Source organism: Latilactobacillus fuchuensis, assembly GCF_900258455.1.
In the GTDB taxonomy this organism is placed as follows: domain Bacteria; phylum Bacillota; class Bacilli; order Lactobacillales; family Lactobacillaceae; genus Latilactobacillus; species Latilactobacillus fuchuensis.
The window spans coordinates 946,344-991,315 of the sequence record NZ_LT984417.1 but is presented as its reverse complement, the minus strand read 5'-3'; the positions used below and the strand labels follow the sequence as shown (position 1 = coordinate 991,315).

Annotated in this window: 41 protein-coding genes and 1 other annotated feature (1 of these 42 only partly in view); of the genes, 8 read left to right on the top strand and 33 right to left on the bottom strand. The window is 40.5% G+C overall.

Features of this window, described 5'->3' with window-relative positions; all coding sequences use genetic code 11:
* Nucleotides 1–97: 97 nt before the first annotated feature.
* The 13 genes from LFUMFP_RS04670 to LFUMFP_RS04610 all read right to left on the bottom strand — a co-directional run bounded on the left by LFUMFP_RS04670 (nt 98) and on the right by LFUMFP_RS04610 (nt 12,662).
* Nucleotides 98–850: an IclR family transcriptional regulator gene (locus LFUMFP_RS04670; RefSeq protein ID WP_106483150.1), complete on the bottom strand. Its 753-nt coding sequence runs from the start codon at nt 848–850 to the stop codon at nt 98–100.
* 45 nt (nt 851–895) lie between these two features.
* The gene (locus LFUMFP_RS04665) at nt 896–1,687 is read right to left on the bottom strand and encodes a hypothetical protein (protein WP_106483149.1); all 792 of its coding nucleotides are present in this window, start codon (nt 1,685–1,687) and stop codon (nt 896–898) included.
* A 2-nt stretch (nt 1,688–1,689) separates the two neighbouring features.
* Entirely contained in the window at nt 1,690–2,640 is a 951-nt protein-coding gene (locus tag LFUMFP_RS04660) for a sugar kinase (protein ID WP_106483148.1), read from the bottom strand.
* Nucleotides 2,641–2,693: 53 nt separating this feature from the next.
* On the bottom strand, nt 2,694–3,509 hold the full coding sequence (gene kduD, locus LFUMFP_RS04655) for a 2-dehydro-3-deoxy-D-gluconate 5-dehydrogenase KduD (RefSeq protein WP_106483147.1): 816 nt from the start codon (nt 3,507–3,509) through the stop codon (nt 2,694–2,696).
* A gap of 32 nt (nt 3,510–3,541) precedes the next feature.
* A complete protein-coding gene (gene kduI / locus LFUMFP_RS04650; protein WP_106483146.1) occupies nt 3,542–4,387 on the bottom strand; it encodes a 5-dehydro-4-deoxy-D-glucuronate isomerase in 846 nt (281 codons plus the stop codon).
* A gap of 104 nt (nt 4,388–4,491) precedes the next feature.
* A complete protein-coding gene (gene rhaD / locus LFUMFP_RS04645) occupies nt 4,492–5,307 on the bottom strand; it encodes a rhamnulose-1-phosphate aldolase (protein ID WP_106483145.1) in 816 nt (271 codons plus the stop codon).
* 16 nt (nt 5,308–5,323) lie between these two features.
* Nucleotides 5,324–6,580 (bottom strand): L-rhamnose isomerase, encoded by a 1,257-nt coding sequence (locus tag LFUMFP_RS04640; protein ID WP_106483144.1) that lies wholly within the window; start codon nt 6,578–6,580, stop codon nt 5,324–5,326.
* Between the two features lie 2 nt (nt 6,581–6,582).
* Nucleotides 6,583–6,909: an L-rhamnose mutarotase gene (gene rhaM, locus LFUMFP_RS04635; RefSeq protein WP_106483143.1), complete on the bottom strand. Its 327-nt coding sequence runs from the start codon at nt 6,907–6,909 to the stop codon at nt 6,583–6,585.
* Between the two features lies 1 nt (nt 6,910).
* Nucleotides 6,911–8,365: a rhamnulokinase gene (gene rhaB / locus LFUMFP_RS04630; RefSeq protein WP_106483142.1), complete on the bottom strand. Its 1,455-nt coding sequence runs from the start codon at nt 8,363–8,365 to the stop codon at nt 6,911–6,913.
* Nucleotides 8,366–8,491: 126 nt separating this feature from the next.
* Nucleotides 8,492–9,340 carry a sugar phosphate isomerase/epimerase family protein gene (locus tag LFUMFP_RS04625; RefSeq protein ID WP_106483141.1) on the bottom strand — a complete coding sequence of 283 codons (849 nt, stop codon included), beginning with the start codon at nt 9,338–9,340 and terminating at the stop codon, nt 8,492–8,494.
* An 80-nt stretch (nt 9,341–9,420) separates the two neighbouring features.
* On the bottom strand, nt 9,421–10,728 hold the full coding sequence (locus LFUMFP_RS04620; RefSeq protein ID WP_106483140.1) for a glycoside hydrolase family 28 protein: 1,308 nt from the start codon (nt 10,726–10,728) through the stop codon (nt 9,421–9,423).
* A 13-nt stretch (nt 10,729–10,741) separates the two neighbouring features.
* Nucleotides 10,742–11,839: a beta-galactosidase BglB gene (gene bglB / locus LFUMFP_RS04615; protein WP_106483139.1), complete on the bottom strand. Its 1,098-nt coding sequence runs from the start codon at nt 11,837–11,839 to the stop codon at nt 10,742–10,744.
* A 139-nt stretch (nt 11,840–11,978) separates the two neighbouring features.
* A complete protein-coding gene (locus tag LFUMFP_RS04610) occupies nt 11,979–12,662 on the bottom strand; it encodes a YczE/YyaS/YitT family protein (RefSeq protein ID WP_106483138.1) in 684 nt (227 codons plus the stop codon).
* 322 nt (nt 12,663–12,984) lie between these two features.
* Here LFUMFP_RS04610 and LFUMFP_RS04605 point away from each other — a divergent pair, with 322 nt between their 5' ends.
* Complete coding sequence (locus LFUMFP_RS04605) at nt 12,985–14,421, top strand: MFS transporter (protein WP_233210622.1); 1,437 nt, start codon at nt 12,985–12,987, stop codon at nt 14,419–14,421.
* A gap of 106 nt (nt 14,422–14,527) precedes the next feature.
* Complete coding sequence (locus tag LFUMFP_RS04600; RefSeq protein WP_106483137.1) at nt 14,528–15,502, top strand: helix-turn-helix domain-containing protein; 975 nt, start codon at nt 14,528–14,530, stop codon at nt 15,500–15,502.
* A gap of 103 nt (nt 15,503–15,605) precedes the next feature.
* Here the strand turns inward: LFUMFP_RS04600 and uxaC are convergent, their stop codons facing one another.
* The 5 genes from uxaC to LFUMFP_RS04575 form a co-directional block, all read right to left on the bottom strand.
* On the bottom strand, nt 15,606–17,024 hold the full coding sequence (gene uxaC, locus LFUMFP_RS04595; protein WP_199190595.1) for a glucuronate isomerase: 1,419 nt from the start codon (nt 17,022–17,024) through the stop codon (nt 15,606–15,608).
* 17 nt (nt 17,025–17,041) lie between these two features.
* Complete coding sequence (locus LFUMFP_RS04590) at nt 17,042–18,541, bottom strand: UxaA family hydrolase (RefSeq protein WP_106483135.1); 1,500 nt, start codon at nt 18,539–18,541, stop codon at nt 17,042–17,044.
* A 2-nt stretch (nt 18,542–18,543) separates the two neighbouring features.
* On the bottom strand, nt 18,544–19,971 hold the full coding sequence (locus LFUMFP_RS04585) for a tagaturonate reductase (RefSeq protein WP_106483134.1): 1,428 nt from the start codon (nt 19,969–19,971) through the stop codon (nt 18,544–18,546).
* A gap of 86 nt (nt 19,972–20,057) precedes the next feature.
* A complete protein-coding gene (locus LFUMFP_RS04580; RefSeq protein ID WP_106483133.1) occupies nt 20,058–21,056 on the bottom strand; it encodes a LacI family DNA-binding transcriptional regulator in 999 nt (332 codons plus the stop codon).
* A gap of 62 nt (nt 21,057–21,118) precedes the next feature.
* Nucleotides 21,119–22,411 carry a glycoside hydrolase family 28 protein gene (locus LFUMFP_RS04575; protein ID WP_106483132.1) on the bottom strand — a complete coding sequence of 431 codons (1,293 nt, stop codon included), beginning with the start codon at nt 22,409–22,411 and terminating at the stop codon, nt 21,119–21,121.
* Between the two features lie 81 nt (nt 22,412–22,492).
* Here LFUMFP_RS04575 and LFUMFP_RS04570 point away from each other — a divergent pair, with 81 nt between their 5' ends.
* From LFUMFP_RS04570 to LFUMFP_RS04555, 4 genes are all read left to right on the top strand, one after another.
* A complete protein-coding gene (locus LFUMFP_RS04570) occupies nt 22,493–23,344 on the top strand; it encodes a sugar phosphate isomerase/epimerase family protein (protein WP_158697722.1) in 852 nt (283 codons plus the stop codon).
* Between the two features lie 76 nt (nt 23,345–23,420).
* On the top strand, nt 23,421–24,944 hold the full coding sequence (locus LFUMFP_RS04565) for an MFS transporter (RefSeq protein WP_106483130.1): 1,524 nt from the start codon (nt 23,421–23,423) through the stop codon (nt 24,942–24,944).
* 11 nt (nt 24,945–24,955) lie between these two features.
* A complete protein-coding gene (locus LFUMFP_RS04560) occupies nt 24,956–26,080 on the top strand; it encodes a glycoside hydrolase family 88/105 protein (RefSeq protein WP_106483129.1) in 1,125 nt (374 codons plus the stop codon).
* 14 nt (nt 26,081–26,094) lie between these two features.
* Nucleotides 26,095–26,340, top strand: coding sequence for a hypothetical protein (locus LFUMFP_RS04555; protein WP_106483128.1), 246 nt, complete (start codon nt 26,095–26,097; stop codon nt 26,338–26,340).
* A gap of 47 nt (nt 26,341–26,387) precedes the next feature.
* On the opposite strand, the gene LFUMFP_RS04550 is transcribed toward LFUMFP_RS04555, so the two are convergent.
* Entirely contained in the window at nt 26,388–27,143 is a 756-nt protein-coding gene (locus LFUMFP_RS04550) for an IclR family transcriptional regulator (protein ID WP_106483127.1), read from the bottom strand.
* A 110-nt stretch (nt 27,144–27,253) separates the two neighbouring features.
* Here LFUMFP_RS04550 and LFUMFP_RS04545 point away from each other — a divergent pair, with 110 nt between their 5' ends.
* Nucleotides 27,254–27,910, top strand: a complete 657-nt coding sequence (locus LFUMFP_RS04545) for a bifunctional 4-hydroxy-2-oxoglutarate aldolase/2-dehydro-3-deoxy-phosphogluconate aldolase (protein WP_106483126.1) — start codon at nt 27,254–27,256, stop codon at nt 27,908–27,910.
* A 138-nt stretch (nt 27,911–28,048) separates the two neighbouring features.
* On the opposite strand, the gene uxuA is transcribed toward LFUMFP_RS04545, so the two are convergent.
* Genes uxuA through LFUMFP_RS04530 form a run of 3 tightly spaced genes read right to left on the bottom strand, consistent with a single transcriptional unit; the run spans nt 28,049 to nt 32,282 of the window.
* On the bottom strand, nt 28,049–29,119 hold the full coding sequence (gene uxuA / locus LFUMFP_RS04540) for a mannonate dehydratase (RefSeq protein WP_106483125.1): 1,071 nt from the start codon (nt 29,117–29,119) through the stop codon (nt 28,049–28,051).
* A gap of 1 nt (nt 29,120) precedes the next feature.
* Nucleotides 29,121–30,749: a mannitol dehydrogenase family protein gene (locus LFUMFP_RS04535; protein ID WP_106483124.1), complete on the bottom strand. Its 1,629-nt coding sequence runs from the start codon at nt 30,747–30,749 to the stop codon at nt 29,121–29,123.
* Nucleotides 30,750–30,770: 21 nt separating this feature from the next.
* On the bottom strand, nt 30,771–32,282 hold the full coding sequence (locus tag LFUMFP_RS04530; RefSeq protein ID WP_106483123.1) for an MFS transporter: 1,512 nt from the start codon (nt 32,280–32,282) through the stop codon (nt 30,771–30,773).
* A gap of 198 nt (nt 32,283–32,480) precedes the next feature.
* On the opposite strand from LFUMFP_RS04530, the gene LFUMFP_RS04525 reads away from it, so the two are divergent.
* Nucleotides 32,481–33,161, top strand: coding sequence for a GntR family transcriptional regulator (locus LFUMFP_RS04525; protein ID WP_106483122.1), 681 nt, complete (start codon nt 32,481–32,483; stop codon nt 33,159–33,161).
* Nucleotides 33,162–33,334: 173 nt separating this feature from the next.
* Here LFUMFP_RS04525 and LFUMFP_RS04520 read toward each other — a convergent pair whose 3' ends face one another.
* The 11 genes from LFUMFP_RS04520 to murD all read right to left on the bottom strand — a co-directional run.
* A complete protein-coding gene (locus LFUMFP_RS04520) occupies nt 33,335–33,886 on the bottom strand; it encodes a TetR-like C-terminal domain-containing protein (RefSeq protein WP_025082546.1) in 552 nt (183 codons plus the stop codon).
* A gap of 163 nt (nt 33,887–34,049) precedes the next feature.
* Nucleotides 34,050–36,830 (bottom strand): isoleucine--tRNA ligase, encoded by a 2,781-nt coding sequence (gene ileS / locus LFUMFP_RS04515; RefSeq protein ID WP_106483121.1) that lies wholly within the window; start codon nt 36,828–36,830, stop codon nt 34,050–34,052.
* A gap of 43 nt (nt 36,831–36,873) precedes the next feature.
* Nucleotides 36,874–37,085 (bottom strand) — a binding site (T-box leader).
* A complete protein-coding gene (locus LFUMFP_RS04510) occupies nt 37,063–37,836 on the bottom strand; it encodes a DivIVA domain-containing protein (protein WP_025082544.1) in 774 nt (257 codons plus the stop codon). Its footprint overlaps the feature before it by 23 nt.
* A 33-nt stretch (nt 37,837–37,869) precedes the next feature.
* On the bottom strand, nt 37,870–38,658 hold the full coding sequence (locus LFUMFP_RS04505) for a YlmH family RNA-binding protein (protein WP_025082543.1): 789 nt from the start codon (nt 38,656–38,658) through the stop codon (nt 37,870–37,872).
* A gap of 3 nt (nt 38,659–38,661) precedes the next feature.
* The gene (locus LFUMFP_RS04500) at nt 38,662–38,946 is read right to left on the bottom strand and encodes a YggT family protein (protein ID WP_025082542.1); all 285 of its coding nucleotides are present in this window, start codon (nt 38,944–38,946) and stop codon (nt 38,662–38,664) included.
* Nucleotides 38,947–39,378: a cell division protein SepF gene (locus LFUMFP_RS04495; protein WP_025082541.1), complete on the bottom strand. Its 432-nt coding sequence runs from the start codon at nt 39,376–39,378 to the stop codon at nt 38,947–38,949. It lies immediately after the preceding gene.
* A gap of 24 nt (nt 39,379–39,402) precedes the next feature.
* Nucleotides 39,403–40,635, bottom strand: coding sequence for a cell division protein FtsZ (gene ftsZ / locus LFUMFP_RS04490; protein ID WP_106483120.1), 1,233 nt, complete (start codon nt 40,633–40,635; stop codon nt 39,403–39,405).
* 27 nt (nt 40,636–40,662) lie between these two features.
* Nucleotides 40,663–41,973: a cell division protein FtsA gene (gene ftsA / locus LFUMFP_RS04485; RefSeq protein WP_106483119.1), complete on the bottom strand. Its 1,311-nt coding sequence runs from the start codon at nt 41,971–41,973 to the stop codon at nt 40,663–40,665.
* 129 nt (nt 41,974–42,102) lie between these two features.
* A complete protein-coding gene (locus LFUMFP_RS04480) occupies nt 42,103–42,957 on the bottom strand; it encodes a cell division protein FtsQ/DivIB (protein ID WP_106483118.1) in 855 nt (284 codons plus the stop codon).
* 21 nt (nt 42,958–42,978) lie between these two features.
* The gene (gene murG, locus LFUMFP_RS04475; RefSeq protein WP_056950120.1) at nt 42,979–44,079 is read right to left on the bottom strand and encodes an undecaprenyldiphospho-muramoylpentapeptide beta-N-acetylglucosaminyltransferase; all 1,101 of its coding nucleotides are present in this window, start codon (nt 44,077–44,079) and stop codon (nt 42,979–42,981) included.
* A 15-nt stretch (nt 44,080–44,094) separates the two neighbouring features.
* Nucleotides 44,095–44,972, bottom strand: the 3' portion of a protein-coding gene (gene murD, locus LFUMFP_RS04470) for a UDP-N-acetylmuramoyl-L-alanine--D-glutamate ligase (RefSeq protein WP_106483117.1). Its footprint extends 493 nt past the window's final position; the window shows 878 of its 1,371 coding nt (coding positions 494–1,371); its start codon lies off the right edge, out of view; the stop codon is at nt 44,095–44,097.

Here is a 44,972-nt window from a genome sequence, read left to right as displayed (position 1 = left end):
CTTGTCTATTGAAAGTTAGTGGTAACTTCAATATAACATGAAATTCACGTGGCGTTTTTTAGTTAGCGGTGGCTAACTTCATTATAAAATTCACCAACTATAAAATGGCTTCTATTTGCTGTTTAGTGGTCAAGACCAATCGTCGGATATCTTCCATTAATTCAGCATCTAACCGATACTCCGGAATGCTAACACTAAACGCCCCAAAAACGTGTTGATATTTTTCAATACTCGCACCAACACAAACCACTTCACGTTGGCTCTCTTTGTCATCAACAGCGTATCCTTCACGCTTAATGACTCCAAGCTGTGCTATTAACGCGTCTTTATCGGTAATTGTTTTATCCGTCAATGATTGAAAATCTTCGTTAACGATATATTTATCCACATCAGTTGGATTCTTAGTTGCTAACAATGCTTTTCCCATGGCTGAACTATACAAATCCAATTTGCTGCCCACTTTTGAGTTCAATTTAATACTTTGTAAGCTTTCATATTTTTGCAAAAGAACTACTTTATTATTACTCTCAACACCTAAATTGACAGTTTCTCCCGTTACATTTCGAAGTTCTTTTAGATAAACGCCAGCAACGTCAGCTATATCAAAACTAGTTAAGACATTTTGCCCATATAGGATTAAATCAGTCCCTAAATAATACCTTTTTTCTGGATCAGAACGTCTGACAAAACCAATATACTGTAGCGTTGTTAATACTTTTAAAGTTGTTGATTTTGAAATACCAATCCCAAGACAAATATCTTTAAGCGTCACACCATTATTATTCTCAGATAAAAAATCCATGATCGCCTTTGCTTTTAATAGCACGCCCCCATACAACTGACTAGCCATCGTTTCACCTCTTCATTAACTAATTATGATTATATAAGGAGAGTATCATTTTATATCCGTTCCGTAAACCTCAATTTCCGTTAAAGCTGGAAAAGTTGATGAATCTCGGTCTTTAATTAACTTGGTTAACTTAAGGGAACTGATGGTTCTTTCTGCAAATTTAAATAATTGTTTCTCGGCGACTTTTTGTAAATGAACCACTTCTTGACTGTCATCTGAAAATTGAATCGTCATTTCAGTCCAATAACTATCGTGTGGATAGTCCGCTCTTAATACAATTCCGAGTTGATCAATCTGAACTTCACGACCAAAATCCAACATTAATTCGGCATCATCTTGTTGATTAATGCCCCATGATTGGTAAGGATAATTGCCATGACTTTCATTAGCAACCATACCATCAATCGCGTTTTTGGCATAGAACACCATTTCACCACGGGTTTCCGCATTAGCCGTCACGTGCGGGAAAACGTCAGCGATTTGGGGTTGATCATGACTATTGACGGCTAAATTCCGATAAGTTTGAATTTCAGTGGGCGTTGCATAACGCGCCGTTGCGTAATGATTCTTTCCGACAAAGGTCCCGTCAGGATAAGGCCAATCCCGTTGCAAATTAAAAGGCAACGTATAGGTCCAGTTATTAGCCGTCACGTATAATAATGCCGGTGCTAACGCGGCGTCCAATTGGACACTAATGTAGGCAGGCACTTGGTCGACAACCACTTGATAGGCGTCCCCAATGGCGTATTGCGCATGATAATCTAAATAAGTGGCTTGGTCAGCAGTTCGTTCTTTGAGTACTTTTTGTTGTTGGTCAATTAATTGTAATTTAATCATGATTAATTCTCCTCCATAAATTGTTCTAATTGTTCATTATCGGGGTAACCTTCACTGTCCCCAGCACTTTGGACGGCCAATGCACCAATCGCACAAGCCCGTTTAACGGCAGATTCAATCGGTTGTTCATCTAATAAACCAGAAATTAATCCAACGGCAAAACCATCACCGGCACCAACTGTATCAACAACATGTCGAACAGAATAGCCCGTGACAGTGGTATTGAGACCCGTTTTATTTTTGATATAAGCCCCGGCTGGCCCCAATTTAACGATTGCTGTCTGGGTATGATTGCTTTGATTTAAATAAAAATCAGCAATCTGTTCCGGATCCCGTGACCCCATCAAGATTTCGCCTTCATTAATACCCGGTAAAACAATCGTAGCTTCTTTTGCCAGACTGTTCAACGTCATGATCATTTCAGTTTCAGAAGCCCATAACGGCTTGCGGATATTCGGATCGAAAGTCGTTGAAATCTGATTTTCATGGGCTTTTTCGAATAATCGTTTAACGGCGGTTAATCCGTTGTCAGAAATGGCCGCCATAATCCCGGTCAGATGAATCAAATCAATCTTTTGATAATCAACCTTATCCAGCATGTCGCTATCAAAATGCGCAGCGGCAGAATTTTGACGATAGAAATAAACTGCGGGATCGCCCGTCGTCACCCTTTGCTTTAAATAAAAACCAGTCCAATATTCAGGCATGATTTCAACGTATTGGGTGCTAATTTGATTCGCTTTGATTTCATTTTGAATTGTAACCCCAAAAGGATCGTTGCCCAACGCCGTCACGTACTCGACTCGGTGTTGCAAACGGGCTAGCCCAATCGCCACGTTTAATTCTGCCCCAGCAATGTATTTTGTAAAATGTTGGGCATCTGCTAGCTCAACATCGGCTTGGTCCGCGCTAAAAACGGCCATTGGTTCCCCAATTGTTAAAAAGTTTTTCATCATTTTCCACCTTCTACCAAAAAAGACGACCTATAAGGCCGCCTTTTAAAATATTAACGAACTAAATACCCACCATCTACGGCTAAGATATGGCCATTGACATAGTCTGATGCTTTACTTGCTAAGAAGACTGCCACACCCATTAATTCGTGTGGTTCAGCCCAATGTCCGGCTGGAATCCGGTCAAGAATTTCTTTATTCCGACCTTCATCTGCGCGAATTGGTGCTGTATTAGCAGTTTTGATGTAACCAGGTGCAATGGCGTTGACTTGAATATTATAAGCGCCTAATTCACTTGCAAACGACTTCGTTAAACCAGCAACACCATGTTTTGAAGCGGTATATGATGGAATGAATTTGCCACCTTGGAATGATAACATTGAACCGATATTGATGATTTTACCTGATTTTTGTTTTGCCATTTCTTTAGCAGCTGCCATTGACATGTGATAAACAGCGTTCAAGTTAATGTTAATGACCATATCCCAATCTTTATCGCTTGATTCTAATAATGGGTTACGACGAATCATTCCGGCGTTATTGACTAAGATATCAATATGACCAAATGTGTCCATGACTTTTTGAACAACTTCTTCAGCAACGCCTTCTTTAGTTAAATCGACATCCATAAATTCAACTTTACGGCCACGTTTTTCGATCATTTCACGTGTTTCAGTCCATTCAGCAGTCCCAAAAGTTGGGATAAAGATATCAGCACCAGCTTCAGCCAATGCCACTGCGTAACCTTGACCTAAACCAGTATTGCCACCTGTGATAACGGCGACCTTACCTGATAAATCAAAAAAGTTCATTTTGAATTGATCCAATGCTTCTTCGTTTGCTTTAATTTCTTCAATTGATTGTGCCATTTTTAAAGGGCTCCTTTTATGGTTAGTTTTAATTATTTCATTTGGTCCATTGTGACGGCATCCATGTCATCATAAGTTTGGTTTTCGCCGCACATTGCCCAGATAAATGAATAGTTTGTTGTCCCAACACCACAGTGAATTGACCAGCTTGGGTTAACGACAGCTTGTTCATTATCCATCACAACGTGTTTTGATTCACCAGGTGTGCCCATATAATGGAATACGCGTGTTTCTGGTTCAGCAAATTCAAAATACATATAAGTTTCCATCCGGCGCGCATGTGTATGAGCTGGCATGGTATTCCATGATGAACCTGGTTCTAGAACGGTATAGCCCATTTGTAATTGACAAGTATCCATTTGTGAAGCATCGATATACTTATAAATGGTCCGTTTATTCATGTGGGTTTGATCGCCCATTGGTTTAGCGAGTGCGTTAGCAAATGGTAATTTCTTGTTAGGATAAGTTTTATGAGCGGGTGTTGAAACGATGTAGAATTTAGCAGGGTTAGCCGCATCGTCTGATTCAAAGACAACGTGTTTAGCACCCATCCCAACGTAGTAACCATCGTGTTGTACCATGGCTTCTTTATCGCCATCAATCGTCATTGAACCATTGCCACCGATATTGATGACCCCTAATTCACGACGTTGTAAGAAATAGTCAACACCTAAGTCTTTATCTAATTTGATTTCAAGTGGTGCTTCAGCAGGGGTTACCCCACCAAAGATCATGCGATCATTATAGGTATAAGTTAATAGAATATCGCCTGCATTAAATAATTTTTCCACGAGAAATTGTTCTCTAGTTTGTTCAGTTGAATAGTGGCGAATATCTTCGGGACTATGAGAATAATTGGTTTGCATTGAAAATGACATTTGAACATCCTCCTAAATTTCTTATAAAGAAATTTGATTTTCTATAAGTAAATTACATGTTTAATATAACGCAATTGCGTCATAAATACAAGCGTTTTCACTAATTAAATAAAATCATGATTAGGTGTGACGCCAAAGGTTTTTGCGAGGTCTAATAGATCTTGATCCGTAATTGTTTGTTTGATCTGACCACCCTGCATTTGAACAACTGTCCAAATTTGAGCTGCTTTTTCAATCGTTTCGATTAACCCAAAGGCTTCATCAATCGTCGCGCCTGTGCCAAACAACCCGTGTTGAGGCCAGATAACGGCTCTAAAATGTTCTAACTTACTAGCAGTGGCTTCACCAATCGCATTGGTTCCTGGAACCATCCATGGAATAATCCCGACCCCTTCTGGGAAAACAACGAGTGATTCAGTTTGCATCTTCCAGAGGATTCGACTAAATTCTTTTTCACTTAACGCTTGCGTAAAGGTCATCGCAATTAGGTTCGTTGGATGACAATGCATGACAACCCGTTGATTTGGATCAATTTTTAACCGATTTTGATGGCCCATCAAATGCGTTGGGAATTCGCTGGTTGGTGCAGCACCGTCTGAATACCCCCACAACAAATCAACACTGTGACCATCTTTGGCAATTCGGACTAAACCTAAATCACGTTCTGGGAAATCGATGATATTTTTGAAATAGCGACCCGTTGCAGTGACTAAGAAATATAAACCGGCTAAATCTTGACCATCAAAGTTAATGGGGATATTGCGTTTAACGGTTTGAACGTCGTCATAACCCTCAAGTTCAGTTGGTAAAATCCGGTAGCTGACGTTGCCGCCATTACGTTCGTCCCAGCCGTGATCAAATAATCTAAAGGTGATTTTTGAAACTTCTTTTACCATTGGTGAATCAATAAATTTTGTCATTGTCTAGATACCCTCTTTATCGTTTTAATAAAACGTCTTTTTCGTAAGTTTGGACTTCTTTGAGCCATTCAGTACCAACTGGGACATTATTACGAACACAGAATTCATCCCAAACAGCGCCAAACGGATATGATTTCAATTCTTCCGTTAACATTAAACGTTCGGTTAAATCATGGTTAATTTCAACTTCTTTTAAATGCTTGATAGGGGCTAACATGCCCATTAATAACGCCTTTTGAGTGGCACGAGTCCCAATCACCCAAGCGGCAATCCGATTAATCGTTGCATCGAAGAAATCTAACCCGATATTCGTTTGACCAAGTAAATCATCACGAACTAATGAGCGCATCATCCGAATCAAAGCGTCGTCTAAAATCACGACATGGTCACTATCCCAACGAACTGGCCGTGAGACATGTAACATTAATCCTTTACCAAACGGTGTGAAGGCTGAGAATTTGTCAGAAACATCTTCAGTCGGATGGAAATGGCCGGCATCAATCGTCCATAATTTTTCACGCGTTAAAGCATAATTAGCGTAAAATTCGTGCGAACCGACGGTATAGGATTCAACACCAGTCCCAAATAATTTACCTTCGAACGCTTCAATCGTATTCTTTTCGGCATACGGCTGTTTAATAATTTCATCCAATGAATCGATTAATCGTAAACGTGGTGTTAATTTATCGATTGGATTATCTTTGTAACCATCTGGAATCCAGAAATTATTAACGGATTGTTGGCCTAATTCTTCACCAAAATAGTTAGCGATGGCCCGACTACGTTTGCCATGTTCAATCCAGAAATCACGAACTTCTTTGTCCGGACTGGCTAAGGTAAAACCATCTTTTAACATGGGATGTGAGAAGAAGGTCCCATTCATATCCAAACCAACGCCCTCTTTTTTCGCCCAGTCGACCCAATATTTAAAATCGCTTGGTTCTAATTGATCCAAGTCCTTCGGTTGATCAGTTACGGCGTAAATGGCGTGCAGTTGTACCTTATGTTTCCCAGGAATTAAAGAAAGTGCTTTAGATAAATCGTTACTGAGTTGATCTGGCGTGGTGGCCACACCAGGATAATTACCACTGACCCCAATGCCACCGGTTAATTCTTGATTTGGAAATAGGAATCCGTGAATGTCATCGCCTTGCCAACTATGAATTGACAATTTAACTTTTTCTAAATCGGCTAAGACTTGTTCGGTATCTACCCCGATTTCGGCGTAGCGCTGTTTAGCGAGTTGATAAGATTCTTCAATTTGTTTTGTCATGATTAATGGCTCCCCTCATTTAAATGAAATACTTCGGTTAAATCAACGGTGACTGGACTGTTATCTGGATTTACCTTCATCAGTGGCGCCATGTAGACCCACCATTTTTGGCAAATCGCGGTCTGCGCAATTTGTTCATATTGCGTACGATCGGCAACTTCCAGATAAGCAAATAATTGGCCATCATTTGGATTTAAAAAGATTGAATAGTGACGCGCTCCATGCGCAATTAACGCGGCTTCCATCTCTGGCCACAGTTGTGCGTGGCGTTGCTGGTATTCAGCATATTGATCCGGTTTGACAAATAAGAGTTGTGCGATTCTGACCATATCAATGTTCCTCCTGATTCAACATTTGTTGGTAACTTGCCAATACACCTGGATAGTCGGTCTCTGGTAAATAAGTTTTCAAGGCAAACGATTGTTGCACTAAAGCTCTGCCCGCTGCTAAATCTGCGACCTCTTTGGTACTAATCATTTGAACTAATATATTGCCTAACGCTGTCGCCTCGCCTGGACCGGCGATTACTTTAATCTGTGCTAAATTACTGGTCAATTGGTTTAAATAGGCAATGTTGCTACCCCCACCGACAATGTTTAATTGGTGCAACGGCTTTTTAGTAATCGTTTGCAATTTTCCGATTTGATTTGCGTAGTCTAACGCTAAGTTCGAATAGATCGCGTTAACTAATTGGCCGATTGATTCAGGAACAATTTGATTGGTCTCTCGACAATAATCTTGAATCGCTACCGTCATATTGGTTGGATTAATAAACCGTTGATGATTAACATCCAATAGCTGTCGGAATGGTTTTTCTTGGCTAGCCAATTGAGCCATCTCCGCAAAACTATATTGATCATCAAAATCATGTCGAACCTGTTGCACCATCCACAAACCCATAATATTTTTCAAGAAGCGGTAGGTGCCATAAGCGCCCCACTCGTTGGTGTAGTTTTCTTTAAAGGCCATTGGTCCATTTTCTGGTACGGTCAGTTCACGACCAATTAACGACCAAGTCCCTGAACTGAGAAAAGCCCAATCGTCGCCCTGACCAGGTGTCCCGACAACTGCCGAAGCGGTGTCGTGCGTGGCCACCGTAATGACGTCACATTCCGGTAAATCATATTGACGATGCCATTTATTCGTAATTTTACCTAAGTAAGTGCCCGCATCGACTAGATGTGGAAATTGACTTTGTGAGACTTGTAATTGCTCTAAAAGTTGCTGATCGAACAACCCTTCACGTAGATTCAACATTTGGGTCGTTGAAGCGTTGGTGACTTCAGTGACCGAGTTGCCGGTTAAGACGTACCCGAGATAATCTGGGACCATCAAAATCTTATCGGTTTTAGCTAACAAGGCGCGATCTTCTTCATAGAGTTGATACAAGGTATTAAAGTTTAAAAATTGGATGCCGGTTTTTTCATAAATGTACGCCTTCGAATAGCGGCTCGTTAATTTATTAATCGTTTCGGTCGTCCGTGCATCCCGATAACTAATCGGATTACTCAATTTTTGACCATCATCGCCTACCAACACGTAATCGACCGCCCACGTATCAATCCCCAACGTGACTTGCTTGATGCCACGGGCTTTAACCTTTTCGAGGCCGGTAAAAATTTCTTGAATGAGATAATCAATCTGCCAACAATCATGTTGACCCTCTTTTTTAAACCCATTTTCAAATCGATGAACTTCTTCGATGACTAATTGATCTGCTTTTTTCTGACCAAGCAATAACCGACCACTTGACGCACCAATATCAACTGCAATATATGTTTTCATAGTTATTCAACACCTTCTTTAATAACGCTTACAAGTCTATTAAACCGTTATTCAGTTAATGTCGCAATAACACATAAACAACTATTAACTATCAAATATACAGTTGAGTCAAAAAAGTGGTCTTAATCAGCGATTGGCTTGATTGGCGATCACTTGTTGTAGATGTGCCAACCCCGCTTCTAAGCCTGCTCTAGGTGCTTCATCTAAAATCACGAGTGCCCCCGGTTGATATTGATTAACGATTTTAAAGAATCGATCAAAGTCCATCTCACCAGTCCCGGGTGCGACAATCGTCTTGTCAGTCGTGAATGTATAATCCTTGACGTGAATCGCGTCGATTTGGTCGCCAAATTGTTGTAACCCATCCGCTAAAATGGCATATAAATCCTGTTTGTTATCTTCATTCAACAAATTAACCGGATCTAAGATGATTTTCAGAGCTGGTGAATCGACCGTGGTCAACAATTCTTGAATCGTGGCTAGCGAATGAATCGGATGATTAACGCCCGCTTCGATGCCCACTTTGGTCCCCACTTTTTCGGCCGTGGCCACTAATTCAGCAATATTATTAATCGCATGTTGCACGATGGGGGCTTCATAATTAGCTGGTGTTGGTTTAAAACTTGGATCGACACTGCCCGGTTCAGTCGCCACTAATTGCGCCCCATATTGATGGGCCAAGCCCAAATATTGTTTGAATTGACGCATCCCTTGCTGTTCTAAAACTTGATCCGGATGAATTAAATTAAAATAACTACTTAAAACACCAATTTGAATATCGTGTTGCCGTAATGTGCGCGCCACTTGCATACCCAGTCCGGCGCTAATTTGCTGGCCATTATGCGTCAATGCGGGTAACGAAATCCCATTGGCAAATTGAATATAATGAATCCCATTTTTTTCAATCATCGCCGCCAATGTCTCTAAATCATCTTCAATCATAAAATCATGTGCTCTTAACCCTAAATTAATCATCTGTCTAGCTCCCTTAACTATTTTTAAACGCAAAAAGGACTTCTCACAACACAATGTCTGCTCGAGTCCTCCTTTTTTGATTAACGATTATCGTAATGATCATTTGCTTGATTATTTTCTTGGGCCACACTCACGTTGACGTTTTGGAAGGCTAACTGTTGCACAGCCACAATCTTGCCAAACTCGGCCGCCTCAATTTGAATATTTTCAAATGTAATATTGGTCATCGGTTTTTCAGGAAATGCCTGTAAATCAAACGCCCGTGATGGTAACGCATAGTCCGGGGTTAAAGTCGCTACCACATCGCGAACAAAAATATCGCGAATCTGACTTTTTTGTTGTTCAATTGGCATCTGTTCGGCAACCGCCAACCACATCTTCGGGGTTGCTGGATCCTGACTCAAATGGGCAACCGTTGCTTTTTGATTGTATTGCGGATGCCAATTCATTAACCATGAGAATGGAAATTGAACGTTGACCATCTTAAGTCGTTCAACGCGAACGTCCTCAACAATCCCACCACGTGAGGCGGCCGATTTCATTCTGAAACCACAACCACTCTCCTGGAAAGTAATGTCGTGAATGTAGACATGGCGGACACCGGCCGAAATTTCACTACCGATCACAACACCATAGCCCGAATAAATCTGACAATTCTTAATTTCAATGTATTCAGCAGGTCGATTAACCCGCCAACCATCACCATCGCGTCCTGATTTAATCACGATACAATCGTCGCCACACGCTAATTGACAATTTTCAACTAAGACATGTTGCGATGAATCAATATCAATCCCATCCGTACTAGGCCCATTGCTATCTTTGATGGTCACACGATTAATGTGTACGTCTTGGCAATAGGTAATTTGCAGATTCCAAAAACCTGATTGGCGTAACGTGATATCTTGAATGGTAATTCGCTGAGCATTGTACACCAATATTTCACGTGGCCGTTTGACTTCATAATCCACAATCCAACGCAAATCGCGTTGATCATATAATTGACGTTGACCACTTTTTTGATCTTGGCCCCAGTATAAATCCCACCAATAGGGCCCCTGACCATCAATCGTCCCTAAACCCTCAATTTGAACATCTTCAACATCGATTAGATTGAGGATGGCGGCTGGCCAGCTGACTTCAACGCCCGCAACTCGCGTCTGAATCTCTGGATAAGCTTCAATAGCAGTGATGCCGATCAGCTGAGCACCCGTTTCAAAACGAATAGTTAGATGACTCTTTAAAAAGAGTGCCCCAACTAAGTAATTGCCTTTAGGAATCAGTAACGTGCCATAATCTGGACAATCATCAATCGCGCGTTGAAGTAACTGGGTTGCTACGACTCGACCATCATTAACCGCGTTAAAATCTAAGTTTGTCATGACCATTTGACCCGCCTGCTTAGAAGAATTCTTTCAAATATTCACAGAGGCAAAGCGTTGCCATCGATTGTCCGTAAGGCATGACTGATTTTTTAATGCCTTTATAGAAGTCTTTGGTTTCCCCCATTGGCGTACCGGCTGACACATAGGCTAAAGCACCCGTTTCATCAATGTTTGCTAATAGCGCTTGAACAGCTTTCATCGCCATTGGTTTGTATGAATCATCAATATAACCGTTATGCACTGATTTTAAGATACCATATGCAAAACCAGCGGTCGCAGAGCCTTCAATGTAAGAACTTGTATCATCCACCAATGTATGCCAGAAGCCACTTGGATCTTGGTATTTTTGTAACGCATCAATTTGATATTGAAGAATCATTGTTAAGAAGGCCTTAACGGCATCATTTTCTTTAAAATCAACTAATTCCAAGAATTCAGGAATGGCAATTGTAACCCATGAATTCCCCCGGCCCCAGAAAGCACCCGCGAAATTATCCCGTGAATTAAAATTCCAACCGTGGTACCATAAACCAGTTTTCTTGTCGGCTAAGAATTGAATATGCAACAAGAATTGTTTCTTAGCTTCTTCAATATAATCATCGTTATTGAACAATTTACCTAATTTCGCTAACGTGAGGACGCTCATCATCAAAGTGTCGTCCCACATTTCATTTTCGTTTAAATCACCAAACGTGACGTGTTGGAAGCCGCCGCGTTCCGTTCTTGGTAAATCTTCATACAACCATTTACCCCAAGCTTCAAGGTATGGTAAGTATTGTTTATTACCAGTTTCTTCATACAAAAAGGCTAAAGTTTGCATTTGAACCATCGTGTTAATATTCTTTTCAACGGGTTCTTTAGCTAATTGTTCATCAAACCAATCGACCATTTGTTGGAGAACTTCTGGTTTACGGGTTAATTGATAATACTTCGTCATGCCGTATAAACCGACACCCGATGTCCATTCCCAATAGTTAAAACTTTTATTATCAATAATTGAGCCATCCGCTACTTGGATTGAAAATTCACCCGTGGGATCACTTAAATGCACCAAATTATCAATCAATAAATCAATTTTATTCTCTAATGCCTTTTTAGTAACTGCCTGTGTCATAGTATGACCTCCTAAGAATCCTAATCAGCGATTGAGCAACCGCTTTCAACAAAGCTATCGTAACAATTATCACTCGCTTAGAGCAATCTATGTTTTTAAGATACTTGTATCAGATATACGTATCATGTGATTCATCGCGCTAACTTTGACCAACTTGCCGTCGATGTTTCAAATGACGAAAGATTACTTGATCGGCCCAACCGATAATCGGACCTTGAATTATTAATGACGCGATTGTGCCAATATTAAACGCCAATAACTGCCCCGTCCCCAACCAACAACTGATAATCACAATAATCGGCATTGTGTAACTGACGTACTGTGCAATCGCCGCCCGACCGTGGAAATAATCAAACCGTAGAATGTAAGATAAATCATCATTAGGATGCAAAATCAGATTGACCCGTTGATAAATCGAAATAGCAATCGCAATTAAGACGACACCTCCCAAATCCAATCCAATTCGCCAACCAACCGATAGCGCTGGGACCCCCATCTGTCGAAAAATCCCCGTAAAAAATTGGACTAAATAACTAAATGGTAAAACAAATAGCAGATTACCAATGATCCGGCGCCAGACGATTTCTTTTAGCAGAATGGTATTTAATATAATCACTACCACACCATAAATCGCCAGAATAGTCCCTAAACTAATATGCGATAAACTCGATAAATTAACGGCTGAAGCAGTCCAGATGGCACTGCCTAGATTCGTCGCAACCGTTAACGCATTAGCTGCAGCGTTCAATAGAATTGATAAACCAAAGAAAAATAAACTTTCTCGGACTTTTAAGCGTCGTAAACCTGTTTCAGTTGAATACATCGATGAGACCTTCCTTCCATCGTTAAAATCATTTAATGTTACTGTACCAAAAAATAACCGATTCAAAAATCAAACCGTTTAATTACCTGTAAGAGTGTATACTAATTACCGTAAAATTGTAACCATTCTGGCTTGCAATTCCCCAATTTTGAAAAAATAACGTCGTTAACAACCAACATGTATAAGTGATACAAATCACCATAATAAAATAGATTGCGCCAACTAACCAATTTGCGTTTTAATTATCTTGTAAGCGGTTACCCGTTTTCGTAGATTAATTGCTATCATTATTTAATTTAAAAATTGATTAGGAGATGCCATTATGAAAGCAAGCATACCAGATACAAACGTTACGCATAAAGCCGTTCAAACGGACGCACAACCTTTTGGACTACGCGATAAGATTGGTTATATGTTCGGAGATTTAGGCAATTGTTTTATACTCGGACTTGTGAATAGTTTCTTAATGATTTATTATACCAACGTTCTCGGAATTGCCGGTGGCGTTGTTGGGATTTTATTCCTAACCGCCCGTATCATTGATGCCTTCGCCGACATCACCGTTGGTCGGATGGCCGATGTTGCGCCGCTAACGCCACAAGGTCGGTTCCGCCCTTGGATTCGTCGGATGAAATATCCTTTCTGTCTCATTACCGTTGTGATTTTCTTGCCATTTGTTAGTTCATTCCCAATGGCCTTAAAAATTGCTTACATCTTCGTTACTTATCTAGTTTATGGTATTTTTCTTTCAACTATCAATATTCCTTACGGTTCAATGGCTTCTGCCATCAGTTCTGACCCGGATCATCGCGCTTCATTATCGACTTTCCGGAGTCTCGGTTCCGCTATCGGGGGGGCTTCAACCGGTTTCTTAATTCCAATCTTCATGTATTCACGGGCAGCTGATGGCCGTCAAGTCGTTTCTAGCATGCGGTTCTTCATCATTGCCATTGTGTGTGCCTTATTAGCTTTCTTAGCTTACAACGTCACTTACAAGCTAACCACTGAACGGGTTCAAATTCAGAAACAAGAAAAAGTCAGTGCTAAAGCTTTATTGAAAGGGATGTTTACCAACAAGGCCCTACTCTCATTAGTTGTCGTTGATCTATTCATCGTCATCAATCAGATTCTATCTGGTACAACGACGACTTACCTCTTTAACGATTATTTCCATAATAAACAAGCGATGTCTATCGCGTTGCTCTTTACTTACGGAACTGTTATCCTACTCGCACCATTTGCTACATGGTTGATTAAACGTTTCGGTAAAAAAGAAGCCAGTGTTGTGACCTTGATTTTCTCATCGATTCTCTATCTAATCATGTATTTCTTACACATCCACAATGCTTGGGTTTACCTTGTCTTCATGTTCGTTGCAACGCTCGGTTATTCATTATTTAACCTGATGGTCTGGGCCTTTATCACCGACGTCATTGATTATCACCAATTCGTCAGTGGTTATCGCGAAGATGGCACGGTTTATGGTGTCAATTCCTTTGCTCGGAAAGTCGGTCAAGCTTTAGCCGGTGGGATTGGCGGATTCATGCTCCAAATGATTGGTTATCAATCATCAACAACTGGTGGGATTAGCCAAAGCATCGCTGTTGAAAATCGCATCTACGCCCTAGCTAACTTATTACCAGCAATCCTCTTATTATTAGCAGCGCTCGTCTTGGCCTTCTTCTATCCTTTGAATAAAAAGACCATTAACGATGTTGATGCTAAATTAAAAGAAATTAATCAACAAGAACAACAGTAATCGGACTTAAGTTCCTAAAGAGCACCCAATTGGCGTATAATGCCAGTTGGGTGCTCTTTCATTAGCGCTCAACGACTATCATCTCCGAGGGAGGGCTCAATTCAGTATGTTAGATTCATTAGATCGTTTTTTAAGACAGGAAACCCCAATCGAAACACAACAAAAACAAGCGCATCAGTTTGTGCCAGATCTACCGGTTTTCGAAACAACCCCCGATGCCAAACTTAAATTTAAAAGTCAGTATTTCTTTACCAATAAAGATATCTATATCAGTAAACACCATCGTTATGCCCCCTATCCAGACCATTCTCACGAATTTCTGGAGCTCAATTATATGTATTCGGGCAGCTGTACGCAGATTATCGATGGCCATGAAATTGTCTTGAAGCAACACGATATTTTATTGATGGATATCGGCAGCGAACACGCCATTAAAGCGTTGGGACCTGATGATATCCTCATCAATATCCTTTTCCAAAATCAAAATATTAATTTGAATTGGTTGGAACAAACCAAATCGAACCGTAGTTTGCTTTTTAATTTCCTCATCAATAATCAACAATCTAAACACAGTCAATTTCTACTTTTTCAAGCTAATAATTCTAAAATTGTGACCGTTTTGGAACAATTGCTTTCTGAATATTACTTCCCAGAAGACTTCTCCGATATCATCATCAGTCACTATTTGACGATTTTATTAACGGAATTGATGCGCAACTATCAACCAGACATGCTGAATCACGACGAACATTCTCAAAATCCGTTGTTGAATCAGATTTTCAAGCTGATTGAAACCGACTATGCCCACCTGTCACTCGCTAGCCTGGCTGAACAATTGAATTATAATAAAAACTATTTGAGCAACCTGATCAAATCCGAAACGCATTTTACTTTTACCGAATTATTAAACAAACAGAAACTATTAAAAGCCCATCTACTGATCAGTTCTACTCGACGTTCAATTGATGAAATCATCAATGAAATTGGCTATAGTAACAAAAATTATTTCTACAAAGAATATAAAAAGAACTACCATGAACTGCCCACAGAAACCCGTAAGCAAGCCTATGATGGTTTCTAACTAACTGATACGAAAGCATACTATAAAAAGGCCTATCCCGAACAGGATAGGCCTTTTTGGACTAAATATTCAAATTTGATCATCGAGTGACAGCTTGTTTGAATTAGTCGAAGAAGCCGAAATAATCATGGGCATTATTGTAACTGATATCTTCAACGATCTTGCCTAATTGCGCTTCGTCATTCGGTAATTGGCCCCGTTCGACCCATTCACCTAGCAATTCACATAATACTCGCCGGAAATATTCGTGGCGCGGATAGGATAAAAAGCTGCGTGAATCGGTCAACATGCCGACAAAATTAGGTAATAAACTTTGTTCAGCGAATTGGGTTAATTGTTGACGCATCCCCGTTCGGGTATCGTTAAACCACCAAGCCCCACCTAATTGAATTTTTTGCTTAACGTCCTTTTGATAGCACCCCATAATCGTCAACAATGGCAACCAATCATTGGGATTTAGAGAATACATAATCGTCTTCGGAATCGCATCTTCAGATGCCATTTTCTTGAAGAGGCTGGCAATTGCGGAACCAACTTTTTGATCGGTCATCGCATCAAAACCTGTATCGGCCCCAATTTGATTAAACATATCCGTGTTCAAATTGCGAAAAGCGTGCATGTGGAATTGCATGGTCCAATTTTTTTGATGATAGATACGCATTAAACCTTCGATCAACGCTGTCTTATACTGGGCAATTTCTAACGGCATCAACATCGCACCGGTCCGCGCTTTTGCAACAATTTGATTCAACTCAGTTGCGGAAGCTTCCGCATAATCAACTAAATCTAACGCGTGATCTGACAAGCGACTGCCGTGTTGGTGGAAATAATCAATCCGTTGTGCTAAAGCGGTTAAAATCGCCGCAAAATCATTAATCGGCACCCCACTAACCGTCGCCAATTGATCAACATACCCGGCAAAGGTTGCTTGCTCGATGTTCAAAATTTTATCCGGCCGAAATGCTGGAATCACTTTAAAGCCGTTGTCAGCTTCTTGCGCCTTTAATAATTCATGATAATGCAAATCATCAATCGGATCATCCGTTGTGCAAACCGCTTTAACGTTGAATTTCTTAATTAAATTGCGTTTCTTAAACGCATCCGTCGCGAGTAATTGATTGGCTTTGGCCCAAATCTGCGGTGCTGAATTAACCGTTAGAATCGTATCAATCCCAAAGAAACGTTTTAATTCGAGATGCGTCCATTCATATAACGGATTGCCAACCGCGTGTTCAATCGTATCGGCCCAAGCTAAAAATTTATCGTACGGTTCACCATCACCCGTAATCAATCTTTCGGGGACGCCCATTGCCCGCATCAACCGCCATTTATAGTGGTCCCCGTAATGGTGGCCATCCGTTAGCCAAGCATCCGTTAAATCTTTAAAGTTTTGATTTTCATAGATTTCAGCCGGATTTAAATGGCAATGATAATCAATAATCGGCATCTTTTCAGCATGATTATGGAACAATTTTTTGGCCATATCCGTTGTTAATAAATAATCTTGATCTAAAAACATTATCAATCGCTCCCTGTTTATTATTCAGTCACACCATTTTTAAAAATGGCAATCCCGTGAATTCCGTATTTTTCGTTATTCGTTTTGCGGCCACTCGCCGTGTCGATAATAAATTGGATAAACTCATCCGCTAATTCGTCCATTGATTTCGTCATCAACTGTCCCGCATCAAAATCAATCCAGCGTTGTTTCTTATCAGCAATATACGAATTAGAAGCGACTTTAACGGTTGGCACGTAGGTAGCGAACGGTGTCCCGCGGCCAGTCGTGAATAAGACCATCTGGCAATCCGCTGACGCTAACGCCGACGAAGAGACTAAATCATTACCGGGGGCTTGTAACATGGTTAAACCACTGTGCTTAATCTTATCCCCATAATTTAAAACGTCGCAAACAGCTGAAGTCCCTGACTTTTGGGTACAACCCAATGATTTATCTTCCAAGGTTGAAATCCCACCTTCTTTATTACCAGGTGAGGGATTTTCATAAATTGGTTGATGATAAGATTCGAAATAATCTTTAAAATTATTGATTAAAGCGACTGTTTTATCAAAAGTTGCTTCATCTTTCGCTCGAGACATCAAGATACTTTCGGCCCCAAACATCTCTGGTACTTCAGTTAAGACGGTCGAACCCCCTTGAGCCACAACGAAATCAGATAACCGACCCAATAACGGATTAGCGGTGACGCCGGAAAGACCATCAGAGCCGCCGCATTTCAGGCCAACCTTTAGCTCACTCAAGGGACATTCGACGCGTTGATCATCTTTAGCCGCTTCATTCAATTCTTCCATATAATCGAGCGCATCCCCGAGTTCATCTTTCACTTCTTGAGACACGAGGAATTTCATCCGTTGCTCATCAATTGGTTGATAAGCTTCAATCGCTGCCTTCATGCCGGCCATTTGATTGTTTTCACAACCTAATCCAAAGACCAGAACCCCACCGGCGTTTGGTTGCGTCGCAGCATCGACCAATATCCGACGGGTCATTTCAAAATCATCGCCTAGTTGCGAACAACCATAGGGATGTTTTAATAAAATCACGTCATCAAAGGAACCATTGTCGGGATGCAATGCCTTGAATTGTTGCACGACAATATCTAATAAGGGATTAATGCAACCCACGGTCGGAATGATGTAGAGATTATTGCGAATCCCAATTTTACCGGTCGACCGCCGATAGCCCATAAACGTCCGTTGATCCCCCGCTTGATAATGATTTTGAATCGATCTGGGTTCGTATTGGTAGTCCAACTTACTGTTTAAATTAGTGGCCAAATTATGGACATGCACCCATTCCCCCGTTTGAATCGCTGCCGTGGCGTGCCCAATTGGGAAACCATATTTAATCACATCTTGATTTAAACCAATTGGCATGATGGCAAATTTGTGCCCTCGTTTAATATCACTGGTCACCTTAACGATTTGATTGTGAATCTCAAATTCGGTCCCGGTCATAATATCTTGTAACGCAACCGCAACGTTGTCCAACGCATTTAATATAATATAAGCATTCATTTTTAAGCCTCCGTTGCTTCCTGATTAATCATTTGAACTGATTGCCGCGCCCCTTGCGTTAATAAGCATTGCACATCTGCTTCAACGGCCGTCACTAAGCCCTTAATTTGGGTTAAATCTTGACCCCATAATTGGGTATCCTGTAGCGCTTGTTCAACGTAATCTGCTTTTTGTCCGATGGCTTTTAAATCAGCCATCACGTCAGGCATATCGATTGGTTGAACGTCAATCTCTGGATAATCCCCATAAGTGACTAACAGGGCCGCCAATGCGAGCACAATTCGCCGTGGCAACCGGTGTTCTTGGGCTTCAAACTGAACTAATGTTGGTAAAAGACGCGCTTTAAACTTAGAGACACTGTTTAACGCAATTGATTGGAGTTCATGTTTCACGAACGGATTTGAAAAACGTTCCTTAACCGCTTCAGCGTAAGCTGCTAATTCAGCATCAGGCAAATCAATCACGGGCATAATTTCTTGATACATTTCATCATTCACAAACTTTGAGAAGTCGCCGTCATTCATGACTTGTCCCACCGTTTCAATTCCAGCAAGACGGGCGATTGGCGCCATGGTCGTATGTGGGCCGTTCAATAAACGGACCTTTCGTTCGCGGTACGGTTGCATATTGGTTGTGAAAACTGCGTTGATGCCGGCTGCTTTCAATGGTAATAATTCGGCTAATTTAGGATTTCCTTCAATCACAAAGATTAAGAAGGGTTCCGCTTTGACAATTAATTGATCTTCGTAACCAAATTGCTGACACAGTTCAGTGGCGCGATCTTTAGGATACCCGGGAACAATTCGATCCACCAAAGTGGCATAAAAATCATTTTCGTTGTTAATCCAATCAATAAACTCAGCGCCTAATTGCCACAAGGTTGCATATTGGAGAATACAGTCTTTTAATTGTGCGCCATTATGATTAATTAATTCACAGGGAATAATTTGAAAGCCCGGTTTTTTTAATTCAAAACGTCGGTATAAGAGCGCTGTCAATTTAGCGGGATACGATTTAGGCGTTTGATCGTTCATTTGATCCTGTTCATCAAACGCAATCCCGGCTTCGGTCGTGTTCGAAAAAATAAATTCGATGCTGTCTTCTTCGGCTAACTTCAGATAAGCCGCGTAATCTTCATAAGGATTTAGGACATCGTTGATTTCCGTAATCACCTCGTTTGATTGGACCTTTTGACCATCCAGAATACCTTCTAATAATACGGTATAAAGGTTATCTTGGGCTTTAAGCATCTCACCCATGCCGCGTTCCAAAGGTTGAACAATCTTAATGCCCCCTTTAAAAAGACCTTTTTGATTCATTTGATGAATTTGCCAATCGACAAACGCCCGTAAGAAGTTCCCTTCACCAAATTGAATGACCTTCGTCGGATACTTTTCGTAATCCGTTACGACTTGATTAATTTTTTTCATTTCACTATTCTCCTTATCGTTAATAACGATTTTTTATTATGTTATCGTTAACATTTTATCTGACACCAAAAAGTCTTTGGTGTCCCTTATTTAGCGGTTGATTTCCGAATGACTAGCTGCGCTTGACTGCTGTACTTCTTAGGTTGAACAGTCTTACCATTAATCAGTTGCAATAATAATTGAATGCCTTGGGTGCTCATTTCTTTATACGGATTATGCACGGTCGTCAATCCTGGTGTAATCACACTCGCATACGGCACATCATCATAACCCATAATCGCCATCTCATCAGGCACCGTAATCTGAGCTTCGTTACAAGCATTAATCGCCCCGATTGCCATATCATCATTGGCACAAAAAACAAATGATGGTCGCGTTGACTTCGGCATTTCTAGAATCTGGCGCATGCTCGCATAACCACTTTGAATCGTGTAATCACCGGTAACTTCAATTGTATGCTGAATATCAGTTGAAAACTGCGCCAACGCTTTTAAGAAAGCATCTCGGCGTTGCACACTGGAATTAAAACTCTCAATCCCATTAATAATCCCAAAATTTCGGTGTTGATCAGCGACCGCCAACTTAACGGCTTCGTTAATACTAGGCGCTTCGTCACTCATGACATTGACGATTTCAGGATCTTCAATATACCGGTTAATCACCACCAAAGGAATGTCAGCCATTTTAATCCGGTAGATCAATTCATTATCAACACTCGATTGACTAACGATTAGGATTCCATCAAAGCGACGTTCAATCCCATTACCCATCTCAGTTAATCGATCGATACTGTTGACCGACAATAAATAATTCTTGGGCAATTCTTGGTAGAGTTGACTAATAATGTCCCCTAAATAAATCGACGAAGTCCCTTGATACATCGATGTGAAAAAGACGCCAATGATGTAACTTTTACGCGTGACCAAACTGCGCGCATTAAAATTAGGGATGTAATTCAAATCATTGGCAATCTTAATAATTTGCGCTCTCGTTTCCGGTTTGATGACACTTTCGGGATTAAAAGCCCGCGACACCGTTGTTGCAGAGACGCCCGCTATTTTTGCAATATCACTAACTGTTACCATCTATTGTCACTTCACTTTACTATCATTATTGCACCCTCTAACAATAGCAAATAATGGTCATTTTAACTATCTTTAATTGCTAATTTTAGTGCCTGATTATTGGCCTCTTTAAAAAATAACTGCCGATCGTCGTCATCAATATGAACGTTATCAATCCGCGTGTGCGTTGTATTGACTAAAAACATCTTCTCTGACGCCATTTCGATAGCATCTTGAAACATGGCTGGCGCAACTGGTGCTTGTTGATCATGCGCCAAATCGATCTCGATATTCGTTAATTTCAAATGATCAATCGGGGCTTCTGGTAATCCGTAAATAAAGAGCGCACAGGCACGTGTATTATGGGCCGTAATATTACTAATCGCGATATTCTTGAAAAATGGTGTGCCTGAATCAACCGGTAACGCCTTTTTATCCGCAACACGACTATATTGACCACCTGGTCCGCAGAAATAATATGAATTAATCACAATCGGACAAATTACGTTGGTCATTAATATATCGTTAACCACGATATCACTAATCGTCCCACCCCGACCACGCCGGGTTTTCATTCGAATCCCCCGATCAGTGTCGTTGAAGATACAATTTGAAATTAATACCCGCCGGATATCGCCACTCATCTCACTACCAATGACGACACCGCCATGGCCGTGATTCATCGTGCAGTTACTGATGATGATATCCTCACAGGGGCGTTGTTCCTTAGCCGCTTCAGTTCCCGCCTTAATTGCGATACAATCATCGCCAACATTGAAGATACAATTTTCAATTCTAACATTTTGACATGATTCGGGGTTAATGCCGTCTGTATTCGGTGAATCAGATGGATTCTCAAGTAATACATTTTGAATTAGAATGCGACTAGACGCCATTGGATGAATCGTCCAACTTGGCGAATTCATGACTTTAACATCTTGAATCACAATATTATCTGAATATTCGATTGAAATGAGATAAGGCCGCGAATAGGCTAATTGCTGTTGGTTAAATCGGTCCCACCAATACTGACCACTGCCATCAATCGTCCCTTGTCCTTTAATGGTCAAGTTTCGCAGATGCGTGCCATATAAACACGCCTGATAAACGGCTGTATCAGCCCCTTCCCACCTAGCAGTGATCACTGGATACTCTGCAGTATCTGCAATAAAACACAGCGTTGCACCAGCACTAATTTCGAACACGAGATTACTACACAGCTGCAGTGAACCCGTTATGTAATGGCCTGTCGGAATTAATAAATGACCACCGCCTTCTTTTTGAATCGCTAACAGACAATTTTGAATCGCCACAGTTGAGGACGTTTTGCCCGTTGGATCTGCACCATAATCAACTATTGATTTAATCTGAGACATGAGATACACTCCTTTATGATGTTAGCGCTAACATCATTAAAACATTTTTTCACAATAAGTCAATATCTGGAGGTATTATTTTTGAAAAAACTTGGTATTCGCGCTCACGATTTGGAAGCACACGCTATTGAGCCACTGATTACAACCCTTAAACAACTCGATGTTTCAACCATCCAATTAGCCTTATCAAAATCTTTCCCAGCATTATTTAATCATGGTCAACTACCGGCAAACGAGGTACAACTGATTGCCGATCAACTGACAACTAACCACATCACGGTCCCCATATTGGGCTGTTATCTTAATATCATCGATTCAAATGATCAAAAGCGACTCACTAATCTCGCTTTATTCAAACAATATTTGGCCATCGCGCACCTGTTTCCCGGCAGTGTCGTTGCAACCGAAACCGGTAGTGTTAGTCCAGCGGGTTATACCGTTCAGAATTTCACCCAGTCCGCCTTTCAAAAAGTCATTGAATCAGTGACTGAATTGGTCGATTATGCACATCAAATAAACGCGACGGTGGCCATCGAACCTGGCGTCAATCATCCCTTGTACAATAATCAGCTCGTCAAACAACTCATCGACCAAGTTTCAGACCAAGATCATTTAAAAATCATCTTTGACCCTGTTAACTTATTAACAATCGATAACTATCTTGACCAACAGATATTGATTGATCAAGCAATCATTAATTACGGTCCTTCAATTATTGCCTGTCATCTGAAGGATTTCCAAATCATTAATCATCAATTAATCGTCGTGCCATTTGGCAAAGGGGCCTTAGATACGGCCTATCTCTTCACAAAACTCGACGAAATGAATCCAGAATTAAATTATTTTTTGGAAACGGCTAAATCCCCAGACATCGAACAAATTCTAGCAGCGTATCATCAAAATAATTGTGAATTTATTAACTTTAGGTTGTAAGCGTTTTATTAAAGTGGTATATTCTATGTTGTTAATGTTAGCGCTAACATATTATGCGAATGGAGTGTGTTAATTTATGGTTAAAAAACGAAAAATCACCTTATTGACGAGACTAGCCTATGGTAGTGGTAATCTACTCGGCAGTGGTGCTTTAGCAATTTCAGGTGCTTGGCTATTATTCTTCTATACCACTTTTTGTGGGCTTTCCGTCATCAAAGCCTCCCTTATTTTTTCAATCGCAACTTATCTCGATGTTATTTTAAATCCATTAATGGGCTTTATCACTGATGGCTTCTACCAAACAAAACTGGGTAAACGATTTGGTCGTCGTCGTTTCTTTATCCTTCTAGGCATTCCATTAATGCTAATTTACCCCGCACTCTGGGTAACCGGCATGGACTTCTTCTATTATTTATTAACTTACGTCTGCTTCGAAATGACTTATACAATGGTGATGATTCCTTACGAAACATTGGCCGTTGAAATGACTTCCGATTTTGACGAACGGACTTATTTAACCGGTTATAAAGCAATGTTCGGTAAAGTGGCTAACTTTTTAGGCGCAGCACTACCTGGGATTTTCTTTGGTCTCTTAGGCAAGAACTCACCTTATTCTTTCTTAGCAACCGGAACCGTTTACTGCGTGATTATGGTCGCTGCTTTAACCTTCCTGTATTTCAATTCTTGGGAAAAATCAGCTTCTGAAGTCACAACTGAACACGTTAAAAACGTTTGGGAAGCCATTAAGAAATTATTTACAGATATCCTATCAACGTTTAGAATTAAAACTTTCCGTCATCATATGGGCATGTATCTCTTTGGATTCGGTGCTGAATGGCTCTTCACCGCAACCTTTACCTATTTCATCGTCTTTGTTTTACAACGCCCTTCCACTTTCGTTTCTGAAATGAATAGTATGAGTAGTATCTTACAACTAATTTCAACCGCCATTTTCATCGTAATATGTGCTAAGAAAGGCTTCACGAAGCCATTCAGTGCTGCTTTAATGGTCGTTATTTTATCGGTAATTTCATATTCACTTGTTTATTTCTTGCATATTCCACACTTAACTTGGCTTGTCGTCGGAATTACTGCTATTTTCGGAATTGGGACCGGTGGTGTTTACTACATTCCATGGACAGTTTATACTTTCCTAGCTGATGTTGATGAAGTCGTTACAAATCGGCGCCGTGAAGGGGTTTACTCCGGCGCAATGACCATGGCCGGTAAACTAATCCGGGCCACTATCGTCTTCATTTTAGGGATCGTTCTTTCTCAATTTGGTTTTAAAGAAGGTGCAACCGTACAACCAACATCGGCTGTTCACGCAATCTTAGGTGTGTTATTAATTGGGGTCTGTGGCTTAGCGCTTTTAGGCATCTACTCATCACACAAAATGCAACTTAATCATGAAACCCATAAAATTATTTTAGATGAATTAGATCGGATTCACGCAGGTGGTAAAATGACTGATGTGACACCAAGAACTAGAAGTGTCGTTGAAGAATTAACGGGCTTTAAATACGAAGAATGTTTTGGTAACAATACCGTTGGTTATCACGAAAAAGTTGAAGACCATCAAGATCCAATTGCACATTAGGAGGAATCAATATGTATCAAACGTACGGGAATCAACAAACTGATTGGCTACACCTCGCTGGTGATACGATGCTGAATCGTGAACCTAATATGAATTTAGCCCATAAATGGGAATATGAAGATGGCCTCATGTTATCTGGTGTCTATCAAATCTTTTTAAAAACCGGCGAACAAAAATATTTAGATTATATCAAATCCAATATCGATGCCTATCTTGATGATGCGGGTCATATTGATGGTTATCATTTTGATGAATTTAATTTAGACCACATCAACAATGGTAAAATTCTGTTAGACTTGTTCGCAGAAACCCATGATCAGAAGTACAAATTAGCGGCTGACCAACTCTATCAACAACTATTAGCACAACCACGTACCCCTGAAGGTACTTTTTGGCACAAAAAAATCTATCCTAACCAAGTTTGGCTAGACGGTTTATACATGGGATCGGTCTTTTATGGCCGGTATCTCGCACAATTTAAACCCGAGATTGGTTTTGAAGATGTTGCTCATCAATTTATATCAGCTTATAACGTGACACTCGATGCTCAGAGCGGCCTCTGTTACCACGCCTACGACGCCAAAAAGATTCAGCCTTGGGCTAATCCAGAAACCGGTCATTCGCCCCATTTTTGGACGCGTAGTATTGGTTGGTTCGTCATGTCGATGGTCGATGTTTTGGAATACATCCCTGAAACGGATTCCCAACGAACAACCATCTTGAAACACTTAAATGATTTACTAGCGGCGTTAAAAGCCGTCGCGGATCAAAAGACGCATTTATGGTATCAAATTACGGATGAAGCAGATCGTCCGATGAACTATCTAGAATCATCTGGAAGTCTAATGATTTTAACGGCGATTGCAAAAGCAATTCGTTTAAACTATATTAGTAAAGATGATTGGCGCCCCTTCTTAATGACCGGTTACGACAATGCGCTTAAAGAATTCATTAGCGTGACGAATCAGAATAACGTCAACGTCAATAAAATCGCCCACGTCGGCGGTCTTGGCGGTCCTAACAAGCGTGATGGTTCATTCGCCTATTATATGAGCGAACCAATCGTCACTAACGATCACAAAGGTGTCGGACCTTTCCTACTACTCATTTGTGAAATGCAATCCTATCTAAAATAAAGCGAGGTTAAGTCATGAGTAATCAACCAGAAAAAATGAAAATCGATCCAGAAAAATTTGCCTATTCCGTTATCAATAATTTCCAATCCACTTCAGATGATAACCAGCGAATTGCTAAGGATCACCTAACACTCTTTTTACAATCGTACTATTTAATTACACAGTTCAACGAATTGGAATCTAATCAATTCAGTTATTTTAAAGATACCGATATGAACAAACTATTTACCAGCCTTTCAAAAATATCAGAACATCAATAAACTAAAAAAAGCGATTTTGTCGATGATGACCGACAAAATCGCTTTTTTTATAGTCGCTGTTCAATTTTAGCTTTATACGCTAACGCCAATTCAATCGTCTTTAACTTAGTCGCCTCATCAATACGATATTCTGGCGTACTAACACTAAATGCGCCAAAAACCTGATCATGTTTCTTTAAAATGCAGCCCACACAAAAGACTTCTTCTTCATTTTCCCGATCATCAATCGAATACCCATCTTGCTTAACTTGTTCAATTTGGGTTTGTAACACGGATTGATCAACAATTGTATGGGTCGTCAAAGGTTGTAAGTCAGCCGTTTCAAAATAAGCCTGCAGTTTCTCCGGTGACATCTCGGCCATAAACGCTTTCCCCATCGCAGAACTATACAGATTCAATTTACCACCGATTTTAGACTTCAGATTGACACTCCGCGGACTCTCTAACTTATCCAAAAAGACCACCGTATTACCAGCCTCAATCCCTAGATGAACCGTTTCACCCGTGATATCTCGTAATTCAGTTAAAAATGGAATCGCGATACTCCGAATATCAAACTCCGATAGGGCTTTTTGACCATAACCAATTAACTCAGAACCCAAATAATACCGTTTATCATTCTCGTCACGCCAAGCTAAATTCAATTCGCACATCGTATTTAGAATCTTGAGAGTTGTCGATTTAGTACTCGATAGGCCCTCACTGATTTCCTTTAAAGTCTGCCCTGAATGCTGTTCCATCAAATAATCTAAAATAATTTTAGCCCGAATCAGAACAGTCCCATAGCTTTTATTATCCGTCATTTTTATCGATCTCCCACTTGGTTTTATATAAAGAAAGCGCTATAATATAACTATTATATAGTTTCTTTATATAAAAGTAAATTTATTATATGGAAATTGGAGTGATTATTTTGCAAAAAATGTCAATTTTACAAAAAGTCTTAGATACAGGGGTCGTCGCAGTCGTTCGTGGCGCTTCTAAGGAAGAAGCTTTTAAAGCAGCCGAAGCTTGTATCGAAGGTGGCGTCAAAGGGATTGAATTAACATTCACAGCCCCACAAGCCGACCAAATCATCGCTGAACTAAAGGCCCAATATCAAGACGACGCTGGCGTTTGTATCGGTGCTGGAACGGTTCTCGAACCAACGACCGCCCGCATTGCCATCATGGCCGGTGCTGAATTTATCGTCAGCCCTTCCTTTAATAAAGAAGTTGCTTTACTATGTAATCTCTATCAAATTCCATACATGCCTGGTTGCATGACGATTACTGAAATCCAAACAGCCATGACTTACGGTTCAGAAATTGTTAAAGTCTTCCCCGGCAGTGTTGTTGGTCAAGGCTTCATCTCAGCCGTTAAAGCACCCTTCCCACAAGTTAACATCATGCCAACTGGCGGTGTCAACCTTGAAAACATGTCTGATTGGTTCGATAAAGGCGTTGTCGTTGTCGGTGCCGGTGGCAACTTAGTCGGACCCGCTGAAAAAGGTGATTTCGCCCAAGTTAAAGAAAATGCGAAAGCTTACCACGCAAGATTCGAAGAAATCAAACAGGGATTAAATCGTTAATTAATATATATAAAAATAACCGTTGAATCTGTAATTTAAGATTCAACGGTTATTTTTATATAATTCATCTTACCAAAAAGATAAACTATAAATCACTGTTATACAAACAATTCTTACTCTATAATTACAGCGAAGAATTTACCTTTCTTTGTCAATTGCTTCCCACAAACCATTCAAATAAGTAATCCCCAAAGCCCGATCATATAACCCATAACCAGGACGGCCAGTTTCACCCCAAATCATTCGACCATGATCCGGACGAATATAACCGTCAAAATGAGCATCGTGTAACGCCTTCATAATTTCATACATATCTAACGAACCTTCACTTGATAAGTGCGCTGATTCGTGGAAATCACCATTTTCCATAAACTTAATGTTACGCGCGTGCACAAATGGCACTTTATTCCGCCCCACAAATTCACGAATAATGGCCGGTACATCATTGATGGGATTTTCACCTAAAGACCCAGTACAGAGTGTAAAACCGTTATTCGGACTGTCATACATTTTTTCAATCCGCAACATATCATCCCGATTTTTCATAATCCGGGGTAATCCGAACAAAGGCCGTGGTGGATCATCCGGGTGAATCGCCATCTTAATGCCGACTGCTTCACAGGTTGGTAAAATGGCGTTCAAAAAATAATTTAAATTATCCGCTAATTTTTGCTCATCGACATTTTGATAAGCGGCGAATAAATTTTTAACTGTCGACAAGCGTTCTGGTTCCCAACCAGGTAAGACATAACCATTTGAATTTTTTTCAACTGATTTAATAATTTCTTCAGGATCACCTTCGACGTATTGATGTTCAAACGCTAAGTCGGTTGAGCCATCCGGCAATTTAAAGGCTAAGTCAGTCCGGACCCAGTCAAAAATCGGCATAAAATTATAACAAATGACTTTAATGCCATATTCAGCTAAATTGCGAATCGTTTCTTTATAATTCTCAATATATTGATCACGACTCGGTAATCCAATCTTGATATCGTCATGAATATTAACTGATTCGATAACCTCTAAGTTTAATCCAGCAGCTTCGACTTGCTGTTTTAATGCCGCTATTTTAACTTTAGGCCAAACCTCCCCGACTGGAATATCAAAGAGTGCCCCTACGACTTGAGTTGTTCCTGGAATTTGTTTAATATCTTGTAATTGAATTGGATCATCGTTTGACCCATACCATCTAAAACCCATCTTTTGCATGCTAGTTAACTTCCTTTTCAATTAATTCGTGCAACGTTTTAGCGATGGCCCCTTTGTTGCCCATCATCTTAACGAAGTAGCCCTCGATCTTATCACCAAGTCCAATCTGATATAAATCGAGACCAAAGATTGTTTCGTTGCTTAAAATATCTTTTAGCGCTGAATGCACATTGAACAATGTGCCTAATTTCAAATTAACCAACTGAGGCTGTAATTCACCCAGCATTGGATCTGAACTTAATTCAAAAGCATTACCGTTATCATCAACACCGACTAAGTAACGACACCAAGCCGCAATCGTGAAAGGAATGAACGTCAATTCAGTTGGTGTCAATGTTGGATTATCCAAGTAGTGTTGTAACGTCACGCCATACCGAATGGCCATTTTTTGAGAAGTATCCGTTGCAATCCGTTGCGGTGTATCTGGAATAAACGGATTAGGTAGACGTACACCGACCACTTCGTCGATAAATTGTTTTGGATTAATGATTTGAGGATCCTTAACAACCGGTAACCCTTCTTGATAACCGATTTGTTTAATGAGTTGAACCAAATCTTCATTTTGCATTTCACTTGAGATCGATTGATAATCCAGCAGACAACCCATGATTGCGAGCGCCGTATGTAACGGATTGAGACAGGTCGTTACTTTCATTTCATCAACATCGTTGACCGTTGTTCGCGGTACGAGATAAACGCCAGCCTTCGTTAAATCTGGCCGACCATTCGGAAAAGCATCTTCAATCACTAAATAATGCGTTTCTTCCGTATTGCCAAAAGGCGCAATATTCGTATGCTTAGTGGTATGCACAATCTCGGTATCCGTAAAACCGGCTGCCTGCAATGTTTGAGCAACATTCTCAGCTGGATTAGGTGTAATCCGATCAATCATCGATAATGGAAAACTAACTCGGTTAGCATCGCTTAAGTAATCGATAAATCCGGTATCTACTAAACCTTCAGCCTGCCACCCCTTAGCAATCGTTAGAATACTCTTCTTAAGCCGATCACCATTTTGCGAGAAATTATCGGTACTCACCATTGCGATTGGCTGGGCGCCATTTTTAAAGCGGTGATAAAGCAATGACGCTATACCTGCCATATTATTTTGCGGCATTACCGGACCATTCTTGATATCGGTCACGACCATCGGTAACAATGCCCCACCCGTTTGCCAGAGATTATAGCCCTTTTCAGTAATCGAAAATGTCGCAAATTGTAAAGATGGTTTAGCAAAAACCGCCATCATCGCGTCCCAATCAGCTTGATTGCTAGGATTAAAGAAATAGCTTTCTGCGACACTGGCTAATAGTGTTTTATCAAACTCACCATTCGCTTTTGTAATCACTTGTAAAATTCGATTATTAAACGGTTGATAAACGCGATTAATCACTTCATCGTCGTAGGTTTCGGCAACAATCACGCCACTAGTCATCGCACCTTGATTCAATAAATCTTGGGCAATTTGTGCATGAAAACATCTGAATAAGTTGCCACCCCCAAAATGAACCCAAACTGGTGCGTTCTCAGTTTCTAATTGGATCGCATTTTGTGAATACTCAGGAACGGCGATCTGACTTCCTTCGAAAGCTTGTTTTTCAATTTTATAATTATCGGTTAATTTAACCATTAAAATTCACTCCTAATGACATTATTTTGTGTTGTTTTCATCCCAGATTTGGCTGTACTCATATCCTGTTAATTCTTCAACAACGTCTTTAGCTTCCGGGGTTACATCTTGTTTTGAACCACCGTTTTTCAAACGATTCATTTCATCCACTAGAATATCATGTGTTTCTCGGTTTAATTTAAAGGTTAGCGCCACACAGAACGCAATTAGAATTAAGCCACCCGTTCCTAGAATTAATATACCGACAATCGTGTCTTGTGCCCCTACGCTTTGAGTTGTTTGACCCGCTTTATAACCACCGGATTCTAAAACAAACCCAACAACGAATGTTGCAACCGCAACTGTTGATTTACGGACGAATGTCATCACTGCGGCATAAATACCTTCACGATGTTGTTTTGTCACAATTTCATCTAAATCGGGAATAAATGGAAATACATTCCATGGTGTAAATTCAAGTGTTGCTCGCCCAACCTGATAGATTAAACCAATAATGATCAACCACATCATAATATTATCTGGCTTAATCTTGTAAACGGCATAAAACGCAGCCAACATGACAAACATAATTGAATAACCAGAAATAAATAAGAATTTAGGTCCTTTTTTAACCATTAAAAATCCTGCAATGACGGTTACTAAGATACCGATAACTGACAATGACAAAATATTAGCTGAATTGGTCGCTGAAATCCCTAAACATGAAACCCCAAAATAAACGAAAATCGTATTATAAACATCTTTACCAGTAAATGAGAATAGATAAATTAATAAATGTTTCCGAAAACTTTTAATCTTTAAAGTTGAAAAATAATCTTTCAATTGTTTCTTTAAAGTGCCCGTCATACTTAGTTTAGGTTCTTTGGCTAATTCTGCTTCCATCTCAGGTGTAATTTCACGTTCCCAAGTAGCTAGGTTAGCAGTCATAATACAAACGGCAAATATAACGGCAAATATAAGTGCATTAACAAAGTAAGCATACGCATTATGTTCACCCATCATATTAATAATTTGACCAGGTACAAAAGTTGCTAAGAAAGTCCCTGTTGCAGAAATGAACATCCGACAAGTTGACATTTTAGTCCGATCTTTATAATCACTGGTCATTTCCGTTGGTAATGTTTCCCACGGAATTAAAACTGAAGCCGCAATAATTTCAAACATTAAATAAACAACTAAATAATACCAAAAATTCATACCAGTCACCCACATTAATACATAAACGAGCATTAATGGTGACCCGATTAAAAGCCAAAAATGACGCCGACCAAATCGTTTACCAAGTTTAGTTTTATAAAAATTGTCAGTTAAACTACCCATCACTAGACTAGTTACTGCATCAACAATTCTAGCTATCCCAATAATTGAAGCCCCTTCAACTGCTGTTAAACCGGCAAATGTTGTAAAAAAATAAAGCAAAAATGCACCAATAATTGTAAAAGCACCACCGCCCATGACATCTGTTAATCCATATGCTAGTGAACGACCAATTGTAACCTTCTTCGGGGTGTAAATTCGTTTCGGTTTACTCATTAAGAAATCTCCTTTTTGTATTGTTCGATTGTGAGCAATTAATGACAAAAAAATAATCTTTCCGATAAACTGATATACTAGTATGTTTGTTTACGCTTTCATTATATCTTACTCGATCTTTTTGTCAACAAATATTTTATCTAATTGCTCATTTTTTTGAAAACGGGTACAATTGTATTGAGAGTGAGGATTACAACCATGCAAAATATTCCAACCACTAACATGCAGACAACTGCTTATGATTTAATTCTTCAAAAAATATTATTGGCCGACTATATCCCCGGCCAAAAAATATCTGAAAATATGATTACTGCAGACATTCAACTGGGCAGAACCCCCGTCCGGGAAGCCTTAATTCATCTAAAAAAGGATAAGCTCATTGAAGTAATTCCGCAAAGTGGGACCTATGTTTCGCGAATTGATTTAGTGAGCGCTAAAAATGCCCGGTTTGTTCGTGAGAATATCGAAAAAGAGGTCGTCAAAGAAGCAACACAACACCATTCAGAGGCAGTCGTAACACGTTTAACTGAGATTATTCAATTGCAACAACATTATCTACAAGAAAATGATGCCGTTCACTTTTTTGCGATGGATGATGAATTTCACCGTGCTTTCTACGAAGCCACCGATAAAACGCAAGTTTGGGATTGGCTACAAATATTGAATACCCAATTAACTCGTTTCCGCTGGCTCCGTTTAAAGATTAGTGATTTAAAATGGCAGACCCTTATCGATCAACATTCTGCAATCCTAAAAGCCATTGAAACACAGGATTCACGCTTAGCCACTAAATTAGTCGTCGATCATCTGCATTTAATGCTAGAAGAACAACAACGATTAATAACGGTCTTCCCTGATTACTTTATCAATGTCGATTAAAATAACATTAAGCAATTTCATTTTAGCCACAAAAAAGCCATCCGCTTACGCTGATGGCTTTTTGTGTGGTTGTTGCTAATTTATGGTACACCCTTAGTATAGCTAGCCTACCGATATAAACCAGTGACAAATTCATCAATCTGTTTATAATCTGAACAAAATGGCTAAACTGTTCACTGATTAACGGCTAACAACTGTTGGAGGTGCACTAAATTAAACGTCACACGTTCATTCAATTGTTCCTTCGGTAATTTCAAACCTGATTCAAACCAATGTTCTAACTGGCCAATCAGGGCGTCGCTATAGAAATCAATAAAACAATCGCGTTCCGTTTGGGTTAATTGTTCTCGGTGTTGCAACAGGAAGCTGTCCAAAATATCCATGGCAAATCGTTTAAAGAACCGCCGACGTTCCGTTTCGTCGGAGAACCGGTATAAATTTAAACAGACGGTTGCATTGCTTGCAATAAAATCAATAATCACCTGACAGCCGGCTTGCCACTGTCCCACTTCAAAGGTTTCGCGCGCCTCTTTTAAAACGCGATCCTCTAACAGCCACCGATATAAGCCACATATCCCATCTGGAAAGTGATTATAAAATGTCGTTCGACAGATTTCAGCCTCTTTTAAAAATGCGGTTACCGTTAATTTTGATTTTCGTTGACGACTCAACGCGGTCATCAACGCCATCCCCATATAATATTTTGTCACCTGTGGTTGTACCATTTACCCACCCTTTCTTGCACTCATTCAAGCTTATCAAACTAGGCCAATCTTGAACATCAGTATGAGCAAATCCTAATTTAGCCATCATGTAATCGTTAGCTTTGCCTAATAAAAAAGTATGCCACTCTTCTCTAGAGCGAACATACTTTTTAAAATTATTTGCTTATTTTTCTAACCCTTCAGAGAGTGCTTCTGGATAGTTGGCTTCGACAATCGCAGCACAACGCGCGCACATCATTGGTAACTTCTCGTTTGAACCAACATCGGTCTTAATCATCCGACAACGATCACAAACGTCACCTTCTGCATGGGCAACAACGACTGCTAAACCATCAAATTGACTAGCGGTTTCAGGTGCCGTTTCTTCGGCAATGGTTAATTGTGACACAATCAATAATTGTTTGAGATCCGCATCTAAATTGACTAACAATGCTTGATTAGCAGCATTGGGATACAACGTCACAGCGGCTTCCAATGATTTGCCAATCACTTTATCCGTCCGAGCCGTTTCAAGGGCTTTTAAGACGTCCGTTCTGATAGTCATAAAGCCCGCCCAAGTCTTCAATAAATCGTCTTCGCCAGCAAAATGTTCAACCGTTGGCATTTCAGCTAATTGAACATAGTCTTCAGCTTCACTCAAGTAGCTCCAGATTTCTTCAGCCGTATGTGGCAAGATTGGTGTCAATAACTTCGTTAAAGCGACCAAGACCGCATAGAAGACCGTTTGCATATTACGACGTTTAGGATCATCTTCACCGTCGATATAAACGACATCCTTGGCAAAGTCTAAATAGAATGCTGATAATTCGTTCGTTAAGAACATGTTAATCGTCTTATAAACCGTTGCAAAATCGTAAACGTCATAAGCGGCCTTACAATCAGCAATAATTTTGTTCAGACGCACTAATAGGTATTGATCAACTGAACCCAAGGCATCATAAGCCACTGTATTGGCTTCTGGATTGAAATCACTCGTGTTGGCAATCATGAAACGCATCGTATTACGAATCTTACGGTAAGCTTCACTGACTTGTTGGAAGTTTTCCATCGTGACCTTCACGTCGGAGCTAGCATCAACTGACGCGACCCAGAGGCGGACAATATCGGCGCCCATTTGTTTGATGATCTTCTCAGGTAAAATTGTATTACCCAATGATTTACTCATCTTACGACCGTTACCGTCTAAAACAAAGCCTTGTGAAATGACTGCTTTATATGGTGCGTGACCGCTAAAGGCAACACTCGTGATTAAACTTGAGTTAAACCACCCACGATATTGATCAGAGCCTTCTAGGACCAAATCAGCTGGATAAGTTAACTCGTCGCGAGCAGCTAATACAGCTTGATGTGATGAACCAGAATCGAACCAAACATCCATGATGTCTTTTTCTTTAGTGAATTCACCATTGGGACTACCTGGATGGGTAAAGCCAGCTGGTAATAGGTCTTTAGCATCCCATTCAAACCAAACATTTGAACCGTGTTCAGCAAACAATTGTGCGACACGTTCATTGGTTTCAGGCGTAATAATCGCCGTCCCATCTTCAGCGTAGAAGATTGGTAATGGCACACCCCAAGCACGTTGACGAGAAATCACCCAATCGCCACGATCACGAATCATGTTATAAAGACGTGTTTTACCCCAGTCCGGCATGAAAGCGACTTTATTGATTTCATTTAATAATTGATCACGGAAGGCATCAATCGATGCAAACCATTGCGCAGTTGCCCGGAAGATAACGGGCTTTTTAGTCCGCCAATCATGAGGGTAACTATGCGTAAAGAAGTCTAATTTCAATAATGAACCGTTCTTTTCAAGCGCTTCAGTCACCATTGGATTAGCTTTATCGTAATAAACACCTTCGAAACCAGGCGCATCTTCGGTCATGATCCCTTTGCTATCAACAACTGATAAAACAGGCAACTTGTATTTCATTCCGGCATTATAATCATCTTCACCGTGACCAGGTGCGGTATGCACTAAACCAGTCCCGGTTTCTAAAGTAACGTGGTTGCCGAGGATGACTAACGATTCACGATCATACAATGGATGGCGCGCCGTCATGCGTTCCATATCAGCCCCCTTGAAAGTCTTCAAGGTTTCAACTGATTGCCAGTCTAATAATTCAGTCATTTGGTTCAAACGTTCAGCAGCAACGACGTATTTTTGACCGTCAGCTAGGACTTGAACGTAATCAAAAGCTGGATTAACCGCAATCCCTAAGTTGGCTGGAATCGTCCAAGGCGTGGTCGTCCAGATAATAAATTTCGTGTCGGTGTCTAATAAATCTTTACCGTCAACCACGTCAAAAGCGACGTACATCGATGGTGATTTGATATCTTTGTATTCAATTTCAGCTTCTGCCAAAGTTGATTCAGATGATGGTGACCAATAAACCGGTTTTTTACCTTTATAGATATAACCTTTTTTAGCCATTTCACCGAAGACACGGACTTCTTCAGCTTCAAAATCAGCCGTCAACGTGATGTATGGGTTGTCCCAATCAGCTGAAATGCCTAAACGTTTGAAATCAAGCCGTTGTTTGTTAACTTGTTCCATCGCGTAATCGTAACACAATTTACGATAGTCAACTAAGCTCATTTCCTTACGCTTGATACCCTTTTTAGCCAAAGCTTGTTCGATGGGTAGACCATGCGTATCCCAACCGGGCACAAATGGTGACCGGAAGCCGTTCATTGATTTATAACGCACGATAATATCTTTACTGGTTTTATTTAAAGCGTGACCCATATGGATATTGCCGTTCGCAAATGGGGGGCCATCATGCAAGACAAAGGTTGGTTTGCCTTCATTTAATTTTTGTCGTTGTTGGTATAGATTATTATCCGCCCAACCCTTTTGCCAATCGATTTCACGGTTAGGTAAACCGGCACGCATTGGAAAAGCTGTTTTGCCTAGGTTTAATGTTTCTTTAATACGCATCAAATCACTCCTCTTATTTTTTGCCAAACAAAAAAGATTCCGTCTATAGGACGAAATCTTCGTGGTACCACCTAATTTTGAGCGTTAAAAACACTCCTCAAAAATGCTTTAACGGGCATCATTCGTTCTAGACTACTCATTTCATCTAAAAAACAACAAGGTGATCCATAATTAAATAGAGCATTACCAACCTTCCACCAGTCGTTGGCTCGCTATCATGATATTTAATCTGTTAGTTCTTGTTTTCGTCGTTATCAACTTGATCAGTTGATGATTCGATTGGGTCGTAAGCTTGATCAGTCGTTACTTCAGCATCTTCAGTTTCTTCAGAGTCTGACATACTATCATCATCAGGGAAAACAATCGTTTGCGTCGTTTCAACTTGATCTTCAGCTATTTCGCCCCAAGGCTTAACTGCTTCTGTTGTAGAGTTTACTTGATTATCACCCTTGTTGTCAAGTTCAGTAATATCAATTTCTTCAGACAAAGTTTGATGATCAGCCAATTCATCTTTAGCTAACAAATCAGTCCATTCAGGGCTCTTAACAACTTCCAATTGTGATTCAAGCATCACTTGTAATCTTTGTTTGAAGATCCGAGTTTGTTTCTTCAAATCATCGGTTTCGATTGCAATCCGCTTGGCACGTTCAGTCGCATCTTCAATGATGTGATTTGATTTTTCGGTCGCATCATCCAACATTGATTTAGCGTTCTTTTCAGATTCAGTTTGGATAATTTCAGATTCGCGTTTCGCGTTTTCTTTAACTTTATCCGCTGCTTCTTGCGCAACAATAATTGATTGGTTCAAAGCATCTTTTAATTCGTTGAAATAAGTCACTTTTTCGTCACTTGATTTCAAATCAGCTTTTAAGGCATCGTTTTCTTTCAAAACTGTTTCGTAGTCCTTAATCACTTGATCTAAAAAGTCATTGACTTGATCAGGATTATAACCACGCATTTTATTATTAAACTCTTTGTTATGAATATCTAAAGGTGTTAAAACCATTTTGAAATTCCTCCATCTTTCCAATAATTGCTACTATTTCCGTAAAATACCCAACGTCACTCGGTATTTTTCTTTACGCGTTTGTCCATCAATTGATTTGAGTTGAATACGGCCAAAACCACGAACGGACACAATATCGAGTAGTGCTAAATCGAAATCTGGCTTATCAAATTCTTGCCAATTTAATTTAACTTTATGACCTTGAACCAATTCCTTGGCGCGTTGTCGTGATAAATTATAAACCGACGCAATAATGGTATCTAATCTAAAAGAACTAACCGTTGTTTGTTCAAATTGCCACGTATCCTTCGGCACAATCAGTTGCGTATAATTCAATTCTTCCAAACGAACCGTGACCCGGCCAATTTTTGTAATCTGATTATTAACGTAACTAGCCATCGATTGCGTGACAAAAAATTGCCAATGCACATCATCCGTCATAATATCGCCGAAGACGTCGCGATCGATTCCCGCATTCACCAAAGTCCCTAAGACTTTACCGTGTGACAGTTGGGCAAACTTAACGGGATAGCGAATTTCAAATAATTGTAATTCAAAATCAGATTCCTGCGGTTCAAAATACGTGGGTGCAATTAGTGCTCGTTGCCGTTCAGCATCGACGTAACCCCCACCTAAATGAACAGCTAAATCTCCGTTTTCACCGGCTAAACTTTGTAAAATATACGCTTGCCGTGGATCCAGAAAATCAGTCAAAATCGGTCGATACTCAGTTGCAGCTTGATTTAACCAGCTCAAAACTTGGGCAACAAACGGCGCTTCAGACTTTCTAAAATGTTGATAAAGATCTGTCTGATCAGCCATCGATTAAGCCCCCATTATGATTAAATTCATGATTGTGACCAAGCCACGTTCGACAAGATATAGCACAAACCCCGCAACAATTGGTGAAAAACCAATCCCAGCGATTGATGGTAATACCCGATCAAAAATACCTAGAAATGGTTCTGTCAGTCGCGCTAAAAAGCGACCTAGCCCTGATTGCATACCACCTGGTAACCAAGTGAGTAAACAATAGACCGCAATCACACCTAAATAGATTTTAACAGCGTATAACAAAAGTGTTAAAACCAGAATTAAAAAGGATACCACTTAATTCACCTCAGTATCGAAATCGTTTTGGTCAACGATATCCGATAAATTTCCATCGATTTCAAAATTGGGTGGCGTACATAAGAAAATCTGTTCGCCAACCCGTTGAATTTCACCATTGACCGCAAAGACGGTCCCGGTTAGAAAATCAACAATCCGAGTTGCTTGTTCAGCACTGATTCGCGTGAAGTTCACAATCACGGCTTTATTTTCTAGCAAGTTTTTACTCACTTTTTTAGCATCGGAATAAATCCGTGGTTCACATAAGACAATTTTGTTGAGTTTGGCTGAAGTCGCCCCTTGCATCGACACAATATTGTTGGGCCGAGTAGCTGCTTGTTCTTCAACTGATTCATTGGCTTGATTTTCAGCTAAATAGTCGTCTTCATCATTCATTCCAAAGAAATTACTAAAACTAAATTTACCAGCCATTAGTCAGGCCTCCTCATTGATTAACTATTTGCGCCGACGTTTGAAAAAAGGTGGCACATCATCGTTAGTTTGCGTATCTGGCTTCGTTTCAGAACTGTCGCCATCAACTTGTTCCGTTCGTTTAAAGATATCAAATTCCTTTTTTTCAACGTCATCAAAATTTTCAGTCGTTTGCGCTTGTTCACGCACACTTGGTTCGCGACGAACATCCCAGTTACCAAAAGGATCGTCATTGTTTTCAACTTTTTTAGTGGGTGCTGAAGTTGTGTTCGATGTTGTCCGACGTGCATGGCTAGAACCATCATTAATCCCCGTTGCAATGACGGTTACAACAACTTCATCGCCTAAATCTTCGTTAATGGATGTCCCAAAGATTAAGTTAACTTCGCTTGTGGCAGCAGATTGGACAATTTCAGCTGCTTCTTGTGCTTCGTAAAGTGATAAATCAAGCCCACCGGTGATGTTCAAGAGCACTTGTTCAGCACCATCAATTGAAATTTCTAACAATGGTGATGAGATAGCTTTCTTAGTCGCTTCAGTTGTCCGGTTTTCACCAGTTGCTGAACCAATCCCCATCAAAGCAGAACCTTGGTTGGCCATCACGGTTTTAACATCCGCAAAATCAAGATTGACGAAACCAGGTGACGTGATTAAATCAGAAATCCCTTGGACCCCTTGACGTAACACGTTATCAGCTTCTTTGAAGGCTTCCATCATCGGTGTCTTCTTGTCGACAATTTCTAATAACCGGTTGTTGGCAATAATCACCATTGTATCAACATGTTGTTTTAATTCGGCAATCCCTGAAGCTGCGTTCTTGCCTCGTTTAGGGCCTTCAAAGGTAAAAGGTCGTGTGACAACCCCAACCGTTAAAGCACCCATGTCTTTAGCCACTTTAGCGACTACTGGGGCAGCACCAGTCCCGGTACCACCGCCCATGCCGGCTGTGACGAAAATCATGTCAGCACCCTTAAGGGATTCAGCAATAACTTCTTCACTTTCTTCAGCTGCTTTTTGACCGATATCAGCAGTCGCACCAGCACCTAAACCACGAGTCAATTTAGGTCCTAATTGAATCTTAGTTTGCGCTTGTGAATCTGCCAAAGCTTGCACATCCGTGTTGGCCGCAATAAATTCGACACCTTTAACGCCTTCGTTAATCATCCGGTTAACCGCGTTACCACCGGCACCACCGACACCAATCACTTTAATGACTGCACCGTTATTTGCTTGTGATTCGTCTAATGAATTTTCCATGTGCTGTTTCCTCCTATTACGACTCGCCTATTCAAAAAAGTTACTAAAGAAATTTTTGAGGCTTTCGAATCCATTTTTTGATTGTTTTTTTATTTTTTTAACGGGTACTTCTTCAACTGTCGTTTGGGTCTTCCCCATTTGCGTTGAATGTTGCGTTTCAGTCGTTGGTTGTTCCACATTACCCAGCGCACTTTGAACCAACCAATCAACTTCTGATAAGTTAGCTATGTAGTTAATCAAACCCAATCCCTGTGCGAATGAAGGATGTCTTAACCCCATTTGATCTGGAATGTATAATTTAACCGGACAATCGAAGATTTCTTTGGCGAGATCGACAATCCCAGGTAGTGCGGTCACCCCGCCGGTCATGATGACCCCACCTGGTAAGTCGAACGCGTCAACTTTATCTAGGCTTGTCTTTAAACGATCAAAGACTTGCATTAAACGGGCTTCGATAATCTCAGCCAGTTTCTTTTCAGTGACTTGCACTGGTACGGATTGACCAACCACTTCAATTGGAATTTCTTCTTCTTCAGAAGCTGCTAATGAATCGGCATTGCCATAATCACGTTTGGCTTTTTCAGCATTTTCAATCGAGGTGTTTAAAACGACCGAAATATCTTTGGTAATGTGGTCGCCACCTTCTTGATCAATCACTGAGAATTTCAATTGATGGTCATGAATGACTGCAGCGGTACTTTGACCACCACCCAAATCAATAATGATTGAACCAAAGTCTTGTTCGCCATCTGATAAGGCTAGCTTGCCAAGCGCAAGGGGATTAACCACTAGCTGTGACAATTCTAAGCCCGCTTTTTCAATACACTTCTTGAGATTGTGAATCATCGTCTTAGGCGCAGTGAATAAAACACCGGACATTTCGAGACGGACGCCCATCATCCCGCGTGGATCCTTAATTTCATCGAAACCATCAACCGTAAATTCAGTTGGTAATACCGTTAAAATTTCGCGTTCCGGTGGTAAATTGCGGACTAAAGCGGCACTCGCCACATTTTGAACATCTTGACTCGTAATTTCCTTGGATTGATCCGCAACAGCAATCATTCCTTGGCATTCTTCAATTTGTAATAAGTTGGCTGGAATCCCAGCAACAACTCGTTTAATTTCAATATTTGCTTTTTGCTCTGCTTGTTGAACGGCTTGTTGGATTGCGGTAACCGCCTGATCAATATCAACAATTGTGCCTCGGCTTAAGCCGTTAGATCGAGCTGATCCAACGCCAATGACGTTTAACTGCTTATTCATTGACTCAGCAACAATTACTTTAATTGAAGTCGTTCCAACATCAAGACCGACATAAATTTTTGAATTCTCCATTAAATATGTGGAACCTCCTGACATTCAATTAGAATAAAATGACTCCTATGATAAATAGTACCACATATCCACTCCATTTAGAAAGTGAATACCGTTATTTTAATACTATTAACTACTATTTAAATTCACCTATTTTGAAGTTTCAAATAATTTAGAGTAAGCGCCTACTTCTAAATCAAGTTGACCCTTGCCCTTCATCTGCTTCACAAGGACTGGATAGTACTTTATTTTGGTCGCTAACGTCCGTAAATCCCCAATCACTTCGTTACCATCATTCATGTACAGGTGGATTTGATAGGGATTATTATTGCCAGCCGTCAACCGAATTTCAGAAACAGCACTTTGAATACTCTTCGGAAAATCACGATAGAGTTTTAAGCCTTGTTTAAGATACTTATCATTCTTAAACCCACTATAAACTGGGCTACTTCCTAAGGACTGTGTCATCTTCGTTTTTAAGATCTGACCATTCTCTAAAATCGGATAGTATTGTTTTTCACGAACTAGGTAACCAACCGTCTGATATTCAGAAACCGATAAATTGATTTGATTATATTGGACTACTTTGATATTAACCTGTTTAATCTTAGGTAGTTTCGTTTGAATCCGTTGTTTGGTCTCTTTTTCGTGCATCAATTGCCATAGTACGTTATCACCCAAGCTAATTTGACTCGCATTAATCACTTGCTGATCTGGTACCGACTTCGTCCCACTGACGGCTAACTGTTGAATATCACTACTAGGTGACATGAAGTAAAGTGAGATAACCGTCCCGACCGTGAACACGACTAACAAAACGGCTAAACGCCATTTAGTCTTAGCCGAGCGTTGTTCCTTAAACTGTGGCAATTGATTGCTAATCGTAGGTCGTCCCGGTTTCAACCGTTTACGGCGTTCCTTTTTCCAACGCTTTAGTTGATAGGAACGCCAAATATTTAATAATTGTAACGGGTCATGTGCCCCGGGCTTTTGTTCTTTTTTCAAGTCACACGCTCCTTACTTTCATTAAATGATGGTTTCAATCACTTCGATAATTCGATCAGCGGCATCCGGAATCCCAATTTTCTTAGCCGCTTGGGCCATCGCATGTTGGTCATCTGGATTTTCTAACATTTGATCTAACGCAATCACTAAACGATCACCCGTTAATTGGGCTTCCGGAATCATAATCGCTGCGTCTTGTTCGACCAAACTTTGCGCATTCTTAGTCTGATGGTCGTTCGTCACATACGGGCTTGGAATCAAGATTGAGGGAATCCCTAAAGCCGTAATTTCGGCTAAACTGGTTGCGCCAGCACGGCCGACAATCGCTTTTAAATCAGGTAGAATCTCGGGCATATTGCTGATATAAGGCACGATTGCCAAGTTAGAATTGACTTGCTTACCGGCTAATTCAGCTTGTACATGTTCATAATGCACTTGTCCTGAGACAAACAAGACCTGATAGGGCCGTTGATTTAATTGTCCCACAGCGTCGATGAAAGCTTTGTTAATACTAGGCGCCCCACGACTACCACCAAATATTAAGACGGTCGGACTATCCGTTTTTAACCCGAATTCGCTCAACCGTTGATTAGGCACCATCCCCGCCACTTGTTGCGCCCGCGGATTACCCGTTAAGACCACTTTGTGCATGGGAAATTGATCACTGACGGATTCAAATGAAATTGCCACTTTATCAACAAAGCGGGCTAAAAATTTATTCGTGACACCGGCTGCTGAATTTTGTTCATGCACAATCGTTGGCACTTTTAAACGACTAGCGGCGTACAATAATGACCCTGATACATAGCCACCCGTCCCGATGACAACGTCTGGTTTGAATTCGCGAATCATTTGTTTCGCTTCTTTAATACTGTGCATAAATAATTGGATCGTTTTAAAATTCGTTTTAAAACCATCAACATTCATCGACCGTTTAAACCCTTGAATCTCCAACGTTTTAAATGCGATTCCCTGTTCAGGGACGATTCGACTTTCAAGACCGCGTTGAGTCCCAACGTATAATACGTCGTCTAATAAGCCACGTTCCTTCAGTCTTTGGATTAACGCTAATGCTGGGTAAATGTGGCCACCCGTGCCACCACCAGATATCATTACTCTCATTATAAAATCTCCAATTTACTCTGCTATGATTTTGTCGACGGCGTCTAGATAAACATCACCGCGTTCTTCAAATGTTTTAAATTGATCCCAACTAGCACAAGCCGGTGACAATAAAACAACATCGCCAGCGGCACTAGCGGCGTACGCTGCTGGTACGGCTTCCGTTAAATGGTCCACGATTTCGATAACTTGAATCCCCGCTTCTTTCGCGGTTTGCGCTAATAATTGTTTAGTCTCACCATATAAAATAACGGCTTTAACGTGCGCTTTCAACAATGGCAATAACGGTTCAAACGTAAACCCGCGATCCAATCCACCGGCAATTAAGACGATGGGTTGTTGGAAGCTCTTCAAAGCGACTTCGGTAGCTTCCATGTTAGTGGCTTTCGAATCGTTATAGAAACGCCGTTGTTGGTATTCCGTCACAAATTGCATCCGGTGTTTAACGCCGGTGAAAGTCGTTAGGACTTCAATAATCGCTTCATTCGATTGACCCATTAATTTAGCCACCGCCAAAGCAGCCAAGGCGTTTTCAACATTGTGATCGCCGGGGATATTGATCTCTTCGACCGGCATAATCGCTTCGCCTTTAAAGCACAATTGACCGGCTTCGACATAAGCCCCCGCCTGACTAGCCCCTAAACGTGAAAAAGGCACGACTTGGGCTTTCGTTTGCTGACTTAATTCGCGTAATTCTGGCAGATCCCAGTTGACAACGAAATAATCATCAGCCGTTTGATTTTGAACAATCCGCATCTTCGCTTGCACGTAATTCGCTCGAGACCCATGAAAATCCAAATGAGCTTCATAAATATTCGTTAGAACAGCAATTTTAGGTTTAACCGTGGTCGTTCCCATTAATTGGAAACTCGATAATTCCGTGACCATGACAT

Bases quoted from the DNA above. Each gene is read 5' to 3' on its own strand.
- LFUMFP_RS04670 (WP_106483150.1), bottom strand. From the start codon at position 850: ATGGCTAGTCAGTTGTATGGGGGCGTGCTATTAAAAGCAAAGGCGATC.
- LFUMFP_RS04665 (WP_106483149.1), bottom strand. From the start codon at position 1,687: ATGATTAAATTACAATTAATTGACCAACAACAAAAAGTACTCAAAGAA.
- LFUMFP_RS04660 (WP_106483148.1), bottom strand. From the start codon at position 2,640: ATGAAAAACTTTTTAACAATTGGGGAACCAATGGCCGTTTTTAGCGCG.
- kduD (WP_106483147.1), bottom strand. From the start codon at position 3,509: ATGGCACAATCAATTGAAGAAATTAAAGCAAACGAAGAAGCATTGGAT.
- kduI (WP_106483146.1), bottom strand. From the start codon at position 4,387: ATGTCATTTTCAATGCAAACCAATTATTCTCATAGTCCCGAAGATATT.
- rhaD (WP_106483145.1), bottom strand. From the start codon at position 5,307: ATGACAAAATTTATTGATTCACCAATGGTAAAAGAAGTTTCAAAAATC.
- LFUMFP_RS04640 (WP_106483144.1), bottom strand. From the start codon at position 6,580: ATGACAAAACAAATTGAAGAATCTTATCAACTCGCTAAACAGCGCTAC.
- rhaM (WP_106483143.1), bottom strand. From the start codon at position 6,909: ATGGTCAGAATCGCACAACTCTTATTTGTCAAACCGGATCAATATGCT.
- rhaB (WP_106483142.1), bottom strand. From the start codon at position 8,365: ATGAAAACATATATTGCAGTTGATATTGGTGCGTCAAGTGGTCGGTTA.
- LFUMFP_RS04625 (WP_106483141.1), bottom strand. From the start codon at position 9,340: ATGATTAATTTAGGGTTAAGAGCACATGATTTTATGATTGAAGATGAT.
- LFUMFP_RS04620 (WP_106483140.1), bottom strand. From the start codon at position 10,728: ATGGTCATGACAAACTTAGATTTTAACGCGGTTAATGATGGTCGAGTC.
- bglB (WP_106483139.1), bottom strand. From the start codon at position 11,839: ATGACACAGGCAGTTACTAAAAAGGCATTAGAGAATAAAATTGATTTA.
- LFUMFP_RS04610 (WP_106483138.1), bottom strand. From the start codon at position 12,662: ATGTATTCAACTGAAACAGGTTTACGACGCTTAAAAGTCCGAGAAAGT.
- LFUMFP_RS04605 (WP_233210622.1), top strand. From the start codon at position 12,985: ATGAAAGCAAGCATACCAGATACAAACGTTACGCATAAAGCCGTTCAA.
- LFUMFP_RS04600 (WP_106483137.1), top strand. From the start codon at position 14,528: ATGTTAGATTCATTAGATCGTTTTTTAAGACAGGAAACCCCAATCGAA.
- LFUMFP_RS04590 (WP_106483135.1), bottom strand. From the start codon at position 18,541: ATGAATGCTTATATTATATTAAATGCGTTGGACAACGTTGCGGTTGCG.
- LFUMFP_RS04585 (WP_106483134.1), bottom strand. From the start codon at position 19,971: ATGAAAAAAATTAATCAAGTCGTAACGGATTACGAAAAGTATCCGACG.
- LFUMFP_RS04580 (WP_106483133.1), bottom strand. From the start codon at position 21,056: ATGGTAACAGTTAGTGATATTGCAAAAATAGCGGGCGTCTCTGCAACA.
- LFUMFP_RS04575 (WP_106483132.1), bottom strand. From the start codon at position 22,411: ATGTCTCAGATTAAATCAATAGTTGATTATGGTGCAGATCCAACGGGC.
- LFUMFP_RS04565 (WP_106483130.1), top strand. From the start codon at position 23,421: ATGGTTAAAAAACGAAAAATCACCTTATTGACGAGACTAGCCTATGGT.
- LFUMFP_RS04560 (WP_106483129.1), top strand. From the start codon at position 24,956: ATGTATCAAACGTACGGGAATCAACAAACTGATTGGCTACACCTCGCT.
- LFUMFP_RS04555 (WP_106483128.1), top strand. From the start codon at position 26,095: ATGAGTAATCAACCAGAAAAAATGAAAATCGATCCAGAAAAATTTGCC.
- LFUMFP_RS04550 (WP_106483127.1), bottom strand. From the start codon at position 27,143: ATGACGGATAATAAAAGCTATGGGACTGTTCTGATTCGGGCTAAAATT.
- uxuA (WP_106483125.1), bottom strand. From the start codon at position 29,119: ATGCAAAAGATGGGTTTTAGATGGTATGGGTCAAACGATGATCCAATT.
- LFUMFP_RS04535 (WP_106483124.1), bottom strand. From the start codon at position 30,749: ATGGTTAAATTAACCGATAATTATAAAATTGAAAAACAAGCTTTCGAA.
- LFUMFP_RS04530 (WP_106483123.1), bottom strand. From the start codon at position 32,282: ATGAGTAAACCGAAACGAATTTACACCCCGAAGAAGGTTACAATTGGT.
- LFUMFP_RS04525 (WP_106483122.1), top strand. From the start codon at position 32,481: ATGCAAAATATTCCAACCACTAACATGCAGACAACTGCTTATGATTTA.
- LFUMFP_RS04520 (WP_025082546.1), bottom strand. From the start codon at position 33,886: ATGGTACAACCACAGGTGACAAAATATTATATGGGGATGGCGTTGATG.
- ileS (WP_106483121.1), bottom strand. From the start codon at position 36,830: ATGCGTATTAAAGAAACATTAAACCTAGGCAAAACAGCTTTTCCAATG.
- LFUMFP_RS04510 (WP_025082544.1), bottom strand. From the start codon at position 37,836: ATGGTTTTAACACCTTTAGATATTCATAACAAAGAGTTTAATAATAAA.
- LFUMFP_RS04505 (WP_025082543.1), bottom strand. From the start codon at position 38,658: ATGGCTGATCAGACAGATCTTTATCAACATTTTAGAAAGTCTGAAGCG.
- LFUMFP_RS04495 (WP_025082541.1), bottom strand. From the start codon at position 39,378: ATGGCTGGTAAATTTAGTTTTAGTAATTTCTTTGGAATGAATGATGAA.
- ftsZ (WP_106483120.1), bottom strand. From the start codon at position 40,635: ATGGAAAATTCATTAGACGAATCACAAGCAAATAACGGTGCAGTCATT.
- ftsA (WP_106483119.1), bottom strand. From the start codon at position 41,973: ATGGAGAATTCAAAAATTTATGTCGGTCTTGATGTTGGAACGACTTCA.
- murG (WP_056950120.1), bottom strand. From the start codon at position 44,079: ATGAGAGTAATGATATCTGGTGGTGGCACGGGTGGCCACATTTACCCA.